General features: G+C 52.4%; 28 protein-coding genes and 1 tRNA gene (2 of these 29 only partly in view). 18 read left to right on the forward strand and 11 right to left on the reverse strand.

Going from position 1 to position 57,671, the window contains the following annotated elements; translation table 11 throughout:
* The 3 genes from RID21_RS05170 to RID21_RS05180 all read left to right on the forward strand — a co-directional run.
* Positions 1-1,200, forward strand: partial view of an outer membrane protein assembly factor BamB family protein gene (locus tag RID21_RS05170; protein ID WP_350187496.1) — the 3' portion only. 843 nt of this gene lie to the left of the window's left edge; the window shows 1,200 of its 2,043 coding nt (coding positions 844-2,043); its start codon lies beyond the left edge, outside the window; it ends in the stop codon at positions 1,198-1,200.
* Between the two features lie 401 nt (positions 1,201-1,601).
* Positions 1,602-5,720 carry a response regulator gene (locus tag RID21_RS05175; protein WP_350187498.1) on the forward strand — a complete coding sequence of 1,373 codons (4,119 nt, stop codon included), beginning with the start codon at positions 1,602-1,604 and terminating at the stop codon, positions 5,718-5,720.
* Complete coding sequence (locus RID21_RS05180) at positions 5,720-7,378, forward strand: Glu/Leu/Phe/Val dehydrogenase dimerization domain-containing protein (protein WP_350187500.1); 1,659 nt, start codon at positions 5,720-5,722, stop codon at positions 7,376-7,378. Before RID21_RS05175 ends, RID21_RS05180 begins: the two co-directional genes overlap by 1 nt.
* 48 nt (positions 7,379-7,426) lie before the next feature.
* On the opposite strand, the gene RID21_RS05185 is transcribed toward RID21_RS05180, so the two are convergent.
* Both RID21_RS05185 and RID21_RS05190 read right to left on the reverse strand, forming a co-directional pair.
* Positions 7,427-9,859 (reverse strand): hypothetical protein, encoded by a 2,433-nt coding sequence (locus RID21_RS05185; protein WP_350187502.1) that lies wholly within the window; start codon positions 9,857-9,859, stop codon positions 7,427-7,429.
* Positions 9,860-9,878: 19 nt separating this feature from the next.
* A complete protein-coding gene (locus RID21_RS05190; RefSeq protein WP_350187503.1) occupies positions 9,879-12,389 on the reverse strand; it encodes a DUF1549 domain-containing protein in 2,511 nt (836 codons plus the stop codon).
* Positions 12,390-12,635: 246 nt separating this feature from the next.
* On the opposite strand from RID21_RS05190, the gene RID21_RS05195 reads away from it, so the two are divergent.
* From RID21_RS05195 to RID21_RS05225, 7 genes are all read left to right on the forward strand, one after another.
* Positions 12,636-14,063, forward strand: coding sequence for a DUF1501 domain-containing protein (locus RID21_RS05195; RefSeq protein ID WP_350187505.1), 1,428 nt, complete (start codon positions 12,636-12,638; stop codon positions 14,061-14,063).
* Positions 14,064-14,202: 139 nt separating this feature from the next.
* The gene (locus RID21_RS05200) at positions 14,203-15,579 is read left to right on the forward strand and encodes an FAD-dependent oxidoreductase (protein WP_350187507.1); all 1,377 of its coding nucleotides are present in this window, start codon (positions 14,203-14,205) and stop codon (positions 15,577-15,579) included.
* Positions 15,580-15,685: 106 nt separating this feature from the next.
* On the forward strand, positions 15,686-16,663 hold the full coding sequence (locus RID21_RS05205; protein ID WP_350187508.1) for a Gfo/Idh/MocA family protein: 978 nt from the start codon (positions 15,686-15,688) through the stop codon (positions 16,661-16,663).
* A 374-nt stretch (positions 16,664-17,037) separates the two neighbouring features.
* The gene (locus tag RID21_RS05210; RefSeq protein ID WP_350187509.1) at positions 17,038-19,641 is read left to right on the forward strand and encodes a DUF1553 domain-containing protein; all 2,604 of its coding nucleotides are present in this window, start codon (positions 17,038-17,040) and stop codon (positions 19,639-19,641) included.
* Positions 19,642-19,677: 36 nt separating this feature from the next.
* On the forward strand, positions 19,678-21,159 hold the full coding sequence (locus RID21_RS05215; protein WP_350187511.1) for a DUF1501 domain-containing protein: 1,482 nt from the start codon (positions 19,678-19,680) through the stop codon (positions 21,157-21,159).
* Between the two features lie 295 nt (positions 21,160-21,454).
* On the forward strand, positions 21,455-24,511 hold the full coding sequence (locus RID21_RS05220) for a PSD1 and planctomycete cytochrome C domain-containing protein (protein WP_350187512.1): 3,057 nt from the start codon (positions 21,455-21,457) through the stop codon (positions 24,509-24,511).
* Positions 24,512-24,526: 15 nt separating this feature from the next.
* Positions 24,527-25,933 (forward strand): DUF1501 domain-containing protein, encoded by a 1,407-nt coding sequence (locus tag RID21_RS05225; protein ID WP_350187513.1) that lies wholly within the window; start codon positions 24,527-24,529, stop codon positions 25,931-25,933.
* Between the two features lie 36 nt (positions 25,934-25,969).
* On the opposite strand, the gene RID21_RS05230 is transcribed toward RID21_RS05225, so the two are convergent.
* Complete coding sequence (locus RID21_RS05230; RefSeq protein WP_350187514.1) at positions 25,970-26,743, reverse strand: SDR family NAD(P)-dependent oxidoreductase; 774 nt, start codon at positions 26,741-26,743, stop codon at positions 25,970-25,972.
* Between the two features lie 66 nt (positions 26,744-26,809).
* Entirely contained in the window at positions 26,810-28,186 is a 1,377-nt protein-coding gene (locus tag RID21_RS05235) for an alkaline phosphatase family protein (RefSeq protein WP_350187516.1), read from the reverse strand.
* A gap of 391 nt (positions 28,187-28,577) precedes the next feature.
* Between RID21_RS05235 and RID21_RS05240 the strand changes: the two genes are divergently transcribed.
* The 5 genes from RID21_RS05240 (at position 28,578) to RID21_RS05260 (ending at position 43,188) form a co-directional block, all read left to right on the forward strand.
* Entirely contained in the window at positions 28,578-31,136 is a 2,559-nt protein-coding gene (locus tag RID21_RS05240) for a PPC domain-containing protein (protein ID WP_350187518.1), read from the forward strand.
* A 17-nt stretch (positions 31,137-31,153) separates the two neighbouring features.
* Positions 31,154-33,433 (forward strand): DUF1549 and DUF1553 domain-containing protein, encoded by a 2,280-nt coding sequence (locus tag RID21_RS05245; RefSeq protein ID WP_350187520.1) that lies wholly within the window; start codon positions 31,154-31,156, stop codon positions 33,431-33,433.
* Positions 33,434-33,487: 54 nt separating this feature from the next.
* Positions 33,488-34,816, forward strand: a complete 1,329-nt coding sequence (locus tag RID21_RS05250; protein WP_350187521.1) for a DUF1501 domain-containing protein — start codon at positions 33,488-33,490, stop codon at positions 34,814-34,816.
* Between the two features lie 447 nt (positions 34,817-35,263).
* The gene (locus RID21_RS05255) at positions 35,264-40,033 is read left to right on the forward strand and encodes a glycosyl hydrolase family 8 (RefSeq protein ID WP_350187522.1); all 4,770 of its coding nucleotides are present in this window, start codon (positions 35,264-35,266) and stop codon (positions 40,031-40,033) included.
* Between the two features lie 533 nt (positions 40,034-40,566).
* Positions 40,567-43,188: a right-handed parallel beta-helix repeat-containing protein gene (locus RID21_RS05260; RefSeq protein ID WP_350187523.1), complete on the forward strand. Its 2,622-nt coding sequence runs from the start codon at positions 40,567-40,569 to the stop codon at positions 43,186-43,188.
* Positions 43,189-43,304: 116 nt separating this feature from the next.
* Here RID21_RS05260 and RID21_RS05265 read toward each other — a convergent pair.
* Positions 43,305-43,378: transfer RNA gene (locus tag RID21_RS05265), tRNA-Arg, on the reverse strand.
* Positions 43,379-43,860: 482 nt separating this feature from the next.
* Between RID21_RS05265 and RID21_RS05270 the strand changes: the two genes are divergently transcribed.
* A complete protein-coding gene (locus RID21_RS05270; RefSeq protein WP_350187525.1) occupies positions 43,861-45,111 on the forward strand; it encodes a right-handed parallel beta-helix repeat-containing protein in 1,251 nt (416 codons plus the stop codon).
* Between the two features lie 60 nt (positions 45,112-45,171).
* Positions 45,172-46,275 (forward strand): alpha/beta hydrolase, encoded by a 1,104-nt coding sequence (locus tag RID21_RS05275; RefSeq protein ID WP_350187527.1) that lies wholly within the window; start codon positions 45,172-45,174, stop codon positions 46,273-46,275.
* A gap of 17 nt (positions 46,276-46,292) precedes the next feature.
* Here the strand turns inward: RID21_RS05275 and RID21_RS05280 are convergent, their stop codons facing one another.
* Complete coding sequence (locus tag RID21_RS05280) at positions 46,293-48,368, reverse strand: serine hydrolase (RefSeq protein ID WP_350187529.1); 2,076 nt, start codon at positions 48,366-48,368, stop codon at positions 46,293-46,295.
* Positions 48,369-48,528: 160 nt separating this feature from the next.
* Here RID21_RS05280 and RID21_RS05285 point away from each other — a divergent pair, with 160 nt between their 5' ends.
* Positions 48,529-49,377, forward strand: coding sequence for a glycerophosphodiester phosphodiesterase (locus tag RID21_RS05285; RefSeq protein ID WP_350187530.1), 849 nt, complete (start codon positions 48,529-48,531; stop codon positions 49,375-49,377).
* A gap of 31 nt (positions 49,378-49,408) precedes the next feature.
* Here RID21_RS05285 and RID21_RS05290 read toward each other — a convergent pair whose 3' ends face one another.
* The 5 genes from RID21_RS05290 to mprF form a co-directional block, all read right to left on the reverse strand.
* Entirely contained in the window at positions 49,409-50,257 is an 849-nt protein-coding gene (locus tag RID21_RS05290) for a DUF6159 family protein (RefSeq protein ID WP_149336652.1), read from the reverse strand.
* A 136-nt stretch (positions 50,258-50,393) separates the two neighbouring features.
* The gene (locus RID21_RS05295; protein WP_350187531.1) at positions 50,394-51,410 is read right to left on the reverse strand and encodes a prenyltransferase/squalene oxidase repeat-containing protein; all 1,017 of its coding nucleotides are present in this window, start codon (positions 51,408-51,410) and stop codon (positions 50,394-50,396) included.
* A 112-nt stretch (positions 51,411-51,522) separates the two neighbouring features.
* Positions 51,523-52,800 carry an FAD-dependent oxidoreductase gene (locus RID21_RS05300; protein WP_350187533.1) on the reverse strand — a complete coding sequence of 426 codons (1,278 nt, stop codon included), beginning with the start codon at positions 52,798-52,800 and terminating at the stop codon, positions 51,523-51,525.
* A gap of 260 nt (positions 52,801-53,060) precedes the next feature.
* Entirely contained in the window at positions 53,061-55,127 is a 2,067-nt protein-coding gene (locus RID21_RS05305) for a glycogen debranching protein (RefSeq protein WP_350187534.1), read from the reverse strand.
* A protein-coding gene (gene mprF / locus RID21_RS05310; RefSeq protein ID WP_350187536.1) for a bifunctional lysylphosphatidylglycerol flippase/synthetase MprF crosses the window boundary here: on the reverse strand, positions 55,111-57,671 show its 3' portion. 7 nt of this gene lie beyond the right edge of the window; the window shows 2,561 of its 2,568 coding nt (coding positions 8-2,568); the start codon falls outside the window, past its right edge — the gene reads right to left on this strand; its stop codon occupies positions 55,111-55,113. The genes RID21_RS05305 and mprF overlap by 17 nt, the downstream gene beginning before the upstream one ends.

Here is a 57,671-nt window from a genome sequence, read left to right on the forward strand (position 1 = left end):
CACTCCGCCTGGCCCCTTTATCGAGAACCGTATCTCTGGCTCGCTGCTCCATTTCGTTCTGGCTCTCAATTACTGGAACTGCCGGATCAGTTTACACACTCAGAACCGTTGAAAACAGTCTGGCGTTCTCGTGTGATGTCCAATGATGTGTTATCGAGTGTGCTGGTGGATGGAAGGATTTACGGTTTTGATATTTTTGATCAACAGTCAAAAACACAGCGTCCTTCTCGAGGTAAGTTTCGTTGTATTGATTTTCTGACGGGGGAAGAATTATGGGAGCAGGGATCTGGACGCCCCGAACGATCGAATAATGACATCTCTGATGAACTGGGACAATCCGGAATCATTATCGCTGATGGAAAACTGATTCTCCTTAATGAACGAGGCGAGTTGATCCTGCTTCGTCAGAATTCCGAGCAATGTGAAATTCTGGCTCGCTGTTCGGTTCTTTCAGGAGAATTAACCTGGACGCCCCCCGTGCTGCACCGTGGTTGCGTATTTATTCGAAATCAATCCCGGGCTGCCTGTGTTTATATCGGGGATCCTGATCTGTTACCGACTGATCAGGCCACATTGAATTTGACTGATATTCCGCAGGAAGCTTACTACGACTGGGCGGGACAGATTCTGTCCGTGGAACCGGAGTACGCTTTTGATTTGCCTTCGACTGAATGGCTTATCAGCTGGTACTGCTGGTCTCTCGGGTTACTGATCGTCAGCCTGATGCTGGCCGCGGTTCCACTCTGGTGGATACCAGCTCAATATCGAAGGCGGGCCTGGATCCGCTCATACCGCATCATGGCATTCCTGACTGGGTCACTGGGAACCACATGGATCAGTCTCTGGTCTCAGGATTTTATATTCACGTGGCCGTTGTGTCTCTATATTGCGACCGAGCCTGTGCTGGAGTCTGTCCAGTTTCGCAGGGAAGGTCAACGGGCTGCATTCTGGCGAGATTATGGGCCACTTATCGGTTTACTCGGGGTATTCACTGTCTACTTTCTAATCTGCCGTCGGCTGAGCCTCGTCTTCGAATGGGCGTTCCTCGCGGGACCCATTGGGGCGTTACCTGCAGGTTGCTCGGAATGGTATTTGAAACCTCAGACACCACTGCAGGTGTGCTTCGTTTTACTATTGAAACTGATTACATTTACCTGTTTTTATGCAAGTGGAGTTGTCGTCCTCTGGTTGCGTTATTGATCTCTAAAAGGAGATTCATATTACTTCATTCCATTTAGAATAGGGCTCTTATCAGCAGACAGGCGAACGGCTTATTCTCAAAACAGAAGCCTGACGATTGCCTGTAAGTGTCGATTTTTAAAATGCTTACGCCCAAGGGGGATGTGCTGCGATTGGTTTGTCGCTGTCTCACCAGGGGAGACTCGTTGTGACAGAATCCATTGCAGATGAGCGGGGTAATATTCCGTCAGACAGCCTGTTTTCAAAACAAAGGTTGTTGCCTACAATATACTTAGGCCGATACAGTAAGCAATCAGCTTAGGCATTGCCATCAGGCAAGAGCCTCTGTTTTCAGGTTGGGCGAGCGTTTAAAACTTTCCCAGCCTGACAGAGCTGTATCGGGGGAGAGGAAGGGCAGTTTCATGTACGCTTCCGAACAACAGATTCCCGTCCCACCGCCAGACGATCAGCGTTCGTTCACAGCTGAGCCACCTTCTTTCTGGCGATCATTGCTCTTAAAAAACACCCTGTTTGTGGCCATCGTGGTGGTCCTCACTGCCGGTATTCTGGGCCATCTTGCTTATATTTTTGCCCGCGACATTCTGCACGATAATATTCGTGTCCGCCTTCAACTGGTTGTCAGTGACCGGGCTGCGTTATTCGAAGGATATGTGCGACAGCAGCTGGATCGGGCTGCGTTGATTACCAGTCGGACTCACCTGAGGGAGCTGATTCAAGACTTCGAACAAGGAACTCTCGATGAGGATGCTTTCCGGTCTGAATCGAAGCGGATACTCGAAGACACTATTTCGGGGAGTACCTCCGAGTTTCGTGATCTCTGGATTGTGAATCCGGAAGGGACTGTGATCACTGCGACGAGTGACAATTATCTCAATCAGACCTTTGCCGATGATCCTGGATTCCTGATAGCGAAAGAACATCCCCAACTGGATTATCCACAGAAAGTGGATGGTAAGTATGTGACTTACCTCATGGCTCCCATGAAGAGTGAAGCGGGAGATCTGATCGGCGTTTTAATGGTCTGGCTCGATGTCACTCCTCTGGAGCGGATTCTGACGAATCGGACGGGGCTGCAGGATACGGGAGCACTTCTGGTCGCGACCAGAGAGGGAGACCAGGTCCGATATTTATTGACCCCGGAAGACAGCACGCAACGCTCGGTACAGCTCAAAGAAGTACCTGCAATGGAGAAAGCGCTGAATGGGGAAAGCGGATCCGAGGTTATGCATTACAGTGGCGATGAAGTGCTTGTTTCTTACCGTCCTGTAGATTATCAGCCCAATAGTGATGATGCTCCCTGGGGAATGGTAGCCAAAATAGATCTGACAGAGGCCTACGCTCCTGTAACACATTTACGTCATCTGTTACTGGGACTGCAGTTTGGGCTCGTTTTTTTCGGAATGGTGGTCTCTTTTCTGGTTGCCCGGAGAGTGACCCGGCCGGTATTGGGACTGGCCGATACTGCATCGAAAATTGCTCGTGGGAATCTGGATGTCCGGGTTCCGATCACTTCGACAGATGAAGTGGGGATGCTGGGGGCGGCGTTTAATCATATGACCGCAGAGCTGGCAGCCTCACGGGATCAACTGGAGGAACGGATCGAACAGCGAACTGCGGAGTTGAATGCGTCACAAAAGAAATTGCGTCGCCAGACGCAAATCCTGCAGTCAATTCTGGACAGTATGGGGGATGGAGTGATCGTTGCAGATCAGGATGGGAATTCCGTTTTCTGGAACCCGGCTGCAGAGCAGATTGTTGGCATCGGTCCGCAGAATGTAGATCCTTCCAAGTGGTCACAGATTTATGGCTGTTACCTGGCAGACGGAGTTTCGATGTGTCCTTCCGAGGATCTGCCTCTGGCGCGGGCCATGCGGGGAGAGTCACTCGATGATTCGATTCTCTTTCTCAAAAATCCCGATATTCCTGACGGAACCTGGATCAGTGTGACTGCACGTCCGTTGAAAAATGATCGTGGTGATCTGCGTGGTGGCGTGATCGTGATGCACGATATTACGGAAGCGAAAGCCACACAGGAAGAACTGGAATCACGCGATAAGAAAAATCGGGCCATTCTGGCGACGACGCATGAAGCGTTCGTCGGTATCGATGAGAACAGTCGAATTTGTGACTGGAATGAACAGGCGGAAGCGACTTTTGGATGGACTCAACAGGAGGTGATTGGACGGTCGCTGGTGGAAACCATCATTCCGGAACGCTATCGATTGCAACATATGCAGGGGGTCGAAAAATTTCTTTCATCAGGTGAAGGCCCTGTTCTTAACAAGCGTCTGGAGCTCTCAGCTCTGCATCAGGACGGCCACGAATTTCCTGTGGAACTGACGATCACTCCCGTACGGCAGGGGGACAATTTCCTGTTTGCGGCCTTTGTGCATGATATTACGGAAGTTAAACGCGCCGAGGAAGAACTCAAACGGGCTAAAGAAGCTGCCGAGGCTGCCAGCCAGGCAAAAAGTGCTTTTCTGGCAACGATGAGTCACGAAATCCGCACTCCCATGAATGCCGTGATTGGGATGACCGAATTACTGCTCGATACCGATCTGAACCCCACCCAGCGGGAATACATGACCATGGTGCAGGAATCGGGGGAATCTCTACTGGCAGTGATCAATGATATTCTGGATTTCTCCAAAATTGAAGCAGGCCGATTCGACCTGGATCAGGCCGCATTCCACCTGAGGGAAAATCTGGGAGATACCATGAAATCGCTGGCTGTTCGCGCGCATCACAAACGCCTGGAACTGGCATTTCATCTGGCGCCGGAGGTTCCTGATACCATTGTTGGTGACCGTTACCGCTTACGACAGATCATTGTCAATCTCGTCGGAAATGCCATCAAATTTACGGATGAGGGAGAAGTAGTCGTAGATGTAAATGTCGAATCTCTATCAGAGAGAGACGTTCTGTTGCACTTCGTCGTGCGTGATACGGGGATCGGAATTCCCAAAAGCAAACAGAAACAAATCTTTCAGGCCTTTGAGCAGGTTGATGAATCGATGGCCCGTCGGTTCAGCGGCACGGGGCTTGGCCTGGCGATTGCTTCCCGCCTGATCAATTTAATGGGGGGGAGAATCTGGGTCATCAGTGAAGTCGATCAGGGGAGTGCATTCCATTTTACGGCTCATTTTGAACTGACACAGGAAGAAGTCCCCGCCAGTGAACCATTGGTTAAAGCCGACCTGGATGGCCTGCGTGTGCTGGTTGTCGATGATAATCTCACCAACTGTCAGATCCTGGAAGAAATGCTCTCTAACTGGAAGATGCAACCTCAAACCGTCACGCGTGGGAAAGATGCTCTGGAAGCGATGCATGCCCGACTTCAGGCGGGTGAACCTTTCGATCTTGTACTGGTAGATGCGAATATGCCGACGATGGATGGGTTCTCGCTGGCGAAAGCAATCAAACAGGATAAGGCACTGGGAAGTGCAGTCATTATGATGATCACTTCCAGCGACCGACGCGGAGAGATCTCCCGTTGCAAGCAACTCGGAATTGCAGCGCACCTGATTAAGCCTCTCAAGCAGTCGGAACTGTTTAACTCGATCGCAGAGACATTGGGAATTAACGGAGCAGATCATCATTCGACGCGATTGAAAACGGCTGAACTGGGTAAGCGTATTCCACCTTTAAAAATTCTGCTGGCAGAAGACAGTATCGTGAATCAGAAACTGGCGCTGGCCCTGCTGCAACCTCATGGTCACGAAATTACTGTCGTGACCAACGGGAAAGAGGCGGTCGAACAGAGAAAAACTGTCCATTTTGATCTCATTCTGATGGATGTCCAGATGCCTGAGATGGATGGTCTGGAGGCGACACGTGAAATTCGAGACTACGAACAGGCAATCGAGGAACATATACCAATCATTGCGATGACTGCACATGCGATGAAGGGAGACCGGGAACGCTGCCTTGAGGCCGGTATGGACGGCTATGTTTCTAAACCGGTGCGTGTGCGGGAGCTGTACCAGATGATTGAAGAAACACTGCAAATAAATGCCCAACTCGCAGCTGTAAAAAATGAGCCCACACCTGAAGAGTCAGAACAGCAGGCTGATTCGATTCAGATGGAACACGAGACAACCCAGGGGGAAGAATCGAGAGAGGAGTTAATCATGAACCCGTCTGAAGAACAGGATTCCCATGATGATGTATTGAACTGGGAGCAGGCGATGGAGAAATCAGAAATACCTGCTGAGGCCTTGAGCGAACTGGGGCAACTGTTTCTGCAGGAAGCCCCTAAACTACTGAACGAAATCCGGGATGCCATACAACAGGGGGATGCTACGTCACTAAGGCGAGCCGCTCATACACTTAAAAGTTCAGCTGCTGTTTTTGAAGCACACCATGCAGCCGATGCCGCTTTAAAGCTGGAGTTACTTGGAAAAGAGGAAAAGCTGATGGAAGCGCGCGAAGCTCTACCTGCCCTGGAACAGGAAGTCGACCGATTACTGCCAGCTGTTTCTGCTCACATTGATTCTACCGCTCTGGAAGGAAATAAATAATGAATGTCGCATCAGGAAGTGGCGTCAAAGTATTGTTCATTGAAGATAACCCGATTCATGTGGGACTGGTGAAAACCCTGCTGGGGGAATCCCGTGCTCCCGTATTTCAATTACAGCATGCAGGATCTCTTCAGGATGGTTTGAAACTGCTCGAAGCAGTTCCGGTCGACATTATTCTGCTGGACTTAACCCTGCCTGACAGCGAGGACCTGGATACGTTCATACGGGTCCGTTCGTTTGCCCCTGCGATCCCAATTGTAATTGTCACGAGCCTGGATGATGTAAAGTTGGCTGCGAAGGCCGTTGAGGCGGGTGCTCAGGATTATCTGGTTAAGACACAGCTGAGCCGAACTTCGCTAACACGTTCTTTGCGTTATGCGATCGAGCGGACACGTGTGCGGGATGCCGAATGGGATTCGCCGATGTTCAGGCTGGCGCAGCGGCAGTTCCTCAAGGCGGCCCAGTATATGGGGCTGGACGATAATATTCGCCAGCGGTTACTGTTTCCGCAACGAACACTGGTCGTGACTCTGCCGTTTCGTCGAGACCATTATACCGAAGTCGAAACCGTGTTCGGCTATCGAGTACAGCACATTCTGACCATGGGGCCTACCAAGGGGGGGATTCGATATCATCAGGATGTCAGCCTCGGAGAAGTTTCAGCACTGGCGATGTGGATGAGCTGGAAGTGTGCCCTGGTGCACCTGCCCTTTGGTGGAGCCAAAGGGGGCGTACGCATCGATCCCACGGGGCTAACCGGGCATGAACTGCAGCGGCTCACCCGACGATTTGCAACCGAAATCAGCCCGATCATTGGACCTGAGAAAGACATTCCGGCTCCCGATATGGGAACCAACGAACGGGTGATGGCCTGGATTATGGATACGTACAGCCAACAGGTAGGGTACTCAGTGCCCGCCGTTGTAACAGGCAAGCCGGTCGTCCTCGGGGGAGCTCGGGGCCGTAATGAAGCGACAGGGAGAGGCGTCGTCTATCTGATTGAAGAAGCGGCCCGGCATCTGAAGATGAATCTCAGTGAATCTACGGCTGTGATTCAGGGGTTTGGGAATGTGGGCAGTCATGCTGCCCAGTTTTTGAGTGATCTAGGCGTGAAAATCATCGGTGTCAGCGATGCAACGACGGGCATCTATAACCGTAATGGGCTTTCGATGTCCTCACTGCTTGAGTATGTGGGTAAGAACCGTTTTCTGGAAGGTTATTCTGAAGGGGATGAAATCACGAACCAGGAACTGCTGGAACTGAAGTGTGATATTTTGGTACCTGCTGCATTGCAAAATCAGATTACAGCAGAAAACGCAGATCGCATTAATTGCCGTCTGCTGGCGGAAGGTGCTAACGGGCCTACTACGCTGGAAGCTGATGAGGTACTCAATGAAAAAGGAGTTTTCATACTCCCTGATATTCTGGCAAACGCGGGTGGGGTGACCGTTTCTTACTTCGAATGGGTGCAGGATACGCAGAACTATATGTGGAGCCTGGATGAAGTCAATCAACGATTGAAACGCATTCTGCAAGATGCGTTTCAGCGTACTTTGAACCGTGCGGAGAAGAACAACGTCGACATGCGGACGGCAGCACTCATGGAAGGGATTGAACGCGTCGCGCAGGCCAAGCTGGCTCGTGGCCTGTTCCCATAAGCGAAAGTGCAAATTCAGCGGGAACCAACAGCCGGATAATAGATAAACTTATTTCTTCTTAGCTGGTTCGACGACATTAACTGTGATCAGTTTCGACCAGGCTGCAAATTTCGTATTGGCAGGAGCTGACCTTGCTTCTGCGGATTTCGCTGATCGGGCCGCTTGTTCTACGAGTTTCTCAGCGCGAGCCAGTTTGTCAGAGGCTGCTTTGGCTTTGGCTTTGGCTGCATCCGCTTTGCTGGACTCAACATCGGCCTTGAGCTGCGCGACCAGTTTTTCGAGTCGCTCCAGTTCGGCTTTCGCAGCCAGACTGGCTGGCAGATTCTGGCGATACTGTGTTACACCCACGCCCAGTAGTGCAAACTGATATCGTCCCGGTTCTGCTTTGAAGTTCCCGTTGGGTCTGAAATCGATGACCAGCTTGCCTTCCGTGTCTTTCTCTCCGATATTTACGGTAGGAGGATTGCGTTGGATACCAAACAGTTCGTGCGGCTCTATCGTCAGGTTACCCGTTCGATTCCCGCTACCAGTCAGCTTGATGGGAATCTCCAGTTTTTGATTCAATTCAACGGTCCACTCTTTATCCTCTGCTGGGGAAATGATGACGGGCACCGTCTCATGTTCATTGACAGCCAGAGGCATGCTTGTGGTGAGCCGGGAGCGAACACGAATCGCATCGGCAAAGATGTGGCCCCAGATCAGGGACGCAAACTGTGCTTCTTTCACCACAGATTGACCATTGATCTGGGCAGTTCCCTTGATCTGGATTTCACCAGCCCATGTCTTGGCTGATTCATCTGCTGAGAGGATCAGAATTCCATGGTCGGCCTTTCCACTGAGCGTCAGAGGTTGGGCAGTGACGCCGTTTGGAAGGTTCTCTGCTGTTACAACGATATCTCCGGTAAAGCCATCCTGACGAGGAGCGACAATCCGCACTCCCCAGTTGGCCCCTCGTCGGAGCAGGGGGGTGACAGAGTAACCCGTACGATTGGTAGGCAGCGGGCGTTCTGTGGTCGCGATCAGATGAAAGTCAGGCTTGGGTTCTCGAATCGCCAGACGATAAAGATCTTTTGCGCTGCCTCCTCCAAACTGATTGACGATCGTCACCATGTACTCCCCATCCTGTTCTGCGACGAACGAGACCGCCGCATCAGTTGTGTCGAGGTTAATCGCATTTTTATTGTGGGGGCTGAAATAGGAAGCCAGGTCGTCATTTTCTGTCACGGTCTTCACGCTGACTTCACCAGCTGGTGAGCGGGTCAATTGTTGCACGATCAGTAACGGATCCACTTGAGACGCCATCCGGTCTGCGATGGCTTCAATCCAGTAGGTTTTTCCTTTCTCTGCACGAAAGACAAACTGATCTTCGTCATTCGGCTGATCGAATCGTCCGGCAATTTCCGTCGGGATCGAAACGTTCTGCCGGTCCAGATGGGCCTGCTCCTGAGCCACAGGGGCTGTCGCATAACCGATCTTGATCCTGTTGGAATTCTCCAGCTGAAAATCAAAACCATCCAGCAGCCCCTGGCGTGGTTTACCCGGTTGAAAACGATCGGCGGGACCTGCTACATCAGGGAGTGTGATTTCCACTTCCACCGATTCCAGCTTGTGACCGTTGAGCTCCGCAGATTTTCCGTAACTGCCACCAGGAAGGTTGCGACCATATACGGTGTAAGTTTGTGTGGAACCCGGTTCGCCAGCAGGAGGGTAAATGAAATCAATATGAGGGCGATTAGAAATCTCCAGACGATAAAAATGTTCTGAGCCCCCTCGGTAGAGAATGTCAGAAATCGCCAGATAATATGTGGCATCCTGTTGGGACAGGATTTCGACAAACGAATCCCGGCCGAACCAGTCGCGGTTGCGGGTGATTTCGCGACCTTCGGAATCGTAAACAATAATCTGGCCATCCAGGCGTGAGTCGATACGCTGTGCCAGTAGTTCTACGAGAATCCGCTCTCCCGCTTTTACCTTCAGCTGATACCAGTCGATTCCGCGGGAGGGAACATCACCTGAGATTACGGAATTGACTTCCACAGGCATGGCCGATTCGCGGGTAGCATGATTGCCGGTTTCCGCAATTTCCCGGCTATCAGCTTCAGCCACCACAAATGGGCGTGCCGTCGAAAGACCAAAGTAAGAAACGACGCGTGCCTCGTAGATACCCGGAGGAACGTCAGTGGCGACGGAAACTTCAAAGCGGGATACCTGCGGCCGAGGGGCCGGATGAAATTCATCAGCAGGCAGTATTACTGGTTTCGCTTTGATACCTGGATGGGAGAAGCGCAGTTCGGATGCATCATCCAGGTTGGAACCAATGATGCTAACTTCGAGGGTCTTCCCTGCCGGGGCAGCAAAGGGACGCAGCTGCCTCAAATCTGCCGTGGGTAGCTGGGCATCCACCAATTGCGAGTGCAGACTGCTTAACAGCAGGAAGAGCAACGGACAAAGTGCAGGGATGAACCTGGTGCTGGTTTTCATATTTGCTTCACAGTAACTGTTAATGGTTGAACAGGAACTCTTTTGTATTGATGATCACCCAGATAAGATCTTCATAGGCCTGTTTCTCAGCCTGTTCGAGAGATAATTTCCTGGGATCTGCCTTCGACTGATTCCGTTTTTTCTGCAGATGAGCCAGCCCTGTCTCAAGTTCATTTTCATTGGGAGATCGCGAAAGAGCATGCAGATACAGCTCTTTGATGCGTGTCTGATCGTCCCTGTTTTTGTCACGGGCCAGCTGGACTGCCTGGCCGTCAGAGGCGGAAAGAATCTGTTGGATCGTATCGGAGTTGATCAGATGCAGGCTTTGTGCCAGATCCGCATTGGCGGTGCGCTCACATTCACAGGCCGTGTCCATCTGCGGCCGACCAAAGACCCGCAGAAAAAATGACTCGACGTTGGCTGAATCATCGGGTAAGGCGACTGCCCGAACTCCCACCGGCTGGTGATTGAAATTGTTCTTAGAACCCGCAACATCATTCATCGCATCCAGCATCATCTCGGCTGGCAGCCGTCGAGGATAGTAGCGCGCGTAATTCTGCTCATCACTTTGATTGTACTGATTCGGAAAAGAGCTGAGTTGATAGGTTCGGCTGTTACAGATGGTGCGGCAGATCGCTTTCAGGTCATAATTCGATTTGACGAATGATTCTGCCAGCTGATTCAAGAGTTCAGGGTGCGTGGCCGGATTTGTGATCCGAATGTCATCTTCTGGTTCTACCAGACCTCTGCCGAAAAAATGTTTCCAGTAACGATTCACCAGCATTTTGGCAAAGAAGGGGTTCTCGGGATCTGTGACCCAGTTAGCCAGATCGATACGCGGATCCCGTTCAGCAGGGATGTCCAGGGCTGCTCCATCCAGGGGTGTTGGTTTGAGTTCCCGATTGGTATTCGGGTTTTTGGCAACCGCGACGATTCGTTTATGGTAAACGATGTCGTCTTCCGGCAGCTTATAAACTTCTTTGCGTCCCAGTGTGTTGAAGAATGCCTGAAATCCGTAGAAATCGTCCTGGCTCCATTTTTCATAGGGGTGATGGTGGCACTGCGCACATTGAATGCGGACCCCCAGGAAAACCTGGGCGATGTCTGACATCTGATCTTTGGGATCTTTAACGGCTCGGTACCATGAGACGGCAGGATTAGTTCCCGACTTGCCTCGGGCTGTAATCAGCTCTGTCACGAATTCGTCATAAGGTTTGTTCGTGGCCAGACTGGTGCGGATCCAGGCATGAAAGCCGAATGTCTCCCGGGCAACCTGTTCCAGATTTCCACCAGCCTTGTTGCGTAATATGCCTGCCCATTTAGACGCGAACAGATCTGCGTAACCCGAACTGTCCAGCAGCTCGTCGATCTTCCGTGCTCGTTTATCGGGACTCTGATCAGCCAGAAAAGATTGTGTCTGCTCTAAAGTGGGGATCCGCCCTGTGATATCCAGAGTCACCCTGCGGAGAAAGGTGGAATCATCACATCGTTCTGAAGGGGGAAGTCCGAGCACTTTCAGCTTCGCAAAAACATGCTGGTCGATAAAGTTCTCTGGAGTTGGCAAGTCAGGCGTGGGTTGGCCTAGAGGAATGGTCGTCATAAAAACGGCGACCTGTTCCTGGAAACGGATCATGATTGATGTTGTGCCGGTCTGGTCTTTTAATGTCACCAGTCCATGCTTGTCGACTGCTGCCATCTTAGGCTGGTTTGGTTTGAATTCCGCCAGACGGGTAATGTCCTGTTTCGTTCCATCAGAGAAATAAGCAGTGACGACCAGTTGCTGTGTAGCCTGTTTGGGCAGGACACGGACTTGAGGAAATATTTCGATGTGCGTCACCGTTGGTTCTTTTTCCGGATCATACCGCATCCCTTCTCGGATCCAGCGGGCGATCAGTCTGATTTCTGCTCCATCCGCCTTGAACCGACTTCCTCCACCATGAGGTACTGTACCAGCCGCTTTTTGTAACAAGAGACTGGTTTCTGGTGCTGCCGGGTTAATCCGGCGTCCAAGAGATTCTTTCGTGATGTACTCAAAGTCATTGCCCGGTTCAAAACCCAGTAAAGACAAATGGAAGTTGTTTTTCCCAGAAGGCGTGCCATGGCAGGCGCCACTGTTACAACCACCCCGCGTGAGTTGCGGGATGACGTCATTGTAAAAGCTGACCGGACGACGCTGTTCGAACGAAGAAACGCGTACCGGGATTTTGAGGAAACGTTTCGAATCCAGAGAGGCGGTAATGGTAGCAGACCCGTTGGACAGGGGGCTGACATATCCGGTGGGGCTGACCAAAGCGATACCCTCTGGTTCAACCTGATATTTCACACTCCGCGTGACATCGCTTAAGGAACCCGACTGGTCTTTGTGTGTGATTAATAATTGCTGACGGGCATCGGGATCTGATAATTCAATCCCCTGGTCCTGATTCGGCAGATAGACTTCCAACTCAGCCGCATGGGAAGATTTCTCCAGCCTCCCCAAGAGGATGCCTGCGAATAAAACAATCAGCAGAAAATAATGCTTCAATTTCATCGATCTTCCCAAGATATCTGGAATCTGGAGGTTCACCCGGAGTGACTCTGTAAATAGCTCCTTAACTGGTCTGCCAATCAGTATTTAGGGGATGGCAGTCAGTTTTAGAATGAATTCCGGGAGAATCTGAAATTAAATTGAACTTGAATTTCTATTCTAAACGATGCAATATACATTACAATACGTTGATGCGTACTTGTTAAGAAAATGCTCAGACGGCAATATTTCGATCGGGATGATGAATTCATGAGTGCCAAATCCAGAAATCAGCGTTGTGCAGGACCGATGAAACGTCGCACCTTCCTGGAAATCGGTGGGGCAAGTATGCTTGGTCTGAGTATGACTGATTTGCTCCGTCAGCAGGCACTTGCCAGTCCTACTGGAAACGCAACTGACGATACGGCCGTGATTTTCGTCTGGTTGCCGGGTGGCCCCCCTCATATGGAAACATATGATATGAAGCCGGGGGCACCAGTCGAGTACCGTGGGGAATATTCACCGATTCATACTAATGTTCCCGGTCTCGACGTCTGCCAGATGCTGCCACAGCATGCGAAAATTGCAGACAAGTTTACGTTGATTCGTTCGATTCATCATGAGTTTGCCGATCATGGTGGCGGACATAAGCGGCTCATGACCGGCCGTGTTCCTGCAACTCCAGTGGGCACAATTAATGACGCCCCAGCTGTAAATACAATTGTGAAGAAAATGCTGGAGCAACCGGGGAATGAAATGCCGGTCTGTGTGACTGAGGTTGACTCTTCCCGTGCGTCCATTGATACCTTTGCTATGGGGCCCGCTTATCTGGGACCATCATCAACTCCATTTATGGTAGCCGGCAACCCCAGCGATCCCGATTTCAAAGTACAGAATATCGGCGTGAAATCAGCGATGGAAACGCGGCTCGATGACCGAATTGCCATGCTGAAGGGGATCGATAATTTCCGTCGTGATGTAGACAAAAGTGGTTCGATGGAAGCCATGGACAGTTTTAACCGTCAGGCCATCGACATGTTGACCAGTGAAAAAGTCCGTCGGGCTTTTGACCTTTCACAGGAACCCAAGGAAGTCCGTGATCGATATGGCTGGAATGCGTACGGTCAACGGGCTGTATTAGGTCGGCGTCTGGTCGAGTCAGGTGTCAGGTTTGTCACGATGGTCTGGGAACATCCATTCCCGGGGAGTAAAACTCCCAAGACGGCAGCTTATAACTGGGACTCTCACGCTGTGAATGCGCATCTCTTCAAGGACTGCGAATGGCGACTGCATCCCTATGACCAGGCCGTTTCTGCTCTGATCGAAGACCTCTATCAACGGGGACTCGACCGACGAGTTCTGCTGGTAGTGACGGGCGAGTTTGGTCGGACTCCGAAGCTTTCAGTTCAGCGGGGAACTCAGACTGGTGTCATGCAGCCCGGTCGAGACCACTGGCCCAAAGCGATGTCAGTACTGGTTTCCGGAGGTGGAATGCAGACCGGTCAGGTGATCGGCGCGACCAACCCGAAAGGGGAATACCCGGTCGAACGCCGCCTGACTCCCAACGATCTCTGGGCCACCGTTTATCGGCACCTGGGAATTGACCATGAGCATATCCTGCACGATTTGCAGGGTCGTCCGGTTCCCATTCTGCCCTTCGGAAAGCCGATACGCGAACTGCAGCCAGTGTCTGCCTGAGCAGTCAGTGAGCGTACTTTTCAATCCTGTATTTAAATCAGAGGGACGGTGCGCCTTCCGCTGACCCTGTTACTAGTTGCGACCCTGAGAGTTCACTGCTATCGTGGTAATTCAAAAACTCTCGAAGGGATCGAACGTGATGTCGCAGTCGTCAGATTCAATTACGCAAACATGGAAAATTCCGCTCCGTGAGACAGTCGATGTGGCTGTGATCGGTGGTGGTTCGGCTGGTGTGGCTGCAGCGACTGCTGCTGCCCGGAACGGAGCGTCCACTGTGCTGGTCGAACGCTATGGTTTCCTGGGAGGCACATCGACGGCGGGAATGGTTGGTCCTTTCATGACCTCCTACACGCCGGACGGGAAGCGGCAACTGGTGGCCGGTATCTTTCAGGAAGTCATCGATAAAATGGTCCAGATGGGCGGGGCCGTCGATCCCTCTACGACAGAAGCTGGTTCTGCCTGGGCTTCTTTTATTGATCTCGGACATGCCAATGTGACCCCCTTTAGTGTCGAAGCACTGAAAATGGCGGCCCTGGAAATGGTCTGTGAGGCAGGGGCACGGATCCGGTTCCATACCTCGTTTGTCGATGTGGTGATGCGGGATCAGCAGATTGATGGGATTGTGATTCTGGATAAGGCCGGTCTGGGACTGCTCCGGGCGCGAACTGTGATTGATACCTCCGGCGATGGCGATATCGCTGCCAAGGCCGGAGCCCCCTTTGAAGTGGGACGTAAGGCGGACGGCAAAATGATGCCGGTGACGCTGTTTCTGACGATTGGCAATGTCAATGACGAACGTGTAATTGCCTGGATGAAGGAGCATGAAGTTCTGCATCCGGGGGAGCGGTTGTTTGAATGTATTGTCAAACAGGCCCGGGAAAGCGGTGACTGGACGCTGGAACGCGAGTTCCTGAATATTTATCGTGAGCCGACACCGGGGCAGTGGCGGGTCAACACGACCCGTGTCCAGAACGTGGATGGTACGAATCCCGATGATCTGTCCCGGGCGGAAATCGAGAGTCGGCGTCAGGCATGGGAACTGATTCGATTTTTCCGATCCCATTGTCCCGGCCTGGAAAATGCACAACTGCTGGCTACGGGAACTCAAGTCGGAGTCAGGGAAACACGTCATATTCTGGGGGACTATGTGCTCAATGGGGCTGATGTGCTCGAAGGGCGGAAGTTCGATGATTCAATTGCCCAGTGCTCTTATCCGATCGACATTCACGACCCCCAGGGACCCCGGGGAAGGCTGGAAGGGATTCACGCCGATCATTATGAAATCCCCTATCGCTGCCTGGTGCCACGCGATGTGGAGAACCTCCTGGTGGCCGGCCGTCCGATTTCAGCAGATCACGAAGGGGCCGCATCAGCGAGAGTGATTCCTCCCTGCTATGCCACCGGTCAGGCTGCGGGGACAGCAGCGAGCCTGGCAATCAGGCAGGGAGTAACCCCGCGCGACGTGGATGTCGACCAGTTAAGAACGACATTAAGCGAGCAGGGAGCCATTGTCTGAGTTCGACTTCAGACCAACCGAATGCCACTGAGTGCGACTTCTGAATTAACAGTAAAACCAGGAAGCGAGGTAACCCGTGAGTCAGTCAAAGGCGGTTCGATGGGGCGTGATAGGGCTAGGATGGTTCGGTGAAGTTCATGCCGATAATCTGGCAGAGATGCCGGATATTGAATTGACCGCACTCTGTACTCGCAGACCAGACCGATTGAACGAAGTAGCCGACCGGCTGAATGTATCGAGACGCTACACGGACTATCACGAATTGCTGGCCGACCCTGATATCGATGTGGTGAGTATTACCACCCACATTTATGATCACCGTGAAATCGCCATTGATGCCTTGCGGAGTGGTAAGCATGTTTTGCTGGAAAAACCGATGGCGCCCACACTAGCGGACTGCGAGCTGATTCTGGAAGCTACCGATGCGTCAGACGGATTATTCATGGTGGGGCACATCTGCCGGTTTGATCCCCGAGTGACTATCGCGAAGCAGGCGATCGAAGAGGGACGGATCGGAAATATCATTTCGATGCATGCCCGTCGCAATCTGTCGAAGGCCATTGGAGAAACGGTGCTCGATGATATTTCGGCACTGATGGGCGATGGAATTCATGATGCGGACCTGATGCTCTGGTTCAGTCAGGCAAATGTCTCCACGGTCTATGCTCAGGAAGTCCATCCCGGCAAGAACAAATTTGCGGATGCCGGCTGGTCGATTGCCAGGTTGGACAGTGGTGCGGTCGCTGTGGTTGAGTCGGTCTGGCATTTGCCGGAATCCACTCCGTTTACGATTGATGCCCGTATGGAAATCATCGGCACGGAGGGGGCGCTCTACATCAACTGTGGTGAGGCGGGCCTGGCGATACACGATGCGCAGGGTGTGAAACTGCCCGATACGATGTACTGGCCCCGTCCCCTGGGGAATTATTTTGGAGTGTTAAAGGAAGAGTTGCGCTATTTTGCCAACTGCGTCCGCAAGGGTGAATCACCTCAGCGGATCACACCCGCTGAATCTGCTGCCGCTGTCGCCTGGATGGAAGCAGCTACGGAGTCGGCACGCACAGGGACGGTCATTACATTTTGATCTGTCACTATGCTGAAGGACAGGTAATGGGATCATGCCGGTTATGCATTTCGCGTAACTTAATCGGGGTCAGAGCGAAACAAACATCCACATACGAGCTCAAAAGCGGGACAGAGCGTCTCTCTTGAGAGATTCTACTGGATTTTTCGCAAATATCTTAGTATTATATATTAAATGCTCGTTGATCTGACTTTGATTTTATCTCACTGAGTGAGATACGAGTTTTCTCGCCTGAATTCTCTCCTGATGTGTAAGTTTTAAATACTTGCATCCTCAAATTTAACACACACATTTTCACTGTGATTTTTCTGGTTCTATCCAGTTAGAACACCGATGGTAATTGTATGATTGATATGAAAAGACGAATTCTCTGTTTGCTAGTTCTCATATCAGCAGTCGCGCTGACGACACCGGCCCAAGCCAACCCGGCTAATCGGCAGGCATTTGTTCGCTACTTTGGCAAATACCTGGCACAGGGACTGAATTCCTGTGGTACCTGTCATGTGGGCGATCATGCAGAAGGTGCTGAATCTCTGGACGATTTTCCGCACAATCCCTTCGGGAATCAGTTGCGTGAAACCGCAGACAAACTGCTGGAGCAAAATCAGGACGCGGATCTGGCTCTGCGACTGAAACTGATCGCCGATCAGGATGCCGACGGCGATGGCTTTACAAACCTGCAGGAAGTTCTCAGCGGGACTGCACCCGGTGATAAAACAAAATTCCCGGCTGCTGTCTCGAAGAAAAAAATGGAACAGTTGACGGCAGAGTTTAACGAATTCCAGAACCGCTATGCCTGGAAACCCTTTAAGCCAGTTCGTCGTCCGGAAGTTCCGGTGGTGGCCGACGTCAACTGGCCGCGGAATCCCATCGATCAATTCATTGCTGCCGGTCACGAACAGAAAGGTTTGAAACGCGCTGCGGAAGCCAGTCCAGAAGTTTTACTGCGTCGGGTTTATCTCGACTTGATTGGCTTGAATCCAACACCTGAGGAAATCCGCGCGTTTCTGGAAGACGCCAAGACGAACGACAAGGCTTATGAAGCGGTCGTTGATCGCCTGTTGAATCACCCCGCTTACGGCGAGCGTTGGGGCCGGCACTGGATGGATGTCTGGCGTTACAGCGACTGGGCCGGTTACAAGGATGCCCTGCGTGTGAGCCAGCGACATATCTGGCACTGGCGCGACTGGATTATTGAATCGCTCAATGCCGAAAAATCTTACGATCAGATGCTGACCGAAATGCTGGCAGCAGACGAACTGAAGCCGGATGACTGGGATACACTTCGGGCAACCGGTTATCTGGCACGCAATTACCACGCGGAACGCGACCAGTGGATGGATGACGTCGTCAAACATACGTCTCAGGCATTCCTGGGAATTACCGTCGGGTGTGCGAAATGCCACGATCACATGTATGATCCAATCAAGCAGACTGAATACTATCAGATGCGGGCTATTTTCGAACCGTATCACGTTCGCACGGATCGTGTGGAAGGCGTACTGGATGTCTCTAAAAACGGGATTCCTCGTGCCTACGATCGCTCCTTGACGTCGAAAACCTGGTTCCTGGAAGCCGGCGACGAGCGACGTCCGGTAAAAGACAAAAGTATTACTCCGGGAGTGCCCGAATTCCTGGGGGGCAAATATGAAGTCGAGCCGGTCTCACTGCCGCTGGTAGCCAGTCAGCCTGCACAGCGTGAGTTTGTCAAACAGGATCTGCTCGATCAGGCCAGAGGGGCTATGGAGCAGGCTAAGGCACCGGAACAGCGGGCTGCTGCAGAAAGTGCACTGGCAGTACTCGAAGCTCAGTTTGCTATCGAAGCGATAGAAGTAGCCGGCGACAAAAAATCGGATGCCTGGAAAACGGCAGCACAGAATCTGGTGAAGTTGCAGCGTGAGGCAGCCGTTGAAGAGGCCCAATGGGAATTAACTTCTGCTATCCAACAGCAGGAACAGGCCACCGCGGCGCTCAAGAAAGCTGAGAAAGGAAAGAAGAAATCGAGTATCAGCAAAGCGAAGCAGCAGTTGAAAAAAGCGGAGCAGGCTCACAAGGCGGCAGAAACTCAACTCAAAAAAGCAGAGGATGCAGCCAAAGAGAAACCGACAACGAAATATACACCGCGTAAACAGTCCAAGTATCCGGAAAGCAGCACAGGACGTCGACTGGCGTTTGCCCGCTGGCTGACCGATCGTCAAAATCCGTTGACGGCCCGTGTGGCGATGAATCATATCTGGTTGCGACATTTTGGTCAGCCGATAGTTCCAACCGTCAATGAGTATGGCGGAAACGGCCGTGAACCGACTCACCCCGCATTACTTGACTGGCTGGCAGCAGAATTCATGGATCGCGAGTGGAGCATGAAAGAGATGCACCGGTTGATCGTCACCAGTGCAACTTATCGAATGGCAGGGACTGGCGCCCCGGAAAACCATGCGATCGACCCCGATAATCTTTTCCTCTGGAAAAAATCGGCGCGGCGGATGGAAGGTGAAATCGTGCGGGATAACCTGCTTTACATTCCCGGTCGACTCGACGCTGCGATGGGAGGCCCGGACATTGATAACCACCAGGCCCAGGATTCACGTCGTAAGAGTATCTATCTCCGGCACGCACATGAAAAACTGGTTGAGTTCGTACAGATCTTTGATGGTCCCAGTGTTTCTGAGTGTTATATGCGGGAGACGAGTGTGCAACCGCATCAGGCACTGGCGCTGGCCAACAGCAAACTGACCTTTCTGGCGAGCGAAGCCCTGGCCTCTCAAATTGAAGAGAAGAGCACCGGGGATATGGATGCATTTATCGAAGAGGCTTACCTGCGAATTCTCTCGCGTCGGCCGGATGAAGTTGAGCATCAGCTCTGTCGAGAATATCTGCTGGCGTCTGTCAAGGCAGAGGGCAGTCAACCGACCAGGGATCAGTATGAAAAACTGATTACCGTATTATTCAACCATAATGATTTTGTCACGATTCGCTGATGAATCCTGACCCGAATGGGATTGGAAAGTAATAGAATGTTTAATTCACCCCAGATGAACCGTCGCACGTTTTTAAACGACACCGGCATGGGAATGACGGGTATGGCGCTCTCTTCGCTCCTATTTCAGGAAGGCGAACTGCAGGCTGCGGAAGCGGGACTGGTTCCTCACATGGTGCCGCGCGCCAAGTCGGTGATCTGGATCTTTCTGATTGGTGGTCTCAGTCACCTGGAAAGTTTGGATCCGAAGCCGGCACTCAATAAATATGCCGGGAAGTCGATTGATGAAACTCCCTACGCAGAATCAGTGTTGAATAAGGACAAGATCAACAAGATCCTGCTCGACCCGTCCAAGCAGAAACGTGAAGTTTTCAAAGCCATTATGCCTTTGCAGACAGGCTATAAAAAATATGGCGAAAGTGGTCTGGAAATCAGCGACTGGTTCCCGAATCTGGGGACCTGTGCGGATGACCTGACGCTGGTTCGCTCCATGTGGACGATCGACAACAACCATGGTGCCCAACTGACCTATCATACCGGCCGCAAAATTACGGAAGGTGCCTTTCCGACCGTGGGTTCCTGGGTCAGTTATGGTCTGGGAACGGCCAACCAGAATCTGCCGCACTATGTCGTGCTGGGGAACCCGAGCGCTGACTGTTGTGGCGCCGCCTGGACACACGGTTCTTCTTATTTGGGGCCGGAACATGCGGGTGTCCGGATGGAAGTGGATCCGAAAGATCCGCTCTCGTTTGTGCGCTCTGCTGATGATTCATTGACTCCCTCGGAACAGCAGGAAATGTTCGGCCTGCTGGGGAAACTGAACCGACACGCCGGAATTCAATACCCGGATGATAAAAACCTGAAAGCACGGATCAAGTCATACGAGCTTGCTTTCCAGATGCAGTCCGCCGTTCCCGAAGTCATGGCTTTTGAAGAAGAGTCACAGCATGTGCAGGAGCTGTATGGTCTGAATCAGTCAACCACAAAAAGCTTCGGTGAGAAATGTCTGGCGGCCCGGCGTCTGACCGAACGTGGTGTACGGTTCATCCAACTGTTTCATGGCTACCGTGGTAATGCCGGTGCCTGGGATTCTCATCGTGATATTAAACGCCTGCATTCACAGCTTTCGGGGCAGGTCGATCAGCCGATTGCCGGTCTGATTAAAGACCTCAAGCAGCGTGGTCTGCTGGATGAGACCATGATTGTGATCGGCTCTGAATTCGGACGAACCCCTGGTGCAGAACACCGTAATGGGAACAGCAGTGTCCAGGGGACAGGCCGCGATCATCATCCTCATGGATTTAGTGTGGCGATGGCCGGTGGCGGAATTAAAGGAGGCCACATTCATGGTGCGACCGATGAACTCGGGTTCCACGCTGTCGAAGACAGGCACTATGTGACCGACCTGCACGCCACGGTATTACACCAGATGGGCCTGGATACGACCCGGCTCAACTATCCCGGTAGACAGCGTCTGGAACGGGATTACGGCGAAGTGATCCACGACATTATCAGTTAAGTCGGGCCCCATTGCTGGTTACGCTTGATTCCCGGGAGAGCATACGTCGGCAGATTGACGAGATCTGCTTGCAGGTGGTCTGAGCACAGCCTACACTATAGGTTTAATGCTGTTTCGATTGTTTTACTAATGTCCAGACCAGCATCCCTGCCTGAATTCTTATAGTCAGCTGTAACTTCTGCAGACTCACGCCGCACTGATTTCAGCCGGAAAGATATGAGCTCAGATTCTTCAAACACGAGTTACAGCTGAGAGAGCAGCCCAGGGTGTCTGTCCTGTGAGGGGGAGGTAATCAATGAGACTCGGGCTCGCGTCTGTTTTCTGTATTTGCCTGATCATCAGGCCCGTCTGGGGGGAGACCCCGATCCAGTTCAATCGGGATATCAGACCGATTCTTTCGGACAAATGCTTTGCCTGCCACGGCCCGGATGAGAAAACACGGGAAGCCGATCTGCGTCTGGACGATCGTGATTCTGCGCTGCATGACCTGGGAGGAACACGGGCGATTGTCGCCGGCAAGGCCGATGAGAGCGAACTGATCCACCGCATCACTGCCAGCGATGAAAGCCTGTTGATGCCCCCGGCTGAGCATGGCAAGCCTTTGAGCAAGGCTGAAATTGAACTGCTGCGGAAGTGGATCAATCAGGGGGCAGCCTACCAGCGGCACTGGTCCCTGACACCCTTGGTAAAGCCTGCTGTGCCTGAGCTGAATGAGAAGCAGACTCTGCATCCGATTGACGCTTTCATCCAGCAACAACTCAAGGAAAATGGATTTGCTCCTTCACCGGAGGCGGAGCCGAGAACGCTGGTCCGCCGCCTGTCTTTTGATCTGACCGGACTGCCTCCCGATCCATCGGTAGTGGCAGCCTATACTGCGCATCCAGACGACGCAGCATACGAAAAACTGGTGGATGACTATCTGGATTCTCCCCATTATGGTGAGCGACTGGCACTCTACTGGCTGGATCTGGTGCGTTATGCGGATTCTCTGGGGTATCACGGCGATCAGGTCAGGAGTGTGTCCCCGTATCGAGATTATGTCATCAACGCGTTCAACAGCAATAAACCCTTCGATCAGTTTACGATTGAGCAACTGGCAGGTGATCTGCTGCCTGAAGCTACGCTCTGGCAGAAGGTGGCTTCGACGTATAACCGGTTGAATCGTGCTTCTGGAGAAGGGGGAGTGCAACCTAAGGAATACCTGGCGAAATATTCTGCCGATCGAGTACGCACCACGGGCTCCGTCTGGCTTGGTTCCACGGTCGGGTGTGCGGAATGCCATGATCACAAATTTGATCCTTTTACGACGAAAGACTTTTATCGGTTCGCTGCTTTTTTTGCGGACATTAAAGAGCAGGGGATTGTGAGTGGTGCCCGACACATCGAGCAGTTGCCGGTGCCGAATCCGGAACAGGCTCGCCTGTCAAAAGAATTAGAGGCTGCAATCAAACAGGCGGAACAGAATTATAATCGGGAAACCCTCGAATTAACCGCCGCCCGACAGGAGTGGGAACAACAGGTCCAGGCCGATTTCGAGCGCTGGACACTGCTTAAGCCTCAGGAAGTGCGCTCAACAGGAGACGCGAAACTAAAAGTGCTCGAAGATGGCTCGATTCTGGCCAGTGGCAAGAATCCGGATCAGGATGAATATGTGCTGGAAATCAGCGACAGCCCGGTTCCTGTCACAGGCCCCGTAGCGCTGAAACTGGAGCTGTTGCCTGATCCTTCTCTTCCTCGCAAGGGGCCGGGACGTGCTGGGAATGGGAACCTGGTGGTCAACGCAGTGCAGTTGATGGTGGGGAAGCAGAAAGTCAAATGGGAGAAAGCCGTCGCTGCTCATTCACAAAATGGGCACACTCCTCAGAATGTCGCTGAGGAATCTGGGACCGGCTGGGCGATTCTACCGCAAATTGGAAAACGGAATCACCTGCTGCTGTCAGGGACGGTTGCCGATTCCAGTGAGAAACGACCGGGAGAAGGGACTCCTTCCTGTCAGATTCGCATTATTCAGCGGCATGGAAACGGGCATAACCTGGGGCGGTTTCGATTGTTTATTTCCTCTGATTCGAGTGTGATTCAATCAGGATTCGCATTGTCTGATGAAATCCAGAAAGTGTTGAAAGTCAAACCTGAAGCGCGTTCCGCTGAACAGCAAAAACAACTGGATACTGCGTTTCGAGAATCAACACCACTGTTAAAAGAGAGCCGTGAACAACTGGCTCGATTAAGACAGCAGCAGGCGCAGTTAAAGAATCAGATTGTCACGACGCTGGCGACAACAGCCACGACGCCGCGTACCATGCGGGTCCTGCCACGCGGAAACTGGATGGATGATTCCGGCGAAATTGTGGATCCCGGTGTGCCTCACTTTTTGTCACAGCTTGATTTGCCGGAGAAGCAGCGGGCGACCCGCCTGGATCTGGCACGATGGATGACATCGCGCAAGAATCCGCTAGTAGCACGCACCTTTGTGAATCGACTGTGGATGCTCCTGTTCGGACAGGGACTGGCTCGTACGGTTGATGATCTGGGTTCACAGGGAGAGATGCCGACACATCCTGAACTGCTCGACTGGCTTGCCTGTGAATTTATTGACAGTGGCTGGGATGTTAAGCACATGGTACGGCTGATCGTGACTTCGCATACCTATCGTCAGTCTTCTTCCTGGGCAGACGCATTACGGGAGCGTGATCCGTATAATCGCATGTATGCACGTCAGTCGCGCTGGCGATTGGAAGCGGAAATGATTCGCGATAATGCCCTGCAGGTCAGTGGACTTCTAAATCTGCAAATCGGAGGCGAGAGTGCCAAACCTTATCAGCCAGCCGGCTATTGGGCACAATTGAATTTTCCCAAGCGGACCTACCAGGCAGACAAGGGAGACCAGCAATATCGTCGGGGGTTATACACGCACTGGCAACGCACGTTTCTGCATCCCAGTTTACTTGCATTCGATGCGCCAGCACGTGAAGAATGTACGGCGCAGCGTTCCCGATCCAATACGCCACTGCAGTCGCTGGTATTATTAAATGACCCGACTTTTGTGGAAGCGGCCCGGGTACTGGCGACGCGCGTGATTCAGAAATACCCGGAGAAACAGTTTGACTCACAGTTGAAGTGGCTGATGCAACAGGCGTTGACGAGGGAACCACGGCAGGTCGAAATCAAGCTGTTGAAGAATCTGTATGAGGAAGATCTGCAGGCATATCGTCAGTCCTCAAAAGCGGCAGAAGAGATTCTGTCTGTCGGTTTAAATCCTGCGCCTGAGAAAATCGATCAGGCGGAACTGGCTGCCTGGACGAGTGTGTCACGCGCTGTTTTGAATCTGCATGAATTAATCACACGTTATTAAACTGAGGAATTCTCCATGTCAAATCTGGATGTTACACGACGGAGTTTTCTGCGTCAGTCTGCGCTCGGAATCGGGCCGGCGGCTTTATTGTCGTTGTTATCACAGGATGCCCAGTCCAGTGATCTGGGGCAGGGGGTGATCGGGAAACCGCATTTCCCACCGCGGATCAAACGAGTTATTCATCTCTGTATGGCGGGAGGACCGTCTCATCTGGAAACATTTGATGACAAGCCGACGTTGCGCGAGATGCACGGCAAACCGATGCCGGAATCCCTGACGAAGGGGCAGCAGGTTGCACAGTTGCAGGGACGCGAACTCAAATGCTTTGCTCCGCAATTCGAATTTAAAAATTTTGGCGAAAGTGGCCAGCGGGTCTGTAGTCAGTTCCCCCAGATTGGATCTGTGGCGGACGACCTGTGTATTATCCGGTCGATGTATACGGACCAGATTAACCATGATCCCGCCCATACGCTGTTCAATACCGGTTCCTCGCAGGCAGGACGCCCCAGTATGGGGTCGTGGCTTCTGTATGGCCTGGGACAGGAATGTGATGATCTGCCCGGTTATGTTGTGTTGACCAGTGTCGGGAAGGGGGGACAGGCACAGCCGATTGCTGCCCGGCAATGGCACAGCGGGTTTCTCCCCTCACGCTTCCAAGGCGTTCAGTTTCAGTCGACGGGGGCATCGGTACTTTACCTGAACCGACCTGATGGCGTGTCGATGCAGCAGCAGAAGCGACTCGTGCAGACGGTCAACCAGTTGAATCACAGCTTTGATGATCTGGTGCAAGATTCGGAAATCGCCACCCGGATCGGGCAGTACGAAATGGCATTTCGAATGCAGACCAGTGTGCCGGGATTGATGGATCTGGGGAGTGAAACCAAAGAGACCTTAACAGCCTACGGGACTGAAGGGGGCGATGGAACCTATGCTTCCAACTGTCTGCTTGCAAGGCGACTGCTTGAACGTGGTGTGCGTTTTGTGCAGTTATATCACCGAGCATGGGACCATCATGGCGGGATCAAACGTTCGATCGAGATTACGGCGAAAGAAGTCGACCAGGCGACCGCAGCTCTGATTCGCGATCTGAAACAACGCGGCCTTTACGATGATACACTGATTGTCTGGGGCGGTGAATTCGGCAGAACCCCGATGGCCCAGGGATCCGGGCGAGATCACCACATCAAGGGGTTTTCTCTGGTACTGGGCGGGGGAGCCATTCAGGGCGGTAAAAGCCATGGCACGACAGATGAATTCGGATATGCGGCGGCTGAAAATCCCGTCCATGTCCGTGATTTTCATGCGACCTTACTCCACCTGTTCGGCATCGACCACCGTCGGTTCAGTTACCGTTTTCAAGGACTGGATTTCCGTCTGACCGGTGTGGAAGAGGCGCATGTGATCAAGGACATCATTGCCTGAGGCATGAGGCTTCCTGAAAATGTTCGCTGGATAGGTTCAGGGTAACATGCAGCGTCCGCCGCTGATGACAACGGTCTGGCCGGTGGTAAAGCTGCTTTCTTCAGAGAGCAGAAAAGAGACCATCGAGGCGACCTCCGAGGCCTTACCCATGCGTGGGATAGGGGTGGCCTGAATGATTTTGTCGAGATCATCCTGATTGACACCAGAGAGGATTTCAGTGTCAATCAGTCCTGGGGCGATGGCATTGACGCGAATGTTTTCGCCTGCCCAGGCGACGGCAGTGCTCTGGGTGAAGGAGACGACGCCTGCTTTACTGACTGCATACGCGATTGACATGGGGCGCGGCATCAGTCCGGAGAGGGAACTCATGTTGACGATCCGTCCGAATTTCCGTTGCAGCATGCCCTCCCTGACGCGCCAGGTGACCAGAAATGTTCCTGTCAGGTTTACTTCCAGCATCTGCCGCCATGCCTCTTCGGTTAACTCAGTATGCGGCTCGTAACTGAAGATGCCGGAGTTATTGACCAGCAGTTCCACCTGCCCCCATTCGGCTTCGATCTCGCTGACCATTTTATCGACCTGTTCGCTCGAAGAGACGTCGGCCTGCACGAGCATGCCGGTTCCACCAACGGTCCGAATCTGCTGCAGTGTCTCTTCTGCGTCCTCCTTTCCCTGGCGATAGTTAATGGCGACGCGGGCTCCTTCTTCCGCCAGACGCAGGCAACAGGCCCGCCCGATTCCCCGTGAGCCGCCTGTGACCAGGGCGATACGATTCTCAAATCTTTGCGGGTGGGTGGTGGACGCTGACATGGTTACCTCTGGACTGATTGACTGTGATTTAAGGATAGAAGAAGCCCTGGAGATTGAGTGGGGAACTCAATCGTCCAGCAGCGCAGGCATCAATGGCTTTCCCTGAGCCGTAGGCAGTTCGACACCCAACAGGCGAGCCATTGTAGGGGCGACATCCAGGCTCTGAATTTTGCCCAGGTTGGTTCCGGGTTTAATGCCATATCCGGAGATAACCAGTGTAGCCAGCATGTCTGGCTGGTCCGGGAGATACCCGTGTGTTCCGCCTGGTGTTTTCCGGGGGACAACGGGTTCATCGCCGGAATCACTGTTGGTGAATGAGTAACCGGACTTTGCCGCCAGCCACAGATCGGGCGCGTGCGGGTCTTCAGCGGGGGTCGGCTGACCCAGTTTTGTGTACTCCTCTTTACCCAGTACAGCCTGGATCCCTTCCAGCTTAGCCAGTTTCTTGCGAAGTTTTTCGATTGTCTGTTCGCGATGATTGTCATCCAGAACATAGACCATACAGCCGCCGCCCTGAGACAGACAGTAAGCCTGCTTTTTATCTTTAGTAATCAGACCTTCCTGTTTGAGGAGCACATTCGGGCGGATGTCTTTCGAGATCGGGAAGAACCCGTGATCGCTGGCCACAACGAGTGTCGTTTTATCTGCGTGTGGGGAAAGTTTGATGGCTTCGACAATATCACGCAGGCGATCATCGGCGTAGCTCACGGACCAGTAGGCTTCCGTGCTGCGGGGACCATGCTTGTGCTCCACATGGTCAACTTCAACCAGGTGAATGACCAGCAGATTGGGCGGATGTTTCTGGAACAGATGGCGAGCCATCCGGGTATAGAGCCAGTCGCGTTTGACACCTCCACCGCTTTCACCAGTCCAGGCACCATGTTCGTCAACAGGGAGACCGTCCTGACGCAGTTCTTCCAGCCAGATCTGGGTGCCGTACTTAGGCCAGGCTTCTTTGCCAAACATGTCGGGTACGGTCCAGTCCAGCGTCCGGGCATTGCGGGACGCTGGCCAGATGATGCCGGCGGTGACCAGACCAGCCCGATGGGCTACGTCGTAGATGGTCGGAACTTTGACAATCTGATCTTTGTCGAACAATGGATCTGGAATGAAGGGGACGGGAGTTGCACTTTTCCGATCGAGGTAATTGTTGCCGATGACACCGTGTTTCGCTGGTGTCGCACCAGTGACCAGGGTCGTATGGTTAGGCCAGGTGACAGTGGGAAAGGAGCAGACCATACCCTGAGCACGAGCTCCATCTCGAGCGAGCTTGCGTAAAGTCGGCATGTCTGCTTTGGGATCGTCCAGGTAGAAATTTGCCAGGCCATCCACACTGACCAGGACCACACAGCGATCCGAATGCGGTTCCGCAGCAGCACAGGTTTGTGGCAGATAAGACAGTATCGTGCCAGTCAGAATGAAAGCGAAAAGCATCACGCGCATGATGAGGACTCCAGTTCGAATAATGAAAATGCCCGGCTTTTCAGGATGGAAAGAAAACAGCCAGGCGGAGGCAGGTTTCTATTTATTGTGCTCTCCACATCACGGCAATGCAACCGTATTGGTGTTAAACGGAGTAGTGATCTAGCTGGGGCTCTACATCACGTTGAGTCTGCCATCTCAGATTGAACATTTGCAACGGCATTGTTCGATAATGACCCGCTTGAACTGGATCACCACCTTGACTAAGCATAGTACTGTCGCATAAACTAACGTTTATGGAATGTTTGTTCCAGAGATAGAAAACTTGCGCCAGTTAGGCTGAAACCAATTCTTTCATATCTCAGCGGCGGATATGTGAAGATGCTTCAGAAATCTAAGGGAAGAGCGTGCTGTGAAACGACCGGGTCGAGTCAGTCTGTTTGCGCTCTTGTTCCTGCTTCAGGTGCTGGCATCATCTGCTTTGACCGCAGCCACTTCTCCCGTTTTGAATTCCGTTTTTCCTTGTGGAGGACAACAGGGGAGTAGCCTGGAACTCAAGGTTGCTGGCATGGGGCTGGATGATGTAACCCGCCTGATCTGCAGTCATCCCGAGATCGCTGCTGAGAAAATCGGTAAGGATCAGTTTCGAGTTTCGATCCCTGCCAGTGTTCCTGTTGGCACATATGATCTGCGCGTTCTCTGTCGCAACGGTTTGAGTTCCCCCCGGTCATTTGTGGTGGGGAATCGGTCTGAAGTACTCGAAACTGAGCCGAATGAAATGCTGAAATCAGCACAGGACGTTTCAATGGATGTCTCGATCAATGGCTGTGTCAGCCAAAAAGGGGACTTGGATGTCTATCGATTTCAGGCCAGTCAGGGACAACGGGTCGTCCTTGAGTGCCGGGCAGAACGCATCGATTCAAGCCTGCGTCCCATTCTGGAAGTCTTCGATTCCCGGGGGCGCCGCCTGGCGGTCAATCGTGGGTTCTTTGGCAATGATCCTTTGATTTCGTTCCGAGTTCCTGCGGACGGAAGTTATGCAGTCAAAGTCTTTGATCTGATTTATTCCGGCAGCCCAAATCATTTTTATCGACTGGATATCGATACCGGGCCCCGCATGCTGTTTACCGTTCCTGCCGTCGTGCAATCTGGGGTGACCGCTCAGGTTTCAATCTACGGCTGGAATCTTAATCGGTTGAAAAGTAGTCCTGAGCAGCAACTCGCACAGGACGCAGTTGTGGAAGCAGCACGGCGGTCGCTTGAACTGGGAGAGGACAGCAGCAATGTTCAGCCACTGTTAAATCATAGTAGCCCCACCGTGGGAAATGCTCTCGAGCGGCTGGACTTGACGATCAAAGCGCCGGCAGACAGCGATTCTATGCTTGTTCCTTTGCGCAGGGCGAGCGAACAGACTGATCTGGAATGCTTTGCGCTTCAGTTAGAAAAAAGTCACGCACCACTGTCAATCAGTCTGACTGATTTACCGGTCGTGCTGGAGCAGGAAGAACATCAGACATCGCAGACGGCTCAACAGCTTGCTTATCCCACAGAAGTCAGCGGTCAGTTGATAGCCGGCGACGAACAGGATTGGTACGCCTTTCAGGCCCGGCGGGGGGAAGTACTCTGGTTCGCGGCCTGGGGACAGCGGATCAATTCTCCCGTGGATCTTGATATCAGCCTGCTGGATGGAGCGGGGCAGAAGGTCCTGGCACGATTTACGGATCACATCAGTAACAGCGGGAGCAGGCAGTTTTCTCTGAGTCATCTCGACCCCGTCGGTAAATGGGTGGTGCCGGAAGATGGACGCTATCTGATCATGGTCCGCAATCTGCGCGGTGGTCTGGATGATGACCCGCGTCGTGTGTACCGCTTCAGTCTCAGACGACAGGAACCGGAGTTTCACCTGGCGGTCGTCCCGCACTATCAAAAGCAGGCCTCGCTTAATATTGAGCGTGGAGGACGCGCGTTACTGGATGTGTATGCCATCAGAAAACGGGGGATGACAGATTCCATACGAGTAAGTGCTGTTAATCTTCCCCCGGGAATTGAGTGTCCCGATGTCTGGCTGGGGCCCCATACAGAGCGGGCACTGCTGACCGTCAGCGCTTCCGAGTCCGCACCTGCTTTTGTTGAAAATCTGCAGCTGAAAGTCAGTTCTGCACAGGGCGCGGGCGGGAGAATCAGCGGTGGAACTCTGGTCAGAACGGATTTACCGAACGCCACAAGTCGATTGACGACAGGCATTCCCCTGGCTGTGACCGACACAGCGCCGGTTAAGATTACTGCCAGCCCCCAGTTGACCCGTAAGCATGATCTGTTTGGTGAGATGAAACTGCGGCATGCTCCCGGTTCGGTACTGGATGTGGCGGTCCAGGTTGACCGGCGTGATCTGAGTGATCAGGCGGAGGTGAAGCTGCAGGGAGTGCGGCTCCAGCAAATGATTCAAAATCAGAGTGCCGTGATTCCTGCGGGAGTGAATAAGGGTTATCTCAGTTTTTACCTGCCACCTTATTTTCCAGAAGGGCGCCACACGCTGACGATTCAGGCAGAGACGGAGGTGACGAACCCCAATACGAAAAAGAAGACGTCTGTCATGCTGTTCAGCAATCCTGTCAGTTTCGTGATAAAACCGGCTGCGTTTGTGGTTGCCGTGGATACAGACGCTCCCAGGAAGATCCGCCGCGGTGAAACGATTCAGGTGAAATATTCGGCCCGGCGGATTAATGGTTTCATCAGTAAAATTCATACCGAAGTGGAAGCCCCTGCGGTCAAGGTAGACGGGCTGCGCGTGCGGGGCGTGACGTTTGTCGGACAGACCGAAGAGGGGACTCTGCAGATCATTGCCAATGAGGATGCTCCTTTAGGGAAACAGCCTTTCATACGTCTGTCTGCGGTCGGTGTTGTGGAAGATCAAGCGGTCTTTCATGGAAGCTGTTTCCTGAATCTGGAAATCACCAATTCAACTGAGTAAGAGCGAAGTGAGATTTCATGTTCCGTCTCCTGTATGAGCAGAATTCAATAACACGAAGTTATCAGCTGATCTGGATGATCGTCTGCCTGTTGGTTTCAGGACAGGGCATGCTGGACGCTGCTGATAAGACGCCAGCTCTGGCTGCGGATTCAGCGAAACGGAAGGTGTATTTCACTACGGATGTGGTACCTCTGTTGACCAGGTTGAACTGCAACAGTGGGGGCTGTCACGGAAAATCGACTGGGCAGAATGGGTTTAAAATCTCCCTGCTCGGTTTTGATCCTGCCATGGATTATTCTGCAATTGCGCGGGAATCACGGGGGAGGCGAATCTTTCCCGGTGATCCTGACCGAAGCCTGCTGCTGCTCAAGGCGACGGGGCTGGTGCCCCATGGTGGAGGGCGGTTACTGGAAGCAGATTCCGCGGACTATGCGTTGCTGTATGACTGGATCGAACAGGGAGCCATCGGCCCACATCCGGATGATCCTAAAATTAACAAAATTGAACTGTCGCCCGGTAACCGTGTATTTCAGCAGCGCTCCAGTCTGAAGCTGCAGGTGACAGCTCACTTTTCAGATGGGACTCAGCGTGATGTCACGCACCAGTCTATTTACGAATCAAACTATCCGGAAATCGGCAAGGTTGATCAGGAAGGCCTGATTACCACCCAGTCGCGTGGCGGAGTTTTTGCCGTGATGGCTCGCTTCGGAGAGAAGATTGCTGTTTTCCAGGGAGTGGTTCCCTATCATTCCACGGGGCAGAAAAAACTGACAGGGTATCCCTCGGAAAAACAACTCTCGAAGCTCGATCAGCACCTGGTAGCCCAATGGAAAAAACTGGGGATTCTACCCTCGAAACCAGTAGATGATGCGACCTTCATCCGCCGGGTCACTCTGGATATTTGTGGTACCTTGCCTACGGTTGACGAAGTCAGACAGTATCTGGCAGATTCCCGAGCCGACAAACGGGAGCGATTGATCGATCGACTGCTGGAACGTCCCGAGTACGCCAGTTTCTTCGCTTTGAAATGGGCTGATATTTTACAGAACCGGGGGAGCGGCTATGGCACTCGCAATCAACGGGCGGGGACGATGTTGTTCTCTGCCTGGATTCGTGATTCCATCGCAGCCAACAAGCCCTACGATCGCTTTGTGACTGAGTTACTGACTGCCACTGGCAGACAGGCTCAGAATCCGCCTGCGATCTGGTACCGTTCGGTCCGTTCGACGCCTGATTACGTGGAGTCGGTGGCACAGGCGTTTTTAGGTGTCAGGGTTCAATGTGCCCAGTGTCATCATCATCCCGCAGAACGCTGGAGCGAGGACGATTACTATTCTTTCGCTGCCATCTTCAGTCGCGTGGGACGCAAGGGGGGCTTTGCTGATGCCGAGGTGCCTACCAATGAAGTGATTTATCTCAAAGATGAAGGCGAAGTACATAACCCACGGAGCGGAAAACTGATGCAGCCACGTCCGTTGGGAGGTCCTGATTTTAAGGTGTCACGTTTTGACGACCCCCGCCGCAACCTGGCAAAATGGATGACCAGTCCGGAGAATCCCTTTTTCGCCAGGACGATGGTGAATCGGATGTGGGGACATTTTTTCGGGCGTGGAATTATTCATCCGATCGATGATGCCCGCAGTACGAATCCGCCAACGAATCCGGTTCTGCTCAATGAGCTGGCCTATGACTTTGCAGTGAATGGGTATGATGTGAAGCAGCTGATTCGAGAGATTACGAATTCCTATGCCTATCGGCTCAGTGCGAATCCGAATGAGACCAATGCCGAAGACCGTCAGTGTTTTGCCCGTTATTACCCCAAGCGACTTTCTGCGGAAGTACTGCTGGATGGGATCAGCCAGGTTTTAGATGTGCCAACTGTTTTCCCCGGAGGGCCGGGGGTGTTCCCTGAAGGAATGCGGGCGGTGAATCTACCCGATGAAAATATACGTTTCAATTTCCTGGATGTCTTTGGGCGACCTGCCCGTACTTCGGCTTGTGAGTGTGAACGGACCGTGGATCCCGCCTTGTCTCAGGCACTCGAACTGGTGAATTCGAAGGAGATCCAGCGAAAACTGACCGACAAAAACGGTTACATCGAACAGCTGGCATCGAATCAGAAAACGCATTCAGAGAATGTTCGTGAGATCTTTGTACGGACTTTGTCTCGGCCCCCGAGAACATCAGAAGTCAAAACGGCTGTGAAATATCTCAATAGCGAAAAGAACCGACATGAGGCGTATCGTTCACTGGTCTGGGCGCTCCTGGCCACGAATGAGTTTATGATGAATCATTGACAGATTGTTGTCCCAGGCAGAATCCGCCTGGGACAGCTCTGGGAGACGCGTTTGATGTTATCCTTATCAGGAAATCAATATTCCAATTGTGACGGCGTGAGTCGTCGTAATTTCCTGCAGTTGGGAGCACCCCTGTTAGGACTGGGGCTGTCTGACCTGTTTCAGGCCCGTGCTAATGCAGCAGAAAAGGTGCGGCCGAAGTCCAATAAATCGTTGATCGTCTTCTGGACTCATGGGGGCATGAGCCAACAGGATACGTACGATATGAAACCGCATGCTCCGGCTGAATATCGTGGGATGTATCGCCCCGTTTCCACGTCCGTACCGGATATTCATGTGACGGAACGTTTTCCCCGGCAGGCGAAGGTGATGCATCACATCTCTCAGGTCAGGTCGGTGCATCATGAAAACGGAATCCATGCGCCCTCTGCGCACTGGATGCAGACAGGATATTTCGGTCCAACCCTGGCGCGGAATGCGCCTCAGAAACCATCTTTCGGTTCTGTGATCGCGCGAACTATCGGTGCGCATTCCGAGCACATGCCCCCCTATGTCACCATCCCAAAGTCAGAAGCCTTTGGCTATCAGGGGGCTGTGTACCTGGGAAAATCCTATAACCCGTTTGAAGTGGGTACGGATCCGAATTCCAAAAACTTCAAAATTCCCAACCTGGCTCTACCCGACGGTCTGACTTTAAAAAGTGTCGAATCGCGGCGGGAACTGCTGAAGCAATTTGACACTCTGAATCGCGAGGTTGATCAGTCGGGAGTTATCGAGGGACTGGATACCTTTAAACAGCAGGCACTGGAAATGGTAACGGGAGAACGGGTGCGTAAAGCCTTTGATTTGAATAGTGAAGACAATCGGTTGCGAGATCAATATGGTCGGCATCAGTATGGTCAAAGCGCATTACTGGCAAGAAGGCTAGTCGAGGCAGGCAGCAGTTGCGTGACCATCAATACAGGCTATTGGGATCATCATAACGATATCGAAAAAGGGCTGGAGACACATCTGCCTCCCCTCGATCAGGCGATGGCAACGCTGATCGAAGATCTGGAAGCACGAGGTATGCTGGATGATGTGATGATTTTCTGCGCGGGTGAGTTTGGCCGGACGCCTATGATCAACGGCCACGCGGGACGGGATCACTGGTCAAACTGTTTCACCGTGATGTTCGCTGGCGGCGGCATCAAAGGAGGACGCGTGGTGGGGGCCAGTGAAAAATTCGGTGGTGCTGTGGTCGAACGCAAAACGACTCCCCTGGATCTGCTGGCAACAATTTATCAAAAAATGGGGATCTCTCTGGAAACTCACTTCGATGATGCCTCAGGCCGACCGACCAGCATTGTCGGGACCGGAAAGCCGGTTCACGAACTTTTCTAACTAGATGAGACTCAGAAAGTCTGTCTGTCCTTCCTTCACACAAGCTTCATAAGCATACCAGTCTGTCCATCATTTTCTAAAAAGCTTTTCAAATTTCATCTGGACACAGGGGAGGGGTACCTGTTTAAATCGAATTGTTCTGAGCCTGGATTGGTTCCAGGTTAAAAGCATATCTAAAAATCGGACATTGCTGTTTGTTCTGGGCCGAAACAGCTTCCGCGCCAAGAGAATCGCGGGAACCTATAGAGCATGTGGCCGACTGATTCCCTTCAGGTCTTCTGCTCACGCCCGACGATAAGCAGTGTTGCGATGAGTCTTGCACGTTTCAGTTTCATCTGATTCCTGAAGCCGTGCCAACTTCATTGTTTTCTTATGCTGGCCTGCTGCATGAGAAAAGCACTGTCCTGGCACAGACTGAAAGGGCTCTGTATTCGCAGAGCAGATGAAATGAGACGACTTTATGCGACCCTGCTGCATTGGTTCTCTACACAGCACTCTACCCCCCGGCGGTCTCGCGCCACAATATCTCAACAGACCGAATCGCTTGAAGTACGAACGCTTCTGGCTGCGCATCCGCTGGCCGATGCGCCTGATATCCAGTTCGAAGTTGATAATGACTGGGGCTCCGGTCGAACCGCGATTCTGACTTTGAACAATGATGAATCTACTGCTTTCACGGACTGGAAACTGGAATTCAAATACAGTGGCACGATTGAGTCACTCTGGAACGCCGAGGTACAGAACCTGGGTGGAGGCCAGTACCGGATCACACCTCCCAGTTGGGATGATACTTTAGATCCTGGAGAATCACTGGCGATCGGATTTGTCGCCAGAGGAACTCACAGTGAACCCACTGATTTTGTATTTATGGGAAATGGTGATCCAACGGATCCGAACGACCCAGGTGATCCTGATCCGGTCATCAATGCACCCAATAAACCGAGTGTCAGTGTGCTGGCGGACGCCGGTTCCGGAGGATTTCGAGTGACGATGAATCTATGGGCCGGGGATGCGGCAGATCACTGGAAGCTGTATGAGAACGGGACGCTGATCTACGAGGCAGACTTGTCAGGCAGTTCCACGCCTCAGACCGACAGCTTGTTGCTGACGGATCGGGATTATGGAGTATTCAGTTATCAGGTTGAAGTCAGTAACGCAGCTGGAACTGCGCTGAGTGATGAAGTCGTCTACGTTGCCGGAGATGCCAGTGAAATCGGAATTCAGGGCGTGGATCTGGCAGGGCAGGCCTTGCAGGTAACGATCGATCAGGCGGCCTATGATTATACTTTGACCTCACCTAACCAGGCGGCGCAATTCAGCGTGGTGACAAATAATTCACGCGTGATCCAGGCCGAGATGGTGGACGGGGACACGTTACGGATCACCGGACTGGAGGCGGGCAGAGCTTCGCTGCGCATCATGGATCTTGAATCCGGTGAAGAACGGTTTATCGGGATCCGTGTGCGGACTGTCGATGGTCAGCTTCCGGGCCTGCCGGATTATGTATCTATTGGCTCAGTGAGTGAAGATACTTCTGGCGACCTCTCGTTCTGGCAGGATTTTGGTAACAGTGATGAGACCAACAAGTATGTAGACTCGCGTTATATCTATCTCAATGGGGGGCCAATTGCGGGATGGCGCAGTTGGGATCCGGACCGGGTCAGCAGTTACGTGCGCGAAAGTATGAAGCTGGGCATGATACCTCAGTTCGTGTACTACAACATTCCGGATGGCGGAGAAAGTTATACGACTGATCTGGCGCATATCCAAAGCCTGTCGTATATGGAAAGCTATTTCCAGGATCTGAAATTTGCATTAGATACCATTCGCACCGAAGCAGGGGACGAACTGGTACAGATGATTATGGAGCCTGATTTTATTGGGTACCTGATGCAAAACGCAGGTACCTCTGCGAGTAGTATCTCCGCGATGACGAGTGCCGCATACAGTAGTGGTGTCCTGCAATCAGGTGTGGATCCGCAATTCGCTAATACGGTAACCGGGTTGATCGAAGCGATCAATTACAGCATCAGCAAGTACGCGCCAAATGTGGAATTCGGCTGGCAGTTTAACCTCTGGGCGTCACCGGGAATTGAAACACCGATTCCCGGTACAGGTATCGTGCATCTGACTGATACGCTGGGTATCGAAGCCGGACGAGCCGCGATCGCCCGCGAAGCGGAACTGATTGCCCAGTATTATATGGATGCAGGTATACTCAGTTATGGGGCCGGATATATCTCACTGGATAAGTATGGACTGGATGCCGGGGCGCAGAATGGTGCGGCCGACGATCCGGCAGGCAGTACCTGGTTCTGGAACAATGATCACTGGCATAATTATCTGTTGATCGTCCAGACACTCACGCAGACAACAGAGCGTGAAATGGTGCTCTGGCAACTTCCGGTCGGGCACATCAACGACAGCCTGGCCGATAATCCGTATGATGAGAATGGTATCTTCGATCCACTTACCAACACGACTCGTCAGTATGAAGATTCTGCCCCTACCTTTTTCCTGGGGGATACGTTTACGGCAAGTGGAGATCGTCTGGCTTACTTTTCCACCAATGCATTGAATGACAGCAAACTGACGGTTGATGGTAACACGATTACCTGGGGTTCGCATGTGGAAGAGGCGCGGGCGGCAGGAGTCCGGCAGATTCTCTTCGGGGCGGGTGTCGGGATCAGTACTGATTCCATAGGTAGCGAGCCGACCGACGATTACTGGTGGATTACCAAAGTGCAGGAGTATTATCAGGATCCCGTCGCCTGGGAGGGACTCGTAGGGCCTCCTGAAGAGGTAACGCCTGTGGTGAGTATCGCTGACGCTACGGTTGTGGAGGGCGAAAGTGGTTCTGTGCTGGCGACTTTGATCATCTCGTTGTCTGAGGCGGCAACACAACCTGTTACGGTTAATTATCAAACCTCCAATGGAACTGCGACTGCAGGAGTAGACTATGAAGCTTCCAGCGGACAGATCTCATTTGCTGTGGGGGAGACTTCGAAAACGATCTCGATTCGCATCTATGGTGATACACAGGTGGAAGCGGACGAGCAGTTTTATGTGACCCTGAGCAGTCCCGTCGGTGCGGTACTGGATGGGGGGACTGCAACCGCAGCTAGTACGATTACCAATGATGATGTAGTGACCAATGAAAATGAAATATCAGTGACAACTCCCTTTGAATCATCTGTCACGATTTCGATTGGAACTTCGACTGGTGATCCCGATTTTGGCAGTCACGTTCAGCAATATGTGGATGGAACGCTGCTCCCCAGCCAGTATAGCCAGGAGCAACTGGATCAGATTGTGGCCAACTACTACGACCAATGGAAGTCGGACTGGCTGCGAGTCGATCCAGGCGGGAATAGCTATCGGGTAGTGATGGATTCACAGGGACGCACTACTTCTGAAGCGCAGGGCTATGGAATGCTGGTTCTGTCGCATATGGATGGTTACGACCCGAACGCCCAGACCATTTTTGATGGTCTGTTCCGTTATTCCCGCGCCAACCCCAGCGAGGGTAATCCGGACCTGATGGACTGGGCACAGCCCGATGCGTATGGAAACAGCAGTGCCTTCGACGGCGATGCCGATATTGCCTATGCTTTGCTGGTGGCTGACGCACAATGGGGCAGTGATGGTGAGATTAATTATCTGCAGGAAGCGATCACCATTATTAATGCGATGTACGAATCGACGATCGGTCCGCAAAGTCATCTGCCGATGCTGGGAGACTGGGTTGATCCCAACGGCGGTCAGCGGAATCAATGGTCAGTGCGTACCAGCGACTTCATGTATGGTCATTTTCGGGCTTTTGAAGCAGCGACTCAGACCGGAGCCTGGGACGCAGTTATTTCAGCGACACAGGACGTAATGACGAAGCTGCAGGAGCAATCAGGGACAGGACTCGTTCCGGATTTTGTGATCGTTGATCCTCAGACTGGTGCAGTGTCACCGGCTCCTTCTGGATTTCTTGAGGTCAACGATCAACACTACTGGTATAACGCGGGACGTGTGCCCTGGCGTTTAGGTACGGATGCCGTTTTCAGTGGTGATTCTGTTTCGCTGGCACAGGCACAGATGCTTTCTGAGTTCTTTCAGCAGTCATCGGGAGGGGATCCCTCTCAGATTCTGGGGGGATACCAGCTGGATGGAACACCATTGAATAACTGGAGCGATCCCTTCTTCAGAGCAGCGGTTGGCGTTTCAGCCATGACTGGTTCTGATGCGGCAGACCAAACCTGGCTGAACTCTGTGTTTGACAGTGTGGCTACGACACACTCGAATTACTATGCAGATTCAGTTTCGATGCTGAGTATGCTGGTCATGTCCGGGAACTACATCAATCCCGTCAACGGGATGGGAAGTAACGGATTGACGCTGCAGTCGTTTACTCAGCCAGCGCATGGTGAAGTTGTCGACAATCAGGATGGCACGTTGACCTATACTCCGGATGCTGGCTACTCGGGGGCAGACAGTTTTGTTTATACGACCGTTTCCGAGTCGGGGAGTGTTACTACGACGACTGTGTCAGTGACCGTCGAAGAGGATGTTGCTGCCGTTCCCGAGATGTTCATCAATAATGTGACAGTCACGGAAGGGGATGCCGGCACCGTTCAAGCAGTATTTACAGTTGCGTTGAGTGAGCCTGCCACAGAGACTGTTGTGGTACAGTTCAATACTCAGGATGGAACTGCAATTGCAGGCATGGACTATCAGTCTGTCAGTGGTCAGCTGATCTTTCAGCCTGGAGAAACTCAGAAAACGATCACAGTTCCGATTCTGGGGGATGTGGTGATTGAATCTGGAGAAGAATTCCAGGTGGTGCTTGATAAGGTTGTGGGAGCGACTCTGATTACTGATACGGGGATTGGATCCATACAGGACAATGATGCTCCCGCCCCCTCTGCTGAAGTGGACTTTACCAACGTCAATGACTGGGGCAGTGGGTTCCAGGGGGCGATTGAGATTCGGAATGAGAGTGATGACATCCTGGAAGAGTGGACGCTGGAGTTCACTTTTGCAGGGGACATTACTGATATCTGGAATGCTGAAATTGTCTCGCATGTGGGGGATACCTACGTCATTCGTGGGGCCTCGTGGAATGAAGATATTTCAGCCGGCGGGATGGTCTCCTTTGGTTTTATTGCTTCACCAGAGGGACTGAATGAGCCATTGTCGGATTTCATTCTGAATGGATCTCCGATTTGATCCCGCGATTATTCTCTCTTTGGTGAGACGTATTCTTCTCTGACTTTCTGAGCTGAATCCCGTTTGAAACTCTGTTCCAGACGGGATTCAGTTACGTTAACAGGCAGCGGGTTGAAAAGTTTAAGACAATCATCGCCGGCGCTCAGGGCCGTACTCTGACATGCTCCAATGAATGACAGCCGACGCATTACACTGTATTCTATTATTCTTAAGACAGAAGCTGTCAATGAGATTATCCAGAACTGCCAGGCTATGATGGGGATTAGTCATGTAAGATAGAGTAGATGGTGCGACTGAGATTAATATTCTGCAAGACTTTCAATTTTGAACTCTCATGCTGAGTTTTAGGATTGAGCTATTTTAGTTTTCCTTGGTGGCATCCAACTTACACACTGATGCGGTGCGAATACTACATGCCTGTGCTAGAATGCAGGGAGTAGAATCTGCGACTTTGTCCTTGCAGGTCCGATACAAATAATGTGACTGATGAAAATGAACTGATGTCAGCCAGAGTGGGCACAGGTGGAAGAGTGATGAAGTTATTTGATCTAAAACAGTTTGTCTTTCTATTGATTTTAACGACTTTAGTGAGTTCTGCAGCCCGGGCGGAAATCGTGATTGAGGTTTCACCAGACGGGCCGATTCGATCTCTTACCGCGGCCCGTGACGAAATCCGAAAGCGTCAGCCACAAGAACCAGTTAAGGTAATCGTGCAGGACGGCGTTTATCCTGTTACGAAACCTGTTCTGTTTACTCATGAAGATTCCGGTACCGAGAAAGCCCCCATCATATATCAGGCGGCTCCGGGATCTCACCCTGTCATTTCGGGGGGAAAGCAGATTTCCGGATTCAAAGTTGATCCGGATGGGGTCTGGTCTACGACTGTCGATCCCGATTGGAAATTCGAGCAACTCTGGGTCAATGGACAGCGGGCTGTGCGGGCTCGGGAACCGGATGAGTTTTTCTTTTATCTCCGGAACAGCCGGGAAAAAATGGGAAAAACAGATGCCCCCAGACCTCAGAAAATTGCCCGGCAAACGCTCTACGCTGATCCTGCAGATCTGGTTTCCCTGAAACAGGTTCCGGAAGCGGAACGAAGTGGAATTCAGGCACTCTTCTTTCATAAATGGGACAATACCCGTAAATTTCTAGACGGGTATGATGTACCGTCGGGTAAGCTGCTCACTTCCGGTCGGCAGATGAAGCACTGGAATCCGCTCACCCGAAATACAGCCTATTACCTCGAGAATTATCGGGCTGCACTCGATACGCCGGGCGAATGGTATCTCGCTCCCGAAGGTAAGCTGTATTATTGGCCCCGCAAAGGAGAGACTCCTGATGGGGCTCAAGTATTTGCACCTGTGGCTGAAAAACTGCTGGTTTTGCAGGGAGACTCTGCCACCGATCAGTTTGTGGAACACCTGACTTTTCGAGGCCTCGCGTTTCGCTTTACTGACTGGAAGACGCCTCCTCGCGGGTTCGAACCCTCCCAGGCTGCTTCACCGATTGAGGCTGCAGTCATGATTGATGGCGGGCGTTCCATCGCATTCGAGGATTGTGAAATTGGACATGTCGCCACTTATGGGCTCTGGTTTCGCAAGGGGTGTAGTGAGAGCAGTGTGACACATTGTGATCTGCACGATCTGGGAGCTGGGGGGATCCGGATTGGCGAAACCCGGATTGCCTCCAAGGCAGAGGAACGCACGCAAAAGATCAATGTCGACAATAATCTGATTCGGCACGGAGGTCGATTATTCCCCTGTGCGGTTGGAGTCTGGATTGGTCAGTCCGGCGATAACTCGGTGACCCATAATGAAATCGCGGATTTCTTTTACACAGGAGTTTCAGTCGGTTGGCGATGGGGCTACACGGACAGTCTCGCTGTTCGCAACAAAATTGAATTTAACCACATTCACCATCTGGGCTGGGGCTGGTTGAGTGACATGGGGGGCGTTTACACTCTCGGTCCTTCATCTGGAACCACCGTCAGTAACAATGTCATTCACGATATTCTCTCCTGGAGTTATGGTGGTTGGGGGCTTTACAACGATGAGGGCAGTACTGATATTCTGATGGAAAACAACCTGGTGTATCGTACCCGGTCCGGTGGCTATCATCAGCATTACGGTCGAGAGAACCTGATTCGAAATAATATCTTCGCCTTCTCTCGCGAGTACCAGGTAAAACGCAGTCGGGTCGAAGAGCATCTTTCCTTTACCTTCGAACGCAATCTCGTCATCTTTGATTCAGGAGAACTCTTTCATGGCAACTGGTCTGATAAGAATGTCAGGCTGAATCATAATCTCTATTGGCGCACCGATGGGGAACCGATTGATTTTCAGGGAAAGACCTTTGCGGAATGGCAGGCTACCGGAAAGGATCAGGGTTCCATCGTTGCCAATCCCCATTTCATTGATCCCGCAGATGGGAACTATCACCTGGCACAGAATTCACCGGCTTTCAAAATCGGATTCAAACCGTTTGATTACGGACGGGCAGGACTTTATGGAGATTCAGACTGGGTGAATCAGGCGCGGTCACTGAAATATTCTGAAATGAAAGAACCCCCGCCCACGCCAGCGTTGGCGTTCGTGGAAGACTTTGAAGAGGGGGGGCTGCCTCCCGGAACTTCTGTCGGACAGGACGAAAAACGGGGAGGCGTCGACATCGTGGAAATCGCTGACGCACCATCTGGTCAACACGCACTGAGGCTTAAAGACACTCCCGGACAACAGCGTCGTTATTACCCCATGATTACGGTTGCCCCCAAATATACTGAGGGCAGAGGACGCTGCGCTTTTGCGTTCAAGTTAGGACCAGGGGCTGTGTTTCAGCATGAGTGGCGCGATCATGCGAATCCCTATCGAATTGGTCCCACACTCTGGATCGAGCAGGGGAAACTCCGCGCGGCAAACCGGCAGACTTTGATGGAACTTCCTGTGGGGCAGTGGGTCAACGTGGAAATCGCCGCGCCGCTGGGAGATAAGGCTGGCAAGTGGGATCTGGTCGTCACGCTTCCCGGGCAGCAACCACGTCACTTCAAGAATCTCCCCTGTCTTCATCCTGAATGGCGAACTCTCGACTGGATTGGTTTCATCAGCCAGGCTGACGTTGATGCGGAGGTCTGGATTGATGACCTCCAGCTCTCGCAATGATGTTCCATTGCTGGATCCTGATATTTCCGAATGGAAAATAATCAGATTTGCCATGAAAAAAAAGCTCTCGTGTTTCCAATGGGACTCACGAGAGCTTTCTCAGTTTTATGGTCAAGTACACCCGAAGGGATTCGAACCCCTAACCCCCGGTTCCGAAGACCGGTGCTCTATCCAGTTGAGCTACGGGTGCAGATCTGATGGATTAGACCAGATAAATGCGACACAGGTTACTGACAAAAACGGAAAGTTTCTCTTTCCGGCTGTCGCATCTATGGTGATTCAGATGCAACCTGTTATCTCAGCTTATGTTACTGAAATGTGATCTGGTTGCAACTGTCGTAGGGACGGATTCTAGCAATCCCAGCATAAAAAACAAGCCGCTGGCGCGATCACAGGTGGTCGTACTTTGGATGGATCTCGTCATTGTGACAGGTAATGAATGACGTTCTAAGCAGGGCAGCAGGCTCTCCTGAATACAGATCAATTCAGCGCCGCCTGGCTCCTGCTGCTTGACTAAACTGATCGATTCCGTTGAGATAGTACTAATTACGTAAGAAAGTTAAGTTGTGCTTTCTCAGTGATTTCCTGCAATCTGATTGTGAGGATCGACGTTGTTGTTCGGGTCCTCAGTCCTGCAATCCGCTTTTCTGTTCAAGAGAGGTCCTGCCTGCCATGAAGTGTTTACAACGAACTGTACTGTTTTTGATGCTGACTTTAACATTCAATTTTCAGCTGAATTTCGACCCGGTTTCAGCAGGAGCGGCAGAGCCGAAACTGGTTGGTGCTCGACCGGTGATCCAGGCAATCAATTACTCCACAATTCAGGAAGCCATTGATGCGGTTCCTGTTGAGGGGGGGATTGTGATGCTGCCTCCCGGTAAATTTGAAATCGATAAACCACTTGTGATTACCAGTGGCGATTTTATGCTGGTCGGTGCTGGGGGAGCAACGCATATCCATAACAAGAATGAAGAGGGCCTGGATGCGATTCAGATCCACCCCCCGGCTGATATGAAACTGCCCGATGGGAAAAAAGACCCGAAACCCCGTATCTGGCGTGTGCAGTTGCAGAACTTTCGAGTGACGGGAAATGAGAAGAGTGGGCGGGGAATCAATGCCAAGTGGGTGCAGGAAATCTTTATTCATGGAGTTACCAGCAGCTATCACGGCAGTGATGGGATTTTTCTGGACTTCTGTTTTGAAGATCCGCGTATTTCAGACTGTCTGATTACCTACAACAAGGCCGTTGGACTGAACCTGATCGGCTGTCACGATATTGTGGTTTCAGCGAATCACTTTGAAGAGAACCAGGACGCCCTGCGTTGCGACGATGGTTATAACCTGTGTATGAGCGGAAATAATCTGGATGACCATCTGCGACATGGCGTGATCATTGAGAACACCTATGGCTCAATCGTCAGTGCCAACATGATTGAAGAATGCAACGGGAGTGCCATTATCCTCGACCGTGAATGCTATGGCATTACGATGTCAGCGAATGTGATCGCGCATAATGGTAGAGGGATCATTCTCAAGGATGCGCATGGTTGTGCTGTGAGTGCGAATACTTTCACACTACTCGCAGAAGATGCGTTGTGGATAGGTCCTCAGTCCGGCCGGATTACAGTGACAGGCAATAACTTCTCCAACAGTTACATCGGAAAGGGACAGGTTAAACGCCGCACCAACGATCTCAAAGCCGCCGGTCTGACACTGGATAAGACTCGGGGAATTACGGTCTCCGGCAACCTGTTCTCTTCTGTGCGTCCCAAGGCCGTGGAAGTGATCGAACCGACCACACATGTCATCTTCGGGAATAACCTGCTGATCGATGTCGAATCAGACCACAAACTGCTGAAAGAATCGATTGTAGAACATGTTCTTGAAGCGGCTGCAGAACCGGTGAAGCCGGATTCCAAGTAGCCGTCTGTTTTAATGGCAAATGTAATCTGCGAGAAACTTCTATAGAAAGGCGGATCAGAAATGCTGCGGCTAAGTGGATGGATGATGTGTCTGTGGGGATGTCTCTCCGGGTTACAGGCGGCAGAACAGCAGTCTGAGACAGAACAGGGTGCTCCCGTTTATCGGGAGCACCTGGATCTGTCTTACTATCTGGATCAGAATAATGAGAAACAGTCGGTCAAAACCTGGGACGACTGGCAAACACGGAGACAGCACATCCTGTCCAATATGCAGACCGTGATGGGCGAAGTGCCCCAGCCGAAGCAACCAGTGCCCCTGGAGATGAAAGTGCTGGAAGAGACGGATCTAGGCAAGGTGAAGCGACTGAAAATCTCGTATCACACTGACGATCTGCATCAGCGGGTCAAGGCATATCTGTTTATTCCTCCGGATGCCTCTGCCGACCATCGAGTGCCTGCCATCCTCTGCCTGCATCAGACGAATTCGCAAATCGGAAAAGAGGAACCGGCGGGGATTCGGGGACTGCCCAATCTGAAGTATGCGATCGAACTGGCAGAGCGGGGCTATGTCACACTCGCCCCCGATTACCCTTCGTTCGGCGAGTATCCGTATGACTTCAAGGCGCATCCCGAATACCGTAGTGGGACCCTGAAGGCGATCTATGACAATATGCGGTCCATTGATCTGTTGCAGTCACTGGCTTATGTCAGCGCGGATCAGATCGGTTGTGTGGGGCATTCACTGGGGGGACATAATACGATGTTTACCGCGGCCTTTGATACTCGCATCAAGGCCCTGGTATCAAGCTGTGGCTTCACCCGTTTCCATAAGTACTACGGTGGAAAGCTGAAAGGCTGGACCAGTGACCGCTATATGCCGTTGATCAACAGTAAATATCAAAACGATCCGAATCAGGTTCCCTTTGATTTCACCGAGATCGTGGCCAGCTTTGCGCCGCGGGCATTTCTGGCGTGTGCTCCCGTGAGCGACAGTAATTTTGAGGTCTCGGGGGTGAAAGATGTGATTCGGATCGCGCAGCCAGTCTATCAGTTATCAGGACACCCAGAGAATCTGCAGGCCACTTATCCGGAAGCACAGCACGATTTTCCACCTGCGACGCGTGAAACAGCCTACCAGTTTTTTGATCGGCACCTCAAAAAATAGAGGTGTACCATAGCGATTCAATCTTCTCGAAACTGATCTTTTTCAGGCCAGTCTTCAATCTGGTTGATCCAGCGATGCATGGGGGCATCGATCAGATTCGATAGTCGTTTCTGGTCGGCACCCTGGTGGGTATTGAACAGAATGGCCCAGTTTATTCGATCCAGTCGTCTGACGAGTAAGGTTGAAGTGCCATCCAGAGCTCCCATATGCCAGTGGTTTGCGTTACCTGCAGTGTCGATGGGCCGCACCATCCAACCACAGGCATAGTAAGCAACTTTGGGGACGCCATCTTCTGTAAAGCCCGCACTCCCTTCAGGACGGGCAGACATCTGAGAGAGGGCAGGAGCCTGCAGGATCGGGCATTCATCCGGCAGGTTGAACGCAGTCGCGAAGCGTACCAGGTCCGGGGCAGAAGAAATCCAGCCTCCATGTGAGTCCATTGCTTCCAGATACCAGGCACCATACGGACGCGGCACTTCGGAGAGCGTATTATTCGAATAGACTGTACTACCAACATCGCCGCTGTAGTATTTGACCTCATTGGGACGTCGATTGATGAGTAGTGTCCTGCCGAGTTCTGTGTCTTGCATACCCAGTGGCTGGCAGATCGTCTGCTCCACATATTCTGCGTAAGGCTGTCCCGTCACTTCTTCGATCACTCGACCCAGCAGGCAGTAGCCAAAATTGGAGTAGGCATACTTTTCACCGGGGGCAAAATCGAGTGGTTTCTGTACCATGATGCGAATTACATCGTCCGCTTCGGCGGGAGGTTGCTTGCCCAGTTGTCTGGCGAAAGCAACCGAACGAAACATGGGGTCAAAGGAGGTATCCCGGTCCCAGCCTCCGGTATGATTCAGCAGGTTTTGAATCGTGATAACTTTCAGTCGCGAATCGACTTCTGGAGCTGCCAGTTCCTTCTGGTAATCTTTCAAGACTGAAAAGACCTTCGTGTCCAGCTGCAATTTTCCCTGTTCGATGAGCTTCATGATGGCTACGGCTGTGATAGGCTTAGAGAGGCTGGCAATCCGAAACTGGCTGTCTGGCTGGACCTTTTTCTTTTGCTCAACATCGGCGTAACCAAAACCGCGCGCATAGACGAGGCGACCGCGATAGCTGACCGCGACAGAGGCCCCCGGGGGATGGTGTTCGAGCAGGAACTCTTTGATTGACTGGTCCAGTGAGGCGAGTTCCGGTTGTTCCAGACCGGTAACCGGAATGTCAGCGGCGGTCTGCCAGCGGATCGGTGAGGGAGTCATGCGAGGTCTCTGCTCCGGTTTTCTCCAGATGGCATTGAAAAAAGTCTTGCCATTTACCTGGTAGCCATCCAGGTAAGCCAGTTCCAGATTCTCGGTTCTGCGTTTCTTGTCGACTTCCTCTAATTGATTGGCAGTAGAATGAAATCGTGCCTGCCAGATCGGGCCGGAAACTTTGGACCAGAGGGCATGGTAAAAGGGAGTGTTACCAATACTGAACCCGCAGAGTTCTTCCAGGCGATAGCCACGCGCGATAAACTCGTCGTAGGTCTGAGGAAAACTGTCTGCGGGGACATTACATTCTGCTTCCCAGGCGTTTGCCTGCTGTTTCACCCAGATCCCCGCATGGGAGGCTTTATTGCGGAGAGCAAATCCATCCAGGGAAAGCGGACTATAGCCCTGTTCTTTCAGTGTCTCCAGAGTTTCCTTGAGCTCAGCATCATCGAGGGAATGTTTCAAAACGAAATCGGGAGCAGCCCCTTTTTCCCAGATGACAGCATAACGGGCTGAGCCTCTTAGTTCACATCCGCTGATATCCACGGGTTGAAAACCATCTGCAGCATATTCTTCTAATTTCTGATTCAGCTGACCGATCGTCAGCCCGTGATGTGCTTTCCAGTCGCGCTGGCTCGTGCGAGGGACGGCGATTGCTGCAAATTCAATGGAGCGCTGTCCTGGAAAAACACTGACTTCAGCAAGAGCCAGATCCTGCTTTCCGAGACCTGAAACAAAACGCTGGTACTCTACCGCAGACATTTTCAGTTCAAAAGTTGTTTCGGCAGCCCGCAGTAAGCTGGTTGTAAAACAGAGCAGGAGCAGCAGGAAGATTCTCAAAGGCATGAGTGTTACCATTCTACCATTCGAAAGCTGGCGGATAATGATGTGAACTCTTTCGATGATAAAGGGACCAGCGAAGCTGGTTCAAGCAGATTCTAATCCGGGAGGCTGATTTTAATTGAAAGACTCTGTAAACTGGTTGTCTGGTCTCACTCAGAACCGAATGAAAACAGAATCCGGAAAGGGCGTTGCTTTGAATTATCTAAAGATGGGAATCGGTCTGCTCTGTACGTTGAGCATCGTCTCTGAGGTTTTATTCGCAGGGGATCCAATCTTAATCGCGCATCGGGGGCTGCTGCGCCATGCTCCCGAAAATACGCTCCCCGCATTTTCAACCTGCCTGGATCTCGGGCTGGGTATTGAACTGGATATTCGAACCACAAAAGATGGTGAACTGGTCATTATTCACGATGACAGTCTGCAGCGTACAACTGACGGAGGCAAACATTCCATCAGAGACATCACCTGGGCAGAAGCCCAACAGCTGGATGCTGGAAGGTGGTTTGATCCTGCTTTCGCGGAGACCCGGATTCCCACTCTGGAAGAGACTCTGAAGCTGATCAGGGATCGCAAACGGGGCGAGACTGTGATCGCCTTGAACATCAAGCAGCTGAATCCGGAAGGTGAACACAAACTGATTCAACTGCTGGAGAAATATGATCTGTTCGGCGAGTGTTTTGGCTTCGATCAGAGTGCTGAAATGAGTCAGCGTCTGAAAAAGTTGAATCCAAAGTTTCGCGTCGGACAAAATGTCAGCCGGAAGAATCTGGAAGCTCGTCTCAGTGAGGGAAAACTGGATGTTTTTCTGCTGACCTTTGTTCCCGAAAAGTCAGAAGTTGACTATCTCAAACAGCAGGGGAAACAGGTGCTGTTTAATTTTGGTGGAGCAGGGGAGGCCCGTCGGAATCCAAAGGTCTGGAATCAGATCCGTGCGGCTGGAGTAGAAGGCATGCTGACCGATTTTCCGCTGGAGTGCCGTCGCATCTGGAGAGAAGCAGATCCGGGTTCCTGATTCGAATCTGCTTCAGATGCATCGATCGGTTCTATTTCTGAGCGAAGGCATGCGCGATCAGATCATGATCGAAGACTTCTGGAACTTCTTCCTCAGCAGCATAGAGGTAGATGGCCGCGATGACGATCGAATGGCAGGCGGAGGAAACTAGGGATGCCAGCAGGATACCGAAAATGGCGACTCCGATCAGAGCTCCACCGAGGGCGACACTTCCTGAACTGATTAAGAAGCCTCCACCCACAATCATCGCAAACAGTGGGATCATGACCAGGAACATGATCATGCCGATACCGAAGTTGGCAACCAGTGATTCGCCCCAGGTCTCGCGCAGAATACCGACGGAGCGTTTGATTGACTCAAAGGGGTTTTTCCGTTCGACTACCAGGACGGGGATCACGAAATAAGTCGTAATCGACCAGGCCATTCCGAGCAGACCGGCGACAAACTGTCCCAGTCTCTCAGAGCGGGACTCGATCATCTTGATGATGAAACCTACGGTTGCACTTACCAGAGCCCAACCGGCGATTTGCGGCAGGCGGTTGAGGGCGGAGTTGAAACCATCGCCGATTCCCGGATTGCCCCCCTTCAGGCGAATGATGGCACAGGACATCAGGGCCGAGTTGAAAAAGATCATCACGAAGTAATTCACGAAATAGAAAGCAAACAGGATCAGATAGGCGACAGGATCCTGTGGGGCCTGCTGATCGTTCATGATGACATCAACATATTTACTGTTCCACAGAGGCAGGGCAAAGCTGGCCAGTACCAGCAGACAGGAAATGCCACTCATGATGGGAAACAGCAGCAGTTCTTTATCCAGCATTAGGACGTGAAAACTCTGTTTTGAGAGCGCCCATCCATTTGAGATGCGGGTAAACATGATCTAGAATCCTCCTGATGATCGGGCTGGCAATACAGTGCGACGCTGTCATTAACTGTTGCATTCGTGGCAACTTCCCCAGAGTTATAACAGATTGCTGCACGCGGACATAATCGAATCTGATGATTCTCACAGATTATTCATCGGTCGGCAGAGTCAGCAGCAGTGCAACGGTGGCCCAACTGGCCGCGGTGACCGAGATGAACTGGTCTTTCCCGTGCGGATAGCCAGTTTCGAAGTAAGTCTGGAATGGATTGGCACGCGATTTCACATACCACGAGCCATCCGCTTGCTGAGTCTCGAGCAGGTATTTTATGCCGCGTTGAATGCTCAGATTGTTTGCCTTCAGTTGCCCCGACCGTAAGAGAGCCACCAGCACGGTCCCTGTTGCGTAAGCGTCGCTGTTCATCTCGGGGAGTTGAGACCAGCCCCCATCAGAATTCTGCAGCTGTGTCAGTTCCCGGGTTGCCGATTGAATACGTGACTCTTCAACGCTTAGTTCCAGAAAGGCTCTTAACTGAAAGACCCGTTCTTCGTTGGATGCCGGTTTGAGTTTCAGGAACCAGTCTCGGCTCTGATCGAGACGTTCCTGGATAAGGGGTTGTTGTTCCTCGGTTCCAAAATTTCTCAGTGCTCGGATCACGAAATAACTGGTGTTGGTATCGCTGGACATGGACGGAGGCCGGGTAGAATTACGCAGCCAGTGATCGCGGGAGCGGTTGCGTTCCAGCAGATAGCCGGTGACGGCTGCTGTGACTTCATCCGGTTTTCTGCCCGCCATCTCCAGTGTCCAGAGGGAAAAGCTGGCCATATCAGGACCACCTCCCTGACCCTGTCCCGCCTGATATTTTTCCAGCCCCCGCTTGAGGGCTGCTGCTGTGTGATCGACCTGTCTTTGAATATTGGTCTGATCTATTTTGAATCCCCGCAGGTGGGCTTCACTGAAAACCAGGACGGCCAGGGCCTGGTTGTGACAGGTGAAACAGGTTCGTTCGCGGGCTGAACCGGCGGCTGCTTTTTCGATGAGAGGGATGGAACGGGAAATGGCTGATCGAACCAGAGCCGGATCGGGAGCGGTTTCACCGGCTGGCGATAAGAGTGCGAGATTCAGGATGAGACAGCAGACGCATGCCTGCAGAATCGAGTGGTACATGCTGCTCCTTCACAGGAAACGGACTTAAATCGTGTACTGCTCGATTGTAGCAGTCATGGGAATGCCGTTTCCAGCAGTTTCTCTTTACAGGAGGACTTCCCTTAGAATAGGTTTATTTTACTGGCGCTTCTGCAGGGCGAGGGGCGCGACTGGGGCATTCGATATGCTCTTGCAGTAAACCGAGTCCGATGATTTTTCCTGCTTTGCGTCTGAGAATCGGGGCAAGCAGCCCAGCCATTTTCCGTAACGGCCAGGAAATCGAGATCGGTTTACCGGGGATGCTGCTACCGCCGAACAGTCGTTGGTGTGCGAAGACCTGCAGGCGCTGCATATGGAGAGCCGGTGGTTCACGCCGCTGTTGTACCCGCTTCAGATCTGACAGAGTCAGGGTTTCATTATAGAGTGGGTCCGCCAGGATATTGGCTGCTGCGACCGCATCCTGCACTGCGAGGTTGACGCCAACACCTCCCACAGGAGACATCGCATGGGCCGCGTCTCCAATGAACAGCAGCCCCGGACGAGCCCAGTTAGTAATATGATTCAGCTGCACGGTCAGCAGACGGACCTTATCCCACGAGTCGATGTCGTTGATGCCATCAGAGAGAGCGGGCAGAATATCGACGACCCGGTTGCGGAAGGCCTCGAGGCCTTCCTGCTTTAAGTCATCGAAGGAACCTTTGTGAATGATCATCCCGGTTTGAAAGTAGTCTCCGCGGTCGATGGTGATTAACATTCTCCCATCTCGAATGCGGGCCAGTGTGTTGTCGGTGACTTCACCTGCTTTGCTGACCCGGAACCAGAGTACGTCGATAGGAATCCCTTTTTCGACGATTTCGACACCTGCTTCGTGGCGCATGTCCGATCCTCGACCGTCGGCACCGACGACTAGATCGGCTCGGATTTCATATTCTCCATTCACTCCTTCCACCTTGACACCCACGACCTGGTCTCCGTCAAAGATCAGGCCGGTGGCTTTCGACTGCATGTGTACCTGGAAGTTGGGGAATTCAGCGGCATGCCGAGCCAGCATATTCAGGAAATCCCACTGTGGCGCAAAGGTGATGAATTTGCATTTGGTCGGCAGATGTGTGAAGTAAGGCCCTTCGACATCCTGACCTTCAAAATTGAGTTTCAGAGATTCGAAGTGTTTGTCCGCGAGGCTCAGGAATTCATCAAGCAGGCCCAGTTCATGCATCAGTTCCAGTGTGGAAGGATGAATGGTGTCACCACGAAAGTCACGCAGGAAATCTTTGTGTTTTTCCAATACGATGACTTCCACGCCGGCCCGCCCCAGTAGATAGCCGAGAAATAATCCCGCTGGCCCTCCGCCGACAACACAACAGCGAGTTGTAATCGAAGCACCGCTTGCCGGTGGTTGAAACTCATCCATGGCCCGTAACCTCCTGTAAAAAGAATTGCATCCTGGCGGGTAATACTGAGCGCGAAACAGATTTAAGTTGTGTTTTGATCCGAATCTGACGGCGGTTGTTCGGTCGCCTGATTCTGTGGGGCCTGCGAATCTGACACAGTTTTCCGTTTAAAGCTTCGGCGGGAGATGATCACAATGACGAAGAGAATCATCAGACTGCCGATGACTTGAGCATAACCTTCCATATTTCGTCTCATCTTTCGCAGCTGAAGAGTGACTATTTATAAGATACGCTTTTGCCTGATCAGAATGACAACCGACCGTGCCTGCACATCATAGGTTGCTGCGGAAACCGGCTTCAGGGACTCTGGTTCCAGCACATCTTCCGGGCTGGGCAGGGCCGTGTCGACCACCCGCTGCCATTCTCCGGGAGTTCCTTCATGAATTCCAAAAATGCAGGTGTTGGCGGCAGCATTGATCATGACATACAAATCGACGTCCGCTTCACTCTGACCATGCAGACAGAACGCCAGCGTTTTCGCGGCAGGCGTCAGATCGACATAGCGTGTAACTCCATACCATTTTACATCTTCTCTCCAGAAATGGGAACGGCAGACTGTCGAGTGCCGTTTTCGGAAGGCGATCATCAGTTTGACGAAACGAAAGAAATCCTGGTGCGTCTCGAGTCGATCCCAGTCGAGCCAGGTCGTTTCGTTGTCCTGGTTGTACGGATTGTTGTTGCCCTCCTGGGTCTGTAGGAATTCGTCACCCATTCGAAACATGGGCGAACCATTAGAGACCATCAACAGCGCAAACAGGTTTTTGGCCTGCTGCTTTCTGAGCTGTTCGACTTCGGGAGGTGCGTCTGCGCCTTCCCAGCCGCAGTTCCAGCTGTAATCGTTGGTTCCATCGGTATTGTTGTGACCGTTGGCCCAGTTCTGTTTGCTGTTATACGAGACCAGATCATACAGGGTAAAGCCGTCATGCGAAGTGATATAGTTGACGCTCTGGTATGGTCGCAGGGCGTGCAGGCAGTCATCGGGAAACAGGTCACAACTGCCGTAGATGCGAGTCATGAGGTCTGCGACTTTTCCAGAATCCCCTCGCACGAACTGTTGCACGGTATCTCGGTAGGCGGCATTCCATTGCATCCAGCGATGACCGGGAAAACGGGAGCCGAGCTGAAACTCTCCCGCGGCATCCCAGGGTTCTGCGATGAAGCGGCGGTCCGTCAGGGTATTGTCTGAACCAATCTGTCCAATCGTGGTCGGGTTCGATTCATCAATGCTCCCATCCAGTCGGCGGGTGAGGATGCTGGCCAGGTCAAAGCGGAAACCGTCTACGTGCATCTCCTTGACCCAGTAGTGCATACTGTCGACGATCATCTTCCGGACGGCCCGGTTGGCGGTATGGAGTGTGTTGCCCGATCCTGAATAATTGGCGAACGGATCTCGGGGGTTGTCAGTCAACGTGTAATAGGTGGTGTTGTCGATTCCTTTGAAACTGTAGGTGGGGCCCTGTTCGTTTCCCTCGCCGGTATGGTTGTAAACCACATCCAGGATAACTTCGATGCCGGCTGTGTGCAGGGCTTTGACCATTTCACAAAATTCGATGTGGCGTTCGCAGGTGTCGTCTGATTTGCAGTACGCATCATGCGGCGCGAAGAAGCCCAGGGGCATGTATCCCCAGTAATTACCATCGTCGTCGTCGAACTGATAGACGGGCATCAGTTCAACCGCGGTCACTCCCAGTTCCAGGAGATACGGGATTTTTTCGATCACACCCGCGAACGTACCCCGGGCATCAGCCGAGACTCCAGAGTTCTCACGTCTGGTAAACCCCTTGACGTGCATCTCGTAGATGACCAGGTCAGAAGTGTGATGGATATGCTGGTCGTCATCCCAGTTAAAGGCGCATTCAATCGACTGTAATACCGAGAGCGGGGCATGTCCGATGTTGGAGCCCGGCAGGCAGGCTCGCTGACGATCAAACAGGGGGGGGAAGAAAAGGTTGTGGGAATAGGGGTCAAACAGCAGCTTATCCGGATCAAAGGCATGCCAGTCATATATGCCATCCGGCGCGGGACCGTCGATCTGGTAGGCGTAGTATTTTGCAGATATGATCTTCTCTTTGGGAATCCGGCAGTGCCAGATTTCAGCAGACTTATTGCGCAGATAGTCGAACGCAAATTCGTAGACCGGTTCGAACAGATTGTCCTCGGTGAAGAAGAGCAGCTTCACCTGTTCGGCGTGTTTCGAATAGATGGCGAAGTTATAAGCGTTCTCTGAGGGAACCCAGGTTTCTCCCAAATGTACGGGAGAGCCTTCTCTTTTATCCCAGTGGTCCATCGTGCGATCTCCGGATCGAATCAGTGTGGGGTTTACCAATCAGGGCAACCAGGTCTCGTAAGATCTGAGGTAGTGCCAGTCCGCCGGGCGCTGCCAGGTACTTGGGAGTCCAGACCGGATCGAATTTTTCTTTGTAGCTGCGCAGACCTTCAAAGCGGTAGAAATGATCGCCATAGCGGAAGATCAGGTTCGCCGTCCGGTTCCAGACGGGGGACAGTGGACGACTTTCGATCCCGGAAAGGGGAGCCATGCCGAAATTGAACCAGGCATAACCTTCTGTCTGTCCCCAGAGCATCAGTTTCACAAACAGGTATTCCATCACACCCGGAGGCGCTGTCTGATCGTAACGCATCAGGTCGGCTGAGAGTTCTTCTTTGTCGGCGCCTTCGAGGATATTCGTGAAGGCAATGATCGTTCCCCGTTGTTTGACGACAGCGATCGGGAATTGCGACAGATAGGTTTCGTCAAAGTAACCCAGGGAGAATCCTTTTTCCTTCGTGCTCTTAGACTGCAGCCAGTCATCAGAGATCCGTTTCAGTTCCGGAAGGATGGCAGGAACCTGCTCCCGGGGGATGATCGTGAATTCACATTCTGCCTGTTCACAGTGATTAATTGCCTGACGGAGCTTTCGTCGTTTCCCGCCGGAGAGTTCAAACTCGGTTAAAGGGACCCGTGCCTCTTCGCCCAATTTGAGGATTGTCAGCCCCTGGTCGAGATATATTGAGAGGTTTTCCGGTCTGATCTGATAGAAGACGGGCCAGCCATCGTAGAGGTCCACGAGTTCGCGAAACTGCCAGACCAGTTCGGCCCGGTCCGCTTCAGGCCCGACTGGATCTCCCAGGCTGATCCAGGACCGTTTTTGGATGCCATACATAATGAACGCCGTCTGCTGTGGATTGAACAGCAGGGATTTATCTCCCAGTAATGCCAGCCGTGTAGACGTGACTGGTGAGGCTGTCACGAGTTGTCTGACCAGTGCCAGTTCGTCCGTTGTTGGCGGGTGTGCCTGGGGACGCTGGGCGGAGGTTAATTTCGCAAAGGAGAAGAGCAGCACCACCGAGATCGCACCGATGCTGCCCCGCATGAAACGTGAAGCGTCGCCTTTGATTGTAAACGCCCACCAGAGTTCGTGGGAATATTCGATGTTCCGATAGGCAAACAGTCCGAGCCAGAGCGAACAGAGTACGATGCTCAGGATGGTAGCCGCCCAGGGAAGACTGAAGCGGTCGTGAATCAGGGTTCCCTTGCGATAATACTGTCGTCGGCTGAGGAGCAGGGCCAGCAGAATGATGCCCAGGAGAATCGCTTCTTCATAGTCGAAGCCTTTCAGCAGAGAGACCAGGATCCCCAGGCTCAGCAGGCCGGTAATCAGCCACCAGGCCGAATCGAGTCGCCGCTGGAGTCCCCGGGCCAGAACCAGCAGGGCTGCACCGATCAGACTCCCCAGGAAATGTGAAATCTCGACCAGGGGCAGGGGGAGCGTCTGCTGCAGGTGACCCAGGCGGGCTGTGACGATGGGGGTGGCACCCGAAAAGAGCAGGACAGCCCCCGCCAGCAGCGTGCACCAGGAAAGAATCAGGGGGGCGATTGCCGCCGACCAGCGATTCGCCTGCTGCAGTGTGCGTCGCGCCAGGCCGCGATTGAGGGAGAGCTCATGCAGGCCCATCAATATCACAGCGAAAAACAGGGGGATCAGGTAGTAAATCACCCGAAAGACCAGCAACCCTGCCAGGATTTTAGCCGAAGAAGGGGAGGCGACGAGTGTGAGAATTACCAGTTCAAAGACGCCGACCCCTCCCGGTACATGGGAAAGTACCACAGTCACTGTCGCCATCAGGAAGATGCCCAGAAACTCCCCGTAGCCAATGGTGAGATTATGCGCGAGCAGGGTATACACGATCGCGGCGACCAGCAGCAGGTCTCCCGCCGAGACGGCCAGCTGTAATAAGGTCATCCTGGTGCTAGGCAGACGCAGTTCAATGCCTTTGACCCGGATGGGTGATTTGCGGATAAGTGTCAGCGAGGCATAAACAATCGCAACAGCCAGTAACAGTCCCCCCAGTGGTTGAACACTGGAAAAGGGAAGGTGTAACGATGCGGGGATCGGGAAAGGATGGGAAAGAAAAACGACCCCGGCCAGTGCAAACACGCCGACCCAGTAGGTCGTTCCCAGCATGAGCATCAGCTGCAGGATTTCCATCGCCGTCAGACCCCAGGCGGAATACAGACGATAGCGAACCGAGGTCCCTCCCAGCAGGGCGCCGAAATTGTAGCTGGTGACAAAACCGGTAAAGGAAGCCAGCGAGATCTTGCCCAGAGAAAGTGGATGCTGAATTGCCCGGACTGCCAGATAGTCATAACCGATCAGCAAGACGTAATTGAGAACGGTCAAGCCCCCGGCTGCCCAGAGTCGCCAGGCGGGAATCTGCTCTACAGCCGAGCGGATATCGTGGATGTTGTAATGCTTCAGCTCCCTGACCAGCAGCCAGATGGCTCCCACAAAGATGGTAATCACCAGCAAAGGAGCGAGTTGTTTAAGGCGGT

Origin of the sequence: Gimesia sp. (assembly GCF_040219335.1) — a bacterium.
Taxonomy (GTDB): Bacteria; Planctomycetota; Planctomycetia; order Planctomycetales; family Planctomycetaceae; genus Gimesia.

What these genes read in the sequence shown, in the direction of transcription:
- RID21_RS05175 (WP_350187498.1), top strand. Translation starts at nt 1,602, where the DNA reads ATGTACGCTTCCGAACAACAGATTCCCGTCCCACCGCCAGACGATCAG.
- RID21_RS05180 (WP_350187500.1), top strand. Translation starts at nt 5,720, where the DNA reads ATGAATGTCGCATCAGGAAGTGGCGTCAAAGTATTGTTCATTGAAGAT.
- RID21_RS05185 (WP_350187502.1), bottom strand. Translation starts at nt 9,859, where the DNA reads ATGAAAACCAGCACCAGGTTCATCCCTGCACTTTGTCCGTTGCTCTTC.
- RID21_RS05190 (WP_350187503.1), bottom strand. Translation starts at nt 12,389, where the DNA reads ATGAAATTGAAGCATTATTTTCTGCTGATTGTTTTATTCGCAGGCATC.
- RID21_RS05195 (WP_350187505.1), top strand. Translation starts at nt 12,636, where the DNA reads ATGAGTGCCAAATCCAGAAATCAGCGTTGTGCAGGACCGATGAAACGT.
- RID21_RS05200 (WP_350187507.1), top strand. Translation starts at nt 14,203, where the DNA reads ATGTCGCAGTCGTCAGATTCAATTACGCAAACATGGAAAATTCCGCTC.
- RID21_RS05215 (WP_350187511.1), top strand. Translation starts at nt 19,678, where the DNA reads ATGTTTAATTCACCCCAGATGAACCGTCGCACGTTTTTAAACGACACC.
- RID21_RS05220 (WP_350187512.1), top strand. Translation starts at nt 21,455, where the DNA reads ATGAGACTCGGGCTCGCGTCTGTTTTCTGTATTTGCCTGATCATCAGG.
- RID21_RS05225 (WP_350187513.1), top strand. Translation starts at nt 24,527, where the DNA reads ATGTCAAATCTGGATGTTACACGACGGAGTTTTCTGCGTCAGTCTGCG.
- RID21_RS05230 (WP_350187514.1), bottom strand. Translation starts at nt 26,743, where the DNA reads ATGTCAGCGTCCACCACCCACCCGCAAAGATTTGAGAATCGTATCGCC.
- RID21_RS05235 (WP_350187516.1), bottom strand. Translation starts at nt 28,186, where the DNA reads ATGCGCGTGATGCTTTTCGCTTTCATTCTGACTGGCACGATACTGTCT.
- RID21_RS05245 (WP_350187520.1), top strand. Translation starts at nt 31,154, where the DNA reads ATGTTCCGTCTCCTGTATGAGCAGAATTCAATAACACGAAGTTATCAG.
- RID21_RS05250 (WP_350187521.1), top strand. Translation starts at nt 33,488, where the DNA reads ATGTTATCCTTATCAGGAAATCAATATTCCAATTGTGACGGCGTGAGT.
- RID21_RS05255 (WP_350187522.1), top strand. Translation starts at nt 35,264, where the DNA reads ATGAGACGACTTTATGCGACCCTGCTGCATTGGTTCTCTACACAGCAC.
- RID21_RS05260 (WP_350187523.1), top strand. Translation starts at nt 40,567, where the DNA reads ATGAAGTTATTTGATCTAAAACAGTTTGTCTTTCTATTGATTTTAACG.
- RID21_RS05270 (WP_350187525.1), top strand. Translation starts at nt 43,861, where the DNA reads ATGAAGTGTTTACAACGAACTGTACTGTTTTTGATGCTGACTTTAACA.
- RID21_RS05275 (WP_350187527.1), top strand. Translation starts at nt 45,172, where the DNA reads ATGCTGCGGCTAAGTGGATGGATGATGTGTCTGTGGGGATGTCTCTCC.
- RID21_RS05280 (WP_350187529.1), bottom strand. Translation starts at nt 48,368, where the DNA reads ATGCCTTTGAGAATCTTCCTGCTGCTCCTGCTCTGTTTTACAACCAGC.
- RID21_RS05285 (WP_350187530.1), top strand. Translation starts at nt 48,529, where the DNA reads ATGAAAACAGAATCCGGAAAGGGCGTTGCTTTGAATTATCTAAAGATG.
- RID21_RS05290 (WP_149336652.1), bottom strand. Translation starts at nt 50,257, where the DNA reads ATGTTTACCCGCATCTCAAATGGATGGGCGCTCTCAAAACAGAGTTTT.
- RID21_RS05295 (WP_350187531.1), bottom strand. Translation starts at nt 51,410, where the DNA reads ATGTACCACTCGATTCTGCAGGCATGCGTCTGCTGTCTCATCCTGAAT.
- RID21_RS05300 (WP_350187533.1), bottom strand. Translation starts at nt 52,800, where the DNA reads ATGGATGAGTTTCAACCACCGGCAAGCGGTGCTTCGATTACAACTCGC.
- RID21_RS05305 (WP_350187534.1), bottom strand. Translation starts at nt 55,127, where the DNA reads ATGGACCACTGGGATAAAAGAGAAGGCTCTCCCGTACATTTGGGAGAA.